General features: G+C 49.4%; 58 protein-coding genes and 1 pseudogene. 23 read left to right on the top strand and 36 right to left on the bottom strand.

Annotation, left to right across the window (positions count from 1 at the left end; genetic code table 11):
- Positions 1-31: 31 nt before the first annotated feature.
- A complete protein-coding gene (gene rsfS / locus HF324_RS02195) occupies positions 32-436 on the bottom strand; it encodes a ribosome silencing factor (protein ID WP_078669384.1) in 405 nt (134 codons plus the stop codon).
- A gap of 158 nt (positions 437-594) precedes the next feature.
- Between rsfS and HF324_RS02190 the strand changes: the two genes are divergently transcribed.
- The gene (locus tag HF324_RS02190) at positions 595-1,335 is read left to right on the top strand and encodes a biotin--[acetyl-CoA-carboxylase] ligase (protein ID WP_168861843.1); all 741 of its coding nucleotides are present in this window, start codon (positions 595-597) and stop codon (positions 1,333-1,335) included.
- Between the two features lie 202 nt (positions 1,336-1,537).
- Here the strand turns inward: HF324_RS02190 and HF324_RS02185 are convergent, their stop codons facing one another.
- Positions 1,538-3,091, bottom strand: a complete 1,554-nt coding sequence (locus HF324_RS02185) for a glycosyltransferase family 39 protein (RefSeq protein ID WP_168861842.1) — start codon at positions 3,089-3,091, stop codon at positions 1,538-1,540.
- A 372-nt stretch (positions 3,092-3,463) separates the two neighbouring features.
- Between HF324_RS02185 and HF324_RS02180 the strand changes: the two genes are divergently transcribed.
- Both HF324_RS02180 and HF324_RS02175 read left to right on the top strand, forming a co-directional pair.
- The gene (locus tag HF324_RS02180; RefSeq protein ID WP_168809050.1) at positions 3,464-4,393 is read left to right on the top strand and encodes a helix-turn-helix transcriptional regulator; all 930 of its coding nucleotides are present in this window, start codon (positions 3,464-3,466) and stop codon (positions 4,391-4,393) included.
- Positions 4,394-4,482: 89 nt separating this feature from the next.
- A complete protein-coding gene (locus HF324_RS02175) occupies positions 4,483-5,475 on the top strand; it encodes an aldo/keto reductase (protein WP_168861841.1) in 993 nt (330 codons plus the stop codon).
- A 100-nt stretch (positions 5,476-5,575) separates the two neighbouring features.
- Here HF324_RS02175 and HF324_RS02170 read toward each other — a convergent pair whose 3' ends face one another.
- From HF324_RS02170 to HF324_RS02155, 4 genes are all read right to left on the bottom strand, one after another.
- Positions 5,576-5,914: a translation initiation factor gene (locus tag HF324_RS02170; RefSeq protein ID WP_168809046.1), complete on the bottom strand. Its 339-nt coding sequence runs from the start codon at positions 5,912-5,914 to the stop codon at positions 5,576-5,578.
- An 18-nt stretch (positions 5,915-5,932) separates the two neighbouring features.
- Positions 5,933-6,814 (bottom strand): diacylglycerol/lipid kinase family protein, encoded by an 882-nt coding sequence (locus HF324_RS02165; protein ID WP_168809044.1) that lies wholly within the window; start codon positions 6,812-6,814, stop codon positions 5,933-5,935.
- 10 nt (positions 6,815-6,824) lie between these two features.
- The gene (gene nadC / locus HF324_RS02160) at positions 6,825-7,676 is read right to left on the bottom strand and encodes a carboxylating nicotinate-nucleotide diphosphorylase (protein ID WP_168809042.1); all 852 of its coding nucleotides are present in this window, start codon (positions 7,674-7,676) and stop codon (positions 6,825-6,827) included.
- A gap of 258 nt (positions 7,677-7,934) precedes the next feature.
- Positions 7,935-8,345, bottom strand: coding sequence for a DUF4783 domain-containing protein (locus HF324_RS02155; RefSeq protein ID WP_168809040.1), 411 nt, complete (start codon positions 8,343-8,345; stop codon positions 7,935-7,937).
- A gap of 308 nt (positions 8,346-8,653) precedes the next feature.
- On the opposite strand from HF324_RS02155, the gene gpmI reads away from it, so the two are divergent.
- From gpmI to uvrC, 3 genes are all read left to right on the top strand, one after another.
- The gene (gene gpmI / locus HF324_RS02150; RefSeq protein WP_168861840.1) at positions 8,654-10,177 is read left to right on the top strand and encodes a 2,3-bisphosphoglycerate-independent phosphoglycerate mutase; all 1,524 of its coding nucleotides are present in this window, start codon (positions 8,654-8,656) and stop codon (positions 10,175-10,177) included.
- Between the two features lie 386 nt (positions 10,178-10,563).
- The gene (locus HF324_RS02145) at positions 10,564-11,133 is read left to right on the top strand and encodes a hypothetical protein (RefSeq protein WP_220101267.1); all 570 of its coding nucleotides are present in this window, start codon (positions 10,564-10,566) and stop codon (positions 11,131-11,133) included.
- A 3-nt stretch (positions 11,134-11,136) separates the two neighbouring features.
- Positions 11,137-12,948: an excinuclease ABC subunit UvrC gene (uvrC, locus tag HF324_RS02140; RefSeq protein ID WP_168809034.1), complete on the top strand. Its 1,812-nt coding sequence runs from the start codon at positions 11,137-11,139 to the stop codon at positions 12,946-12,948.
- Here uvrC and HF324_RS02135 read toward each other — a convergent pair.
- From HF324_RS02135 to HF324_RS02095, 9 genes are all read right to left on the bottom strand, one after another.
- Positions 12,945-13,541 (bottom strand): DinB family protein, encoded by a 597-nt coding sequence (locus HF324_RS02135; protein ID WP_168809032.1) that lies wholly within the window; start codon positions 13,539-13,541, stop codon positions 12,945-12,947. The genes uvrC and HF324_RS02135 overlap by 4 nt on opposite strands.
- 65 nt (positions 13,542-13,606) lie before the next feature.
- On the bottom strand, positions 13,607-14,176 hold the full coding sequence (locus HF324_RS02130) for a Crp/Fnr family transcriptional regulator (protein ID WP_258539399.1): 570 nt from the start codon (positions 14,174-14,176) through the stop codon (positions 13,607-13,609).
- A gap of 129 nt (positions 14,177-14,305) precedes the next feature.
- Positions 14,306-15,337, bottom strand: a complete 1,032-nt coding sequence (gene porN / locus HF324_RS02125) for a type IX secretion system ring subunit PorN/GldN (RefSeq protein ID WP_168809029.1) — start codon at positions 15,335-15,337, stop codon at positions 14,306-14,308.
- A 21-nt stretch (positions 15,338-15,358) separates the two neighbouring features.
- Positions 15,359-16,900, bottom strand: coding sequence for a type IX secretion system motor protein PorM/GldM (gene porM / locus HF324_RS02120; RefSeq protein WP_168809027.1), 1,542 nt, complete (start codon positions 16,898-16,900; stop codon positions 15,359-15,361).
- 49 nt (positions 16,901-16,949) lie between these two features.
- Positions 16,950-17,696, bottom strand: a complete 747-nt coding sequence (gene porL / locus HF324_RS02115) for a type IX secretion system motor protein PorL/GldL (protein WP_168809025.1) — start codon at positions 17,694-17,696, stop codon at positions 16,950-16,952.
- Between the two features lie 121 nt (positions 17,697-17,817).
- Positions 17,818-19,101: a T9SS ring complex lipoprotein PorK/GldK gene (gene porK / locus HF324_RS02110; protein WP_235021537.1), complete on the bottom strand. Its 1,284-nt coding sequence runs from the start codon at positions 19,099-19,101 to the stop codon at positions 17,818-17,820.
- Between the two features lie 267 nt (positions 19,102-19,368).
- Positions 19,369-21,414 carry a thioredoxin domain-containing protein gene (locus tag HF324_RS02105; protein ID WP_168861839.1) on the bottom strand — a complete coding sequence of 682 codons (2,046 nt, stop codon included), beginning with the start codon at positions 21,412-21,414 and terminating at the stop codon, positions 19,369-19,371.
- A gap of 219 nt (positions 21,415-21,633) precedes the next feature.
- The gene (locus tag HF324_RS02100) at positions 21,634-22,425 is read right to left on the bottom strand and encodes a uroporphyrinogen-III synthase (RefSeq protein WP_168809021.1); all 792 of its coding nucleotides are present in this window, start codon (positions 22,423-22,425) and stop codon (positions 21,634-21,636) included.
- A 36-nt stretch (positions 22,426-22,461) separates the two neighbouring features.
- Positions 22,462-23,478 (bottom strand): DUF4271 domain-containing protein, encoded by a 1,017-nt coding sequence (locus HF324_RS02095; RefSeq protein ID WP_168861838.1) that lies wholly within the window; start codon positions 23,476-23,478, stop codon positions 22,462-22,464.
- A 248-nt stretch (positions 23,479-23,726) separates the two neighbouring features.
- Here HF324_RS02095 and hemW point away from each other — a divergent pair, with 248 nt between their 5' ends.
- Positions 23,727-24,860 carry a radical SAM family heme chaperone HemW gene (gene hemW / locus HF324_RS02090; RefSeq protein WP_168861837.1) on the top strand — a complete coding sequence of 378 codons (1,134 nt, stop codon included), beginning with the start codon at positions 23,727-23,729 and terminating at the stop codon, positions 24,858-24,860.
- Positions 24,861-25,068: 208 nt separating this feature from the next.
- On the opposite strand, the gene HF324_RS02085 is transcribed toward hemW, so the two are convergent.
- Together HF324_RS02085 and HF324_RS02080 are read right to left on the bottom strand one after the other, a co-directional pair.
- The gene (locus tag HF324_RS02085; protein ID WP_168809007.1) at positions 25,069-26,043 is read right to left on the bottom strand and encodes a deoxyhypusine synthase family protein; all 975 of its coding nucleotides are present in this window, start codon (positions 26,041-26,043) and stop codon (positions 25,069-25,071) included.
- A 165-nt stretch (positions 26,044-26,208) separates the two neighbouring features.
- Positions 26,209-26,661 (bottom strand): hypothetical protein, encoded by a 453-nt coding sequence (locus tag HF324_RS02080; RefSeq protein ID WP_168809005.1) that lies wholly within the window; start codon positions 26,659-26,661, stop codon positions 26,209-26,211.
- Positions 26,662-26,983: 322 nt separating this feature from the next.
- On the opposite strand from HF324_RS02080, the gene HF324_RS02075 reads away from it, so the two are divergent.
- The 6 genes and pseudogenes from HF324_RS02075 (at position 26,984) to HF324_RS02050 (ending at position 32,088) form a co-directional block, all read left to right on the top strand.
- Positions 26,984-27,613 (top strand): acyl carrier protein phosphodiesterase, encoded by a 630-nt coding sequence (locus HF324_RS02075; RefSeq protein ID WP_168861836.1) that lies wholly within the window; start codon positions 26,984-26,986, stop codon positions 27,611-27,613.
- A 96-nt stretch (positions 27,614-27,709) separates the two neighbouring features.
- The gene (locus tag HF324_RS02070) at positions 27,710-28,324 is read left to right on the top strand and encodes a DUF2911 domain-containing protein (protein WP_168809001.1); all 615 of its coding nucleotides are present in this window, start codon (positions 27,710-27,712) and stop codon (positions 28,322-28,324) included.
- 513 nt (positions 28,325-28,837) lie between these two features.
- A pseudogene (locus tag HF324_RS02065) lies at positions 28,838-29,815 on the top strand (trans-sulfuration enzyme family protein); the annotation flags it as partial.
- Between the two features lie 193 nt (positions 29,816-30,008).
- Positions 30,009-30,782 carry a TIGR02757 family protein gene (locus HF324_RS02060; RefSeq protein WP_168808998.1) on the top strand — a complete coding sequence of 258 codons (774 nt, stop codon included), beginning with the start codon at positions 30,009-30,011 and terminating at the stop codon, positions 30,780-30,782.
- Between the two features lie 18 nt (positions 30,783-30,800).
- Complete coding sequence (locus HF324_RS02055; protein WP_168808996.1) at positions 30,801-31,742, top strand: DUF6263 family protein; 942 nt, start codon at positions 30,801-30,803, stop codon at positions 31,740-31,742.
- 181 nt (positions 31,743-31,923) lie between these two features.
- The gene (locus tag HF324_RS02050; RefSeq protein ID WP_168861835.1) at positions 31,924-32,088 is read left to right on the top strand and encodes a hypothetical protein; all 165 of its coding nucleotides are present in this window, start codon (positions 31,924-31,926) and stop codon (positions 32,086-32,088) included.
- A gap of 142 nt (positions 32,089-32,230) precedes the next feature.
- On the opposite strand, the gene HF324_RS02045 is transcribed toward HF324_RS02050, so the two are convergent.
- From HF324_RS02045 to HF324_RS02035, 3 genes are all read right to left on the bottom strand, one after another.
- The gene (locus tag HF324_RS02045; protein WP_168808992.1) at positions 32,231-32,887 is read right to left on the bottom strand and encodes a sterol desaturase family protein; all 657 of its coding nucleotides are present in this window, start codon (positions 32,885-32,887) and stop codon (positions 32,231-32,233) included.
- Positions 32,888-33,065: 178 nt separating this feature from the next.
- Positions 33,066-34,313: a serine hydrolase gene (locus HF324_RS02040; protein WP_168861834.1), complete on the bottom strand. Its 1,248-nt coding sequence runs from the start codon at positions 34,311-34,313 to the stop codon at positions 33,066-33,068.
- A 41-nt stretch (positions 34,314-34,354) separates the two neighbouring features.
- On the bottom strand, positions 34,355-34,492 hold the full coding sequence (locus HF324_RS02035) for a hypothetical protein (protein WP_168861833.1): 138 nt from the start codon (positions 34,490-34,492) through the stop codon (positions 34,355-34,357).
- A gap of 176 nt (positions 34,493-34,668) precedes the next feature.
- On the opposite strand from HF324_RS02035, the gene HF324_RS02030 reads away from it, so the two are divergent.
- Entirely contained in the window at positions 34,669-35,682 is a 1,014-nt protein-coding gene (locus HF324_RS02030) for a fumarylacetoacetate hydrolase family protein (protein ID WP_168861832.1), read from the top strand.
- Between the two features lie 2 nt (positions 35,683-35,684).
- Positions 35,685-36,563: a flavin reductase family protein gene (locus HF324_RS02025; RefSeq protein WP_168808984.1), complete on the top strand. Its 879-nt coding sequence runs from the start codon at positions 35,685-35,687 to the stop codon at positions 36,561-36,563.
- Positions 36,564-36,720: 157 nt separating this feature from the next.
- Here the strand turns inward: HF324_RS02025 and HF324_RS02020 are convergent, their stop codons facing one another.
- From HF324_RS02020 to lysS, 3 genes are all read right to left on the bottom strand, one after another.
- The gene (locus tag HF324_RS02020; protein WP_168808982.1) at positions 36,721-37,476 is read right to left on the bottom strand and encodes a DUF4197 domain-containing protein; all 756 of its coding nucleotides are present in this window, start codon (positions 37,474-37,476) and stop codon (positions 36,721-36,723) included.
- A gap of 43 nt (positions 37,477-37,519) precedes the next feature.
- Positions 37,520-38,353 carry a universal stress protein gene (locus HF324_RS02015; RefSeq protein WP_168808980.1) on the bottom strand — a complete coding sequence of 278 codons (834 nt, stop codon included), beginning with the start codon at positions 38,351-38,353 and terminating at the stop codon, positions 37,520-37,522.
- A gap of 335 nt (positions 38,354-38,688) precedes the next feature.
- Positions 38,689-40,197, bottom strand: a complete 1,509-nt coding sequence (gene lysS, locus HF324_RS02010) for a lysine--tRNA ligase (protein WP_168808978.1) — start codon at positions 40,195-40,197, stop codon at positions 38,689-38,691.
- Between the two features lie 307 nt (positions 40,198-40,504).
- Between lysS and HF324_RS02005 the strand changes: the two genes are divergently transcribed.
- Positions 40,505-42,655, top strand: coding sequence for a S9 family peptidase (locus tag HF324_RS02005; RefSeq protein WP_168861831.1), 2,151 nt, complete (start codon positions 40,505-40,507; stop codon positions 42,653-42,655).
- A 503-nt stretch (positions 42,656-43,158) separates the two neighbouring features.
- Entirely contained in the window at positions 43,159-43,473 is a 315-nt protein-coding gene (locus tag HF324_RS02000) for a hypothetical protein (protein WP_168861830.1), read from the top strand.
- A 352-nt stretch (positions 43,474-43,825) separates the two neighbouring features.
- Here the strand turns inward: HF324_RS02000 and HF324_RS01995 are convergent, their stop codons facing one another.
- From HF324_RS01995 to HF324_RS01980, 4 genes are all read right to left on the bottom strand, one after another.
- Positions 43,826-44,164, bottom strand: coding sequence for a tRNA-binding protein (locus HF324_RS01995; protein WP_168808972.1), 339 nt, complete (start codon positions 44,162-44,164; stop codon positions 43,826-43,828).
- A 227-nt stretch (positions 44,165-44,391) separates the two neighbouring features.
- A complete protein-coding gene (gene lptC, locus HF324_RS01990) occupies positions 44,392-44,940 on the bottom strand; it encodes an LPS export ABC transporter periplasmic protein LptC (RefSeq protein ID WP_168808970.1) in 549 nt (182 codons plus the stop codon).
- Between the two features lie 10 nt (positions 44,941-44,950).
- Complete coding sequence (gene bamG / locus HF324_RS01985; protein ID WP_168808968.1) at positions 44,951-46,243, bottom strand: BamG family beta-barrel-assembly machinery protein; 1,293 nt, start codon at positions 46,241-46,243, stop codon at positions 44,951-44,953.
- Positions 46,244-46,464: 221 nt separating this feature from the next.
- The gene (locus tag HF324_RS01980) at positions 46,465-47,100 is read right to left on the bottom strand and encodes an LON peptidase substrate-binding domain-containing protein (RefSeq protein WP_168808966.1); all 636 of its coding nucleotides are present in this window, start codon (positions 47,098-47,100) and stop codon (positions 46,465-46,467) included.
- A 140-nt stretch (positions 47,101-47,240) separates the two neighbouring features.
- Between HF324_RS01980 and HF324_RS01975 the strand changes: the two genes are divergently transcribed.
- From HF324_RS01975 to HF324_RS01965, 3 genes are all read left to right on the top strand, one after another.
- Complete coding sequence (locus HF324_RS01975) at positions 47,241-48,059, top strand: glycosyltransferase family 2 protein (protein WP_168808964.1); 819 nt, start codon at positions 47,241-47,243, stop codon at positions 48,057-48,059.
- 11 nt (positions 48,060-48,070) lie between these two features.
- Complete coding sequence (gene meaB / locus HF324_RS01970) at positions 48,071-48,979, top strand: methylmalonyl Co-A mutase-associated GTPase MeaB (RefSeq protein WP_168808962.1); 909 nt, start codon at positions 48,071-48,073, stop codon at positions 48,977-48,979.
- Positions 48,980-49,134: 155 nt separating this feature from the next.
- Entirely contained in the window at positions 49,135-49,461 is a 327-nt protein-coding gene (locus HF324_RS01965; protein WP_168808960.1) for a DMT family transporter, read from the top strand.
- Positions 49,462-49,483: 22 nt separating this feature from the next.
- Here the strand turns inward: HF324_RS01965 and HF324_RS01960 are convergent, their stop codons facing one another.
- On the bottom strand, positions 49,484-50,752 hold the full coding sequence (locus tag HF324_RS01960) for a chloride channel protein (RefSeq protein ID WP_168808958.1): 1,269 nt from the start codon (positions 50,750-50,752) through the stop codon (positions 49,484-49,486).
- A gap of 219 nt (positions 50,753-50,971) precedes the next feature.
- Here HF324_RS01960 and HF324_RS01955 point away from each other — a divergent pair, with 219 nt between their 5' ends.
- From HF324_RS01955 to HF324_RS01945, 3 genes are all read left to right on the top strand, one after another.
- Entirely contained in the window at positions 50,972-51,550 is a 579-nt protein-coding gene (locus HF324_RS01955) for a protoglobin domain-containing protein (protein WP_168808955.1), read from the top strand.
- A gap of 28 nt (positions 51,551-51,578) precedes the next feature.
- Positions 51,579-51,839 (top strand): DUF2024 family protein, encoded by a 261-nt coding sequence (locus HF324_RS01950; RefSeq protein WP_168808948.1) that lies wholly within the window; start codon positions 51,579-51,581, stop codon positions 51,837-51,839.
- A gap of 217 nt (positions 51,840-52,056) precedes the next feature.
- A complete protein-coding gene (locus HF324_RS01945; RefSeq protein ID WP_168808945.1) occupies positions 52,057-52,512 on the top strand; it encodes a MarR family winged helix-turn-helix transcriptional regulator in 456 nt (151 codons plus the stop codon).
- A 101-nt stretch (positions 52,513-52,613) separates the two neighbouring features.
- Here HF324_RS01945 and HF324_RS01940 read toward each other — a convergent pair whose 3' ends face one another.
- From HF324_RS01940 to cyoE, 8 genes are all read right to left on the bottom strand, one after another.
- Entirely contained in the window at positions 52,614-53,090 is a 477-nt protein-coding gene (locus HF324_RS01940; RefSeq protein ID WP_168861829.1) for a GNAT family N-acetyltransferase, read from the bottom strand.
- A 46-nt stretch (positions 53,091-53,136) separates the two neighbouring features.
- Positions 53,137-53,355, bottom strand: coding sequence for a CAMCR motif-containing small membrane protein (locus HF324_RS01935; RefSeq protein WP_168802060.1), 219 nt, complete (start codon positions 53,353-53,355; stop codon positions 53,137-53,139).
- 62 nt (positions 53,356-53,417) lie between these two features.
- Entirely contained in the window at positions 53,418-53,990 is a 573-nt protein-coding gene (locus HF324_RS01930; protein WP_168808941.1) for a DUF420 domain-containing protein, read from the bottom strand.
- An 86-nt stretch (positions 53,991-54,076) separates the two neighbouring features.
- Positions 54,077-54,769, bottom strand: a complete 693-nt coding sequence (locus tag HF324_RS01925; RefSeq protein ID WP_078669435.1) for an SCO family protein — start codon at positions 54,767-54,769, stop codon at positions 54,077-54,079.
- Positions 54,770-54,826: 57 nt separating this feature from the next.
- The gene (locus HF324_RS01920) at positions 54,827-55,231 is read right to left on the bottom strand and encodes a cytochrome C oxidase subunit IV family protein (RefSeq protein ID WP_168808937.1); all 405 of its coding nucleotides are present in this window, start codon (positions 55,229-55,231) and stop codon (positions 54,827-54,829) included.
- Between the two features lie 81 nt (positions 55,232-55,312).
- The gene (locus HF324_RS01915; RefSeq protein WP_168808935.1) at positions 55,313-55,987 is read right to left on the bottom strand and encodes a cytochrome c oxidase subunit 3; all 675 of its coding nucleotides are present in this window, start codon (positions 55,985-55,987) and stop codon (positions 55,313-55,315) included.
- 27 nt (positions 55,988-56,014) lie between these two features.
- A complete protein-coding gene (locus tag HF324_RS01910; protein WP_168808933.1) occupies positions 56,015-56,578 on the bottom strand; it encodes a cytochrome c oxidase subunit 3 in 564 nt (187 codons plus the stop codon).
- 17 nt (positions 56,579-56,595) lie between these two features.
- Positions 56,596-57,420 carry a heme o synthase gene (gene cyoE / locus HF324_RS01905; RefSeq protein ID WP_235021538.1) on the bottom strand — a complete coding sequence of 275 codons (825 nt, stop codon included), beginning with the start codon at positions 57,418-57,420 and terminating at the stop codon, positions 56,596-56,598.
- Between the last annotated feature and the right edge of the window lie 29 nt (positions 57,421-57,449).

Below are 57,449 nucleotides of genomic sequence, written 5' to 3'. Positions count from 1 at the left end.
ATAATAATTAATACTTTCACGACTGTTTTGTTCAGTCATCGTTGTGGTCCATCCTGTCGGCGTCACTCCACATTTCTTCGAGATTATAGAACTTCCTTGTTTCCGGCTGGAATATATGTACAACAATGTTTACATAGTCCACCAGTATCCACTGTTGAGCAGTAAAGCCCTCGTGTTTATAAGGGGCTTCACCTACTTTCAGCTCCACTTCGTGTGCAACAAAATCGGCGATAGCTCTTACCTGGGTATTGGAATTGGCTTCACATATTACAAAGAAATCGGCCACAGCTTCAGGAATCTGGCGTAGATCCAGGGATACGATATTTTCCCCCTTCTTTTCCTGTATGGCTTTTATGATGGTGGTAAAAATTTCACTTTCTCTGGTCAGGCGCGTTTGGGCCTTTTTCCTCGTGCTCAGAACGGTTAAGGGTGCCAATAAATCTCGTTTTTGTTAAAAATAAACTTTAATTGTCAAAGTTACTAAACAAGCACTAATATAACGTGCAGAAATATCATGCTCAAGGGCCTACAAATGTTAAGAAAATAATAAAATGAATTACTTTTCCGGCTGTTTTAAGACTAAAAAAGGTTCATGTGGTAGGACACCCGTTTTATATATTAGACGAAATTGACAGCACCAATAACTATGCCATGGAGCGGGTAAATTCGGGCCAGGTGACATCCGGTACAGCCTGGTTTACCAGCAACCAAACGGCAGGAAAAGGGACCCGCGGCAAACAATGGGTAGCCCGGGCCGGTGATATCATAGCCCTCTCCATAGCGCTGCAACCAGCCATGTTGCCGCTTTCCCGCCAGTTTATGCTAAGCATGGCAGTAGCCCTCGGCACACACGATTTCTTCTCTGCCTATGCCGGCGATGAAACAGCCATCAAATGGCCCAATGATATTTACTGGCGTGACAGAAAGGCAGGAGGCATCCTGATAGAGAACGTTTTGAGGGGTAATATGTGGCATTATGCCATTATCGGCATCGGACTCAACCTGAACCAGGGGAAATTTCCGGAGCACCTGCCCAACGCCGTGTCGCTGAAGCAGATCACCGGCAAAAACTGGGACGCCGCCACCCTGGCGCAGGAACTCTGCCGCTGCCTCGATGCCCGCATCCGGACACTGCAGATGTCCGCTCTCGATACATTATTGGCAGAATATACCGCCAAACTGTTCCGCTGGCAGCAACCCGGCCTGTACCGTAAAGACGGGGTCGTTTTCCAGGGCATTATCCGCAACGTGCTGCCCGACGGGCACCTCTGCCTCGAAAGAGAAGGGGAGGTCCTCCGGCTGGGCTTCGGCGAAGTAGAGTTTGTGCTGAGCTAACGGCCGCGGGGTAAAAGTTCCGGCGACAGCCGCAGATCACCTGCTGAATTTCAGCTACCGGAACGGCGCCCGGCAGCGCCACCAGGAGGTAAGCGGTCCCGCAACGATCAGCCGCATAAACGTGGTGTTATTTACAAACAGAAACCCGGTCAGCCTGCGATGCGGCCGCCGGCATAGAAACGTCTGATGCGCCATCCCGCCATCACTGCCTTCCCTGCTTCCAGTGATAGCTCCGCTGCCGTTCCTGCACCGCTTTACGCAGCAGTGCCGGCACTTCGGGCGACAGTCCCGACAGCAGGTATACCGGCGCGCCATACTCCCGGGCCAGCGGGTCTTCCAGCGAGCCCACCTTCTCTATCCGCCCGATCAGCGGGCGATGGGCTTCGGAAGGCGCTTCGCCTACCAGCACGATGTAATGCAGGGAGTCCAGCGGCGGAAACCAGTACACGTAATCTGCATTGAAAGATACCGCTGCCGGCATCCGGCCGCGGTTATAATAGTTGAGCGCTCCTGCCTCGCCATAGTTTTCGCAAAGGACCAGCGTGTTTTTCCTGTCATGCTCCGGCACGCGCAGCCATGCCTGCATCGCCAGCTGCGCGGTTTCCCGCCACCCCAGCATATCTGCGAAGTCCTGTGGCAACGCATGATTTTTCCCGTCTTCCCATCGCAACATGCCCAGGGCGGCAAACTTGCCGGACTTCTCCCGTATCTGCGCGGGACTCATCACCGGGAAAATTACATTGAGCAGATATACAAAAGGCAGGACTACTATGGCCAGCCATAGTATGCGCAGATAACGGCTCCAGCCGTTCCGGAAAACACGCTCCCAGTAAGCACAGCCAAAGGCTATCAATACCGGGTAAAGCCCCAGCGCGTAATAACTCTTGGCCCGCATATAAATCAACAGCAATATCACCAGCACGTACATCAGCAAAACAACACGGTATAACCGGTAGGGCCAGTAAAAAAACAAACCTGTGAACGCCGCCACTATGAGAAAGGCGCCGCCCAGGAAAAAAATAAACTGGTCCGCCGCAAAGTCCATCCGGTTCACATGCACCAGTTGCGTGTCCGCCAGTTCTTTCATATGGTGCAGCACCGGAAACCCCTGCTGTATCTGCCATATCAGGTTAGGCGCCGCCAACGCCAGCGCGATCAGCGCTCCCAGATAAAGCGCCTTGTCCCGGAAAATACGCCGGTGTGACGATAGCAGCAAAGCCCCCAGCCATCCGGCCAGCAACACCACCACGGTGTATTTATTAAGCACTCCGATCCCCGCCACTACGCCCGCCCACAACAGCCATTTTCCCTGCTGGCTTTGCAGATAACGCATCATCAGCCAGCATAACGACGCCCATACCAGCACGTCGAAAGCGTTAGGCTGATAAAGCACGTTCAATCGGGAAAAAGCGGAACAAATGAACAGCGACAGTGCCAGCGCCTGCGCATACAGCCCGCCGCCCAGGAAACGCACCATGCGCCATATCACCACCATGGTCAGCGCACCGTACAACGCCGGGAAAAAACGTACCCACCACTCACCGCCGCCCAGCCACCTGATCAGCAGGGAGTTGAACGCCGTAAAAGGAGGCACCGACAGATATCCCGCCGCCAGATGATATCCCATGTCCAGATGCAGATACTCATCGCGATGCAGCTCAAAGGCCGGATTCACCACCGAATACTGAAACGCCATTTTGAATACCAGAAACAACAAGAGCAATAACAGGGAAGTACGACGCTGGCTCAGCTCCATGGAATATGATTTTGATTGATCAATGACAGGGATTTGTATGATGTTGTCAGCAAAAAAAAAGCGGAAAACTGCCTTAAAAAAGCACAGTCATTCCGCAGGTAACTTTTAGTATCTTGCTTATCCACATTGCAGGCAGGACGCTCTGTACAAGGGATCATCAAGGCATCGATGATAACAAGATTTTGGTTGATAAAGGCGTTAACAAATTGTGAAATTTTCGGAAATAAATCAAAAATGAATTTGCATCATAGTTGCATTTAACAACTCCGTACAATACTGCAAAGGGTTTGAAGCTATCAGCCTGTATAAAAACTTAACATTGCCCTCCCGCCTTACGTTAAAAAATTTATCGGGAAACCGTTACATTTGGTAATGCCTATTCAAAAAACCCCCGCCATTCAGCTCCAAAGAATGGAGGACTTCACCGAAAAACTGTACTCCCCGCATATGATACCCAAAGCGCCGCTAAAAGGCAGCTTTGCTGTACATGACCGGGCAGAGTATCCCTGCGTGGACGAAGTGATCGCCAGCAGAAGGGATTATTATAAGATCAGCTTTTTCAGCAAAGGCAAAGGGATATTTACCATGGGGGAAGACCGCTATGAGATAGATGGTCCCACATTGCTGTTCCTGAATCCGCATGAGATCAAAACATGGAGAGCTTCGTCAGAAGAACAGGAAGGCTATTTCTGCCTCTTTACCGACCTGTTGTTCGACTCCGTACATTCACCGCATGAAGACCTGCTCCATCACCCGTTGCTGCAGCAGGGCGCAAAAGCTGTATTTAAGCTCAACCAGCAGCAGTGCGATTACCTGCAGTCCATTTTCCGGCAATTACTGAAAGAATACCAGGAGAATGCCGCATTTAAACAGGAGGCCATTCTGATTTACCTGCGGTTACTGATGCTGGAAGGCAAACGGCTGGCAACGGAGGCCCATACGCCGCAAAGAACACAAACTGCGGCGCAGGCGCTCGCGCACCGCTTCACGGATATGCTGGAAAAACAGTTTCCCATCGAATACAATCATCATCAGGTGAAACTGAAAACCGCGAAGGAGTTCGCCGTTCAGCTAAATACACATCCCAACCATCTGAATGCATGTGTAAAACAATCGACCGGACGCACCGTGAGCGAACATATCCGTATGCGCCTGTTGCTGGAAGCCAGGCTGCTGTTGATACACACCGACTGGCAGATATCCGAAATAGCCTGGTGCCTCGGTTTTGAAGATCCGGGCAACTTCACCCATTTCTTCAAAAACCACAGCGGGCAGTCGCCCCATATCTACCGGCTGCAGTAATACTTTGATTTTTACAATTAATACTTTGCCTGCTACAATTGCTGTCCCCATACCGCCAGTTAATTTTGACATCATAAAAATTTAACTATATGCAGTACAGAAAACTTGGAAAAACAGGTGAATCAATATCAGCGATTGGACTGGGTTGCATGGGCATGTCATTTGCCTATGGCCATGAAGGGGATTTCAACGAAGAAGAGTCTCTGAAAACACTGGAACTGGCGCTGGACCTCGGCATCAATTTCTGGGATACCGCAGATATGTACGGGCAGGGCGCCAATGAAATCCTGCTCTCTAAAATACTGGCTACCAAAAGAGATAAAGTATTCCTCGCTACCAAATTCGGCTTCAGATACAGGGAAGATGGCTCTACCTATTTCGACGGCTCTCCGAAACACCTGAAGCAGGCCGTGGAAGACAGCCTGAAAAGACTGAAAGTGGATGTGATCGATCTCTACTACGCACACCGGGTGGATGAAAACGTACCGATCGAAGAAACCGTAGGCGCCATGGCTGACCTGGTAAAAGCCGGTAAAGTACGCTACCTCGGCCTTTCTGAAGCCAGCGCCGCTTCCATCAGAAAAGCATATGCCGTACATCCGATCGCCGCATTACAAAGTGAATATTCCCTGTTTACCAGGGACGTGGAAGGAGAAATCCTGAAGACCACCCGTGAACTGGGTATTTCCCTGGTAGCCTACAGCCCCCTGGGAAGAGGCATGGCCACCGGCGCTATTACAGACGCCTCCACACTGGGAGCAAATGACTTCCGCAGAACACTGCCCCGCTTCCAGCAAGGCAATTTTGAACAGAACCTGCAAACCGTAACTGCTTTGGAAAACTTTGCGAAAGAGAAGGGGATCACCTCTGCACAGCTCTCTCTCGCATGGCTGCTGGCCCAGGGAGAAGACATCGTACCGATACCCGGCACCAAACGCAGGAAATATTTACAGGAAAATGCTGCTGCCGCAGATGTTCAGCTGAACAGCGCTGATCTGGAAAAAATAAATGCCATCCTGAAAGACGGCGTTGTGGCCGGGTCCAGGTACAGTGAGGGCGCACTGAAACTGGTAAACCGCTAGTCATTTAAAGATTTTTTGATTTACGATTTTTTGATTTTGGGAAATGTCGGGCAACTTTCTCAAAATCAAAAAATCGTAAATCAGAAAATTTCAAACTGCTTTATTTGGTCTTTTTATACCCCCAGTCCTGCAACCACTTGATCACTTTCTCTTTATAATCGCCCTGGATCAATATCTGGCCGTCTTTTACGCTACCGCCGGTACCGCATTTTGTTTTCAGGTCTTTCCCCAGTTTCTCCACATCTTCGTCTTTTCCGATAAAACCATCTACCAGGGTCACTACCTTACCGGCGCGTTGTTTGGTATCCAGTTTCACTCTCAGCTGTTGCTGAGCAGGGGAGAGGGTTTCCTGTTCTTCGGTATGTTCCGGTTCAAAAGAAAAATTAGGATCGGTAGAGTATACGATCCCGTTGCCGGAGCTATTTTTTTTCTTTGTCATTGCATAAAAGTTTAACGGTTATTCATTCACGATCACCTTGATGGCGGCGGGTTTTACAGACAACCGCACCGATCCGTCACCGTTGATCGGAACAGCATCGCCATCTACCTGCAGGTACTGCAGGGAATTGCTGCGGATCGTGATTTCCTTTCCGGTGAAATGTTTAAGATAACGTGTTTTATCGATGTTCCCCATCAGGGAATGGAAGCTGACAGGCAGCAGATGATAGAAGCGTACGGGCGGCATGATGCAGAGGTCCAGCTGTCCGTCGAAGACGCTGGCGCCCGGCGCCAGTTTAAACTCGTATCCAAACTGGTTGCCGTTGGCTACCGTCAACAGGAATGCTTTTTCATCCAGCAGGCGGCCATCTATACTGATGTGGTAGGCTTCCGGGTTGTAGCTGCTGAAGCTTTTGAGCACCAGTTTGGCATAACCAGCCAGCCCTCTTTTCTTTGTATGTTTGAACTGTTCCGCAATGAGCGCATCGAAGCCAACGCCGGCGTTGCTGAGGAACAAATGTTCATTGGCATACCCCACGTCAATGGGGCGTTGTTTATTGTTCACGATGAGCCGCAGCGCCTTATCCACGTCGAGCGGTATTTTGAGGGCACGGGCGAGCCCATTGCCGCTGCCCAGCGGCAGGATGGCCATAGCAGTATTACTGTCTACCAGGCCCTGTGCTATTTCATTGATAGATCCGTCACCACCTACGGCCACAACAGTATCCACGCCGTTTTTCACTGCCTCCCGGGCCAGGTCGGCGCCATGCCCCAGGTAAGCCAGATGGGTGATGCTCACCTCAAACTGATTTGCCGGGAAATGTCTGCTGATGGCCCCCTCCAGTCGCTTCTCACGATCTGTGCCCGCTTTGCGGTTAATGATAAAAAGTATCTTCTTCAAAAGAACTGTTTTAAGATATAATCGCTTTCAGACTCAAATCCAGGCTTACAGCATGATGAATAATGGCGCCTACAGAGATAAAATCCACGCCGGTAGCAGCATACGCCTGGATGGTGCTGAGGTTGATGCCGCCGGAAGCTTCTGTTTCCACTTTCCCGTTAATTAACGCCAAAGCGGCGGTAATTTGTTCGGGCGTGAAGTTGTCCAGCATGATCCGATCTACCTGTCCTACTGCCAGCACTTCTTTTACATCATCGAGGTTGCGGGTTTCGACTTCTATTTTCAGCGGCAGTTTCCGCTCTGCCAGGTACGCCACGGTTTTATTGACTGCCGCGGTGATACCGCCGGCAAAATCGATGTGGTTGTCTTTCAGCATCACCATGTCATACAGGCCCATGCGGTGATTAACGCCACCGCCTATACGAACAGCTTCTTTTTCCAGCATGCGGAAGTTGGGCGTGGTTTTGCGGGTATCGAGGATACGGGTATGATATCCCTTCAGCAGTTCCACGTATTGGTGGGTAAGGGTAGCGATGCCGCTCATCCGCTGCATACAGTTGAGCACCAGTCGTTCTCCCATCAGCAGGGTATGTACTGCGGCTTCGATTTCGAAAGCAGTTTCACCGGCAGCCATGGCATCACCGTCTTTTTTGAACGGGGTGAATACCGCGTGCATGTCCAGCCATTTAAAGATGGCGGCCGCCACCTCCATGCCGGCGAGGATGCCGTTTTCCTTTATCTTCAATACCGCCTTTCCTTTGGCCGTAGGCGGAATACAGGCCAGCGTGGAGTGGTCGCCATTCCCGATATCTTCTGCCAGGGCGCTTCTGATAAACGCGTTCAGCGCTGCTTCATCTAACATAGGTGCATAATTTAGTCTCGCAAAGCTACTTAAGTGAGCAAAGTACGCAAAGAATAAAGACAGTGGAGCCTATTTAAGCCCGCAAAGCTACTTAAGTGAGTAAAGTGCGTAAAGAATAAAGGCAGTGGATCGTTTCTTTCTCTTTCGCTCACTTTGCCTCCTTTGCTCTCTTTGTATCCTTTGCGAGACAAAAATAAAAAGTGCCCCGCAATTAATAGCGGGGCACCCAGGCCTTTTCAATTAATTTATGTGGTCAATTTACTTATTCTCAAATCTTAGCTCGTTGAGGACCATAGACCCTCCCTTTTTCTGCAGGAAGAACGAAAGGCGATAATTCCCTCCGCTGGTGCTCAGATTACCGATACCGAACTTAGAGGCTTCGCCTCCCTGGTGTACCAGTTCGAAGGATTTCACCTGGTTTTTGGAGAAGAAATCCTTCAGGATGATCTCTGCCTGTGCTTTACTGTAAGCATTCGCTTTACCACTGATATTAATTTCGACATTGTTGTCCAGGTAACGGGATAAGCTGTTTACATCGCCTTGCTTGATAGCACTTACCACATCTTCAAACGGTCCGGCTACCAGCATCTCCTCTGAACGTGCCGACAGCGCAAATGCTGAAATAATTCCTCCCAACAACACCATCAGCACAATCAATAGCTTCTTCATTGTCAGTTTTTTTATTAGAAAGTAACTTAATCAACACAAATTAAATGCGAAAACTATGCCAAACACGTTGTATTTCAACAAAATCACACCATCGTGGTAGCAATGAATACGTAAATAATAAGATAAAAATAATATGCAAATTAATTTGAATAACTGATTATCAAAATGCGAGATGACCAACCCTGGCATTCGTAATTTTTGGATTAGCCTTATTTTTGTAAAATATTTAGAAAGTATTCAGCTGCATTATAAGTACTTTCACCTCCCGAGTTGAAATCAATAAAACATTAACCTTAACCAGACAGGATATGGAAAAGAAAAGAGCCATTCTCGTAATTATGGATGGATGGGGCGAAGGTAAAGTGCCTACCGCTGACGCCATTGCACAAGCACAGACTCCCTTTGTTAGCAGCCTATATAACAAATACCCCCACAGCAATCTCGTTACCTGCGGCGAAGCTGTAGGTTTACCGGAGGGCCAGATGGGTAACTCCGAAGTAGGTCACCTCAACATTGGCGCCGGCAGGATCGTATACCAGGAACTGCAACGGATCAACGTAGCGGCCCGCGACGGAGAACTGGCAGCCAATTCCGTTCTGCTGGACACCCTGGCGCACGCCAGGAACAACAACAAAGCCCTCCACCTGATCGGACTGGTAAGTAACGGTGGCGTACACTCGCATATCGAACACCTGAAAACACTGACCACCATCGCCAAAGCACAAGGGCTGGAAAAAGTATATATCCACGCCTTTACCGACGGCCGCGATACCGACCCGAAAAGCGGACTGGGCTTCCTGGAAGACCTGCAGGCCCACCTGCAGCAGTCAACCGGCAAAATAGCCTCTGTCATCGGCCGCTATTATGCCATGGACAGAGATAAACGCTGGGAACGCGTAAAACTGGCCTACGATGCGCTGGTCCACGGCACCGGTACCGGTACCCACGACCTGCTCACCGCTATTAAAGCCTCCTACGCAGAAGGCGTAACCGACGAATTCATCAAACCGATCATCGTTCAGGACGAAGCCGGCGCCCCCCTGGCCACCATCCAGGATGGCGACGCTGTACTGTGTTTCAACTTCCGTACGGACCGCTGCCGCGAAATCACCCAGGTGCTCACACAGGAAGCTTTCCCTGATTTCGGGATGAAGCCGCTGCAGGTATACTACACCACCATGACGGAATACGATAAAACCTATAAAAACGTACACGTCATCTTCGAAAACGATAACCTGAACATGACCCTCGGCGAAGTACTCGCTAAAGACGGCTATACGCAGGTACGTATCGCAGAAACCGAAAAATACCCGCACGTTTCCTTCTTCTTCTCCGGCGGACGGGAGAAAGAATTTGAAGGCGAACGCAGGATCATGATACCATCACCCAAAGTGGCCACCTACGACCTGAAACCGGAAATGAGCGCCAATGAAGTAACAGACGCCATCGTTCCCGTACTGCAGGAAAAATCCGCCGATTTTATCGCCCTCAACTTCGCCAATGCGGACATGGTAGGCCATACCGGCGTATTCTCCGCTGCCATAAAAGCGGTGGAAACCGTAGACCACTGCGTCAACCGGGTAGTAACCGCCGCTCTGGCCAGCAACTACACCGTATTCCTGACCGCAGACCACGGCAACGCCGATTATATGATCAACGAAGACGGCACCCCCAACACCGCCCATACCCTCAACCTCGTTCCTTTCTTCATTATCAGCAACGACTTCCAGGGTAAAGTGAAAGATGGCAAACTCGGCGACATCGCCCCCACCATCCTGCATTTCATGGGACTGGCCGCTCCGAAGGAAATGACCGGCACCGTACTCGTATAGCGCTCGCAGGCTCGCTTTTTCACGCAAAGGCGCTAAGCAGCAAAGACGCTAAGAAAATAATAAGAGAACAAAGGGCGATTATCAGAATTTGATAATCGCCCTTTGTTTTCTTATTTATCTTAAAAAAACTTAGCGTCTTTGCTGCTTAGCGTCTTTGCGTGAAAAAACGCCTTTGCGTGAAAAAATATTTTCAACGCGTGTAACTTTTTATTTATCCCCCCCGTTTAACTATCACCATTCTGATATTTTCTCAGTCCGACAGACTGATATTCATATTTTTAGTGCTCTCGACAGATTTGCTCATGCATCGATGCGCCGTTTTTACGGCGCATTTTTTCTGACCCGTATTTAAGTACTAATTTTGCCGTATGAGACATTACCGCTACATGACGGTACTATTAACCATATTCGGTTTTATAGCCTGCCATCAGGACAACAATACAACAGGAAAAACGACGGCCGGAGCCAAATTTGAGCCACTACCAGCCTACTTCAACGGAGAACGGGAAAATATCCGCACCGGAGGTTTCAGTCTGCATAAAATAGTCACCCTTAACGGCGTAAGCGACACGGCCAATGTAAACGGCACCGACAGCACCGCCATCAGAGACCTGCTGAAACCATTCGCCGATATCGACCTGAACAAACCCTCCCTGCGTGACGAATATGATACCTCCAGCCTGTATGACCCCTTCTCCGGCAGGAAATCGGTGATCTATAAGTCAAAAGGCAAACAAACCTTTCCTTCCGAAATCACCATGGAACTGGATAAAAACGGGACCATACAACAGGTGAACATCCACAGCTATACGGTTAATATGGTATACGAGTTCAGGCAGGACCTGTTTTACCAGCGAAACAAAAATATCCGTATCGCCACCTACCAGAAAATAGCTTTTCTGTCACCCAAGGAGATTGAAGTCAATGTAACCGTCACACCTAAAAACAGGATGTAACACATGACAGCAGCAGAATTCCAGCAAATATCACATACCATACCACTTGATCCCGGCATCTACAAATATTACGATAAGGACGGCACCCTGCTGTATGTAGGCAAAGCCAAAAGCCTGCGTAAAAGAGTGAGTTCCTATTTCGTCAAGTATCACGATAACTTCAAAACCCGTAAACTGGTGGAACATATCCACCACATTGAGTTTACCATCGTCAACTCCGAGCAGGACGCGTTTCTGCTGGAGAACTCCCTGATCAAACAGTTCCAGCCCCGGTACAACATCAACCTGAAAGACGATAAAACATATCCTTATATCGTCATCAAACATGAACCGTTCCCGAGGGTGTTCTTTACCCGCAACGTGATCAAAGACGGATCGGATTACCTGGGACCGTTTACCTCCGTAGGCCGTGTCCGGGAAATACTGGAAGTGATCCGCTACAATATTCCGCTGCGCACCTGTAACCTCAACCTCAGCGATCAGAACATCAAAAAAGGGAAATTCAAGGTCTGCCTTGAATACCACCTCGGCAACTGCAAAGGCCCCTGCGAAGGATTACAGACAGAAGAAGACTACCGGGAAGGACTGGCGCAGGTGAAAAACGTATTAAAAGGCAACCTGTCGCCCGTGGTCAACCTGTTCAAGGAACAAATGCAGCAATACGCCGCCGCCATGGAGTTTGAAAAGGCGGAGATCATGCGCAAGAAAATCGCCAGCCTTGAAGACTATTCCGCCAAGTCCACGGTGGTCAACACCCGCATGGGCAACGTGGACGTGTTCTCCATCATCAGCGACGGCAACCATGCCTACGTCAACTATCTGCGTATTCTCAACGGCACCATCTCCGATACGAAGACAGTGACCCTCGAAAAACAACTGGAAGAAGGAGACGAAGAAGTACTCAGCTACGCTATCGCCTATCTGCGGGACGTATTTAAAAGCATCACCCCGGAAATCGTAGTGCCTTTCCCCCTGGAGTACCCAGAGAGCGATGTTACCATTACCGTCCCTAAAGGAGGGGATAAAAAGAAACTCCTGGAACTGTCGGAGAAGAACGTGAATTATTTCAAGGAAGAACTATACCGGAAGAAAATTCTGCACCTCGAAGGCAAGAGCGATATGGAGCGAAAGCAGGTGCTCTACCAGTTGCAGGCCGATCTTGAACTACCGTTGCTGCCGGAGCACATCGAGTGTTTCGATAACTCCAACTTCCAGGGCGCTTACCCCGTGTCCGCCTGTGTGGTGTTTAAAGACGGCGTAGCCTCCAAAAAAGACTACCGCCATTTCAATATCAAAACGGTGGAAGGCATCAACGATTTCGCTTCCATGAAGGAAGTCGTATACCGGCGTTACTCCCGCCTGCTGGCAGAACAGCAGCCGTTGCCGCAGCTCGTCATTATCGATGGTGGTAAAGGGCAGCTGGGATCAGCCATGGAAAGCATCCGTGCACTGGACCTGATTGGCAGCATGACCGTCGTAGGCCTTGCCAAAAACGAGGAGGAGATCTTTTTCCCTGGTGACTCAGAAAGTATCAAACTGCCGTTCAACAGCGAGAGCCTGAAGCTGATACGCCGTATCCGTGACGAGGTACACCGTTTCGGTATCACTTTCCACCGTCAGAAACGCAGCAAGGGCACCTTTAAAAACGAACTGGAAACCATCAAGGGAATTGGTGAACAAACCGCCACGCAACTGCTGAAAACATTCCGCTCTGTCGCCAAAATAAAACTGCTTTCGGAAGAAGACCTCACGCAGGAAATCGGCAGCGCCAAGGCCAGGCTGGTATGGGAACATTTCCATAAAGCCCAAAGCTAGACTGCTTTTTCCACCCGTTTCGGGCAACGGCGGATGACGTTTTCCGCCTGCAGCACATGCCGGTTGATATGCGCTGTCATAAAGCCGAAAGTATCGCCCACAGACAGTTTGATAAAGCCGGAGAGGGAAGTGGGCACCTTCGCTTTTTGCAAGTTGATTTTCGCAGCCCTGTCCATGAGGGCTTCCATGGTTTCCTGTTGCCGGATAAATTCACTGAGCACACCCGCAGCATCGGGCTGAACAGCCGGGAGATGCCCTTTGGGTGACTTCATACGGGAACGTAGCTTCCCGTCCGGCGTGGGTTGCATCTGTTTGGTAAACCAGGCGCCCAGCCAGCTGCTCTTAAATGTCTCCAGGGGCTGGCTGCCATTTCTTTCCGCTGCTGTAATCGCTTTATCCAATGCCGGCAGGTAAAACCGGCCGTAAGTATTCAGGTGTTCCAGGCACTGAAGGGCGCTCCATGTGCCCGGTTGGGGCGTATAGGACAATACGTCTGCAGACTGGCCGCCGAAATGGTCTTCGGCTTTATACTGCGCTGCTACAATCTGTAAGCGGAGTTGCTTTAAAAGCGAGCTGGTGCTAACTGAGGCCATATTCACAAGGTTTACTGCAAAACTACTATGGCTGACAACGGAAAAAGTTGGCGCAGATCAAGATTTTACAATTTTACTGACTTCAGGAGTTTGCTGAAGGTGGCGGGATCGATACCGAGATAAGAGGCGAGGTATTTCTGCGGTATCAGCTGCAGCACATGCGGACTGCGTGTAAGGAGCGTCCGGAACTTCTGTTCCGCACTGTAGGAGAGGATTTCCTTATGCCGTTCCAGGATGCCGCCCAGGGCGGCCACTGACCCGAGGCGCACCCACCTGTCGAGCAGGGGGTATTGCCGGGTAAGGCGGTCAAAGTCGGCCCACGACAGGCGCAGCATGCGGCTGTGCGTCAGCGCTTCCAGGTACCAGGGGGAGGGGCGTTGCAGCTGAAACGAGTCTATCACTCCGGAGAACGAGCCGATGTAAGTGAACAGGAGGGTGACTTCCCGGTCGTTTTCCAGGCTGAACAGCCGTTGCACGCCTTCTTCCACGAAGTAGATATATTTTTCCACTTCACCGGCCACGGTGATCATGTCCTTTCTTTTGAAGGTGACCGGTGTCCAGCAGGCGGAAAGATCTTCCCACTCTTTGTCCGGCAGGGGCATGATGCTGAAGGCTGTTTTACGCAGAAGTTCCAAAATCAATTACGAATTACGGATTACGAATTACGATTTAAAAAGACCACTACAAGATACGAATTACGAAAAAGAGCGAAGATGTTGATCTTCGCTCTTTTTCGTAATTCGTATTTCGTAATTCGTAATTGTCTAGTACTGCCAGAGGTCCTGTTCTTTATTAAAGATACGGTCTTTGATGGACTGGCCTTCTAGGAGGCGCATCACACCGTCTTTAATGTAGTCCTTGATCTCGCGGTTGTAGGTATTGTTTTCCTTCACCACATAGCTGCCGAAGAAACGCATCTCGAAGAGGTCTTCCCAGCTGATAGTGGATGCGTCGTTGTTCTGGTTGTACACATCGTACTTGGCCAGGGTAGGACGCAGATCAGGGTAATATACCCAGAACAGGGGGATAGAAGCGCGGACGCTGCCATCTTCGTTCATGCGGGACACCATAGGGGCGATACCGAGGATACGGACTTTAAGGGCGGAAGCTTCTTTGTCGAACACCCATACTTCTTTCACCTTGTACTGTCTGATAGTACGGGGATCGAAGTCATCGCGGGTGGTCACCATTTTTTCTTCGCCGGTAACCGGGTCGATACTGCGTACGGTCCTTTCTTCACCTGCGATCTTGGTTTGGATTTCCTCGTAGGGCATTACCGTGGTGAAGCGGTCATCGATAGGGTTGAAAGCTTCAACTTCCTTATTCTTGATAGCGTTCAGCAGAATATTAATAAACAGTTGGTTAATGCCACTTTCGTCTTCCACGTTGTATTGGAAGGGGAGGTTGATTTTCTCCCGGACATCGATTACCTGCCAGACACGTTTTTCCCAGAAACGGTCATCCTCGCGGATGTAGTCGTAAACGATGGGAACGCGTTCTCTTGCGAGGTTTCTCTCTACCACACCATCTACGCGCAGTGATTTGCGCGGCGTGTCTGATACCGGGGCGGTGATACCGTCCGGGCGTTGGGACGCGGCGTTAGGAGCAGGAGGAGGCGGTGTTACAGCATTCCCGGTAGCGGGGTTTACCACCGGCGCATTCGGGTCTGTCTGTGTTGCTTCGGTAGCTGTTCTGCGGCGGGTAGTACCACCACGTCTCTGTGCTTCCGCAGCTGTTGCCAGCATTACCAGCAACATTGTACACCAACCAATTCTGTTAAATATTACTGCTCGCATATTTCAGTAATTTATGACCTGTTAATTTAATTTGAATATTGTGCTGGGCATTGTACGTACAATACCATCAGGGCCTTTTACTTTTACGTTTTCGAAGTATACTTCGTCACCCGGGCGCAGTGCGCGGATGGAAGCAGCTACGCTGTTCGGGAAGTAAGCGGAGTTGGCCTCACCTTCCTGGTATTCTTTGCCTTTGGCAGATACACCGATACGGTAACCTACTACGTCGTATTTCACGCCTTCGAATTCGAAGTCTTCCAGTGCAGCAGCGAGGCCGAGCTGAACTTTAAAGTCAGCGGCTTTCATGCTGCCACCTTTATTAAATCCTACTTTCAGTACAGGGTCCGGAACACGTTTTACACGGAATTCTTTCTGGCCCAGCTGTTTTACTTTACCGTCGATGTTCGCTACTACGTTGATCACCGCTTTACCAGGCTGGCTAACAGTTACAGTGTATTCACCGGAGCCGCGTTTGGTAATGGTGCCACCGTTGATGGAAGCGGAAACCGCTTCAGCAGGCACACCGGCAGCAGAGATGGAGATCGGGTTCTGCAGGCCAATGTACAGTACGTTCATTTTGTCGGCAGAGATGGAGGTAGTAGAAGCGCCTACGTTATAGCTTTCAGTGAAAGACTGTGTGATAGGTTCGCCACCGGCAGGATTAGGCAGGGTGATGGTACCGGAAATGGTTTTCTCACCAAGGCCGCTCACCGGCACAGAGTAGGTAGCCAGGCCTTCAGTAGCAGTGATCGTTTGACCGTTGACAGTAATTGTCGGGTTTACGGTGGTGCTATAGGCGCCCACTGCGATTTGTGCAGTCAGCGTCTGGCCTGACATCAGGTTTTTAGAGTTCAGGGAGATGAACGGCCTGATTCTGTCAAACTTAAAGTCTTTTGCGTTGATCTGACGATACAGGTCGTCGATGATCGCAGACTCGGAGTTTTTAATATCGTTCTGGAATTTACCCAGGATAGTGACTGCAGCGATGGTAGGCACCATGTTGAAATGATAGGTAGTCCATGTTTTAGGACCGGTACCATGATCATTGCTTCCGGATTTTCCCACTTCGATTTTCAGGGGTAAAGTTTTTGCAAATTTCGCCTGGTCTTTAGGTTCAACGAAAGTAAGCAACTGTTTGCGCAGGGCAGTCAGTTTAGCTTCCAGTTCAGGGCCTTTTTTCATGTTCTCCATCACACGGGTAGGAGCATCCAGATCGGATTGCGATTTAAGCTCACCGTTTTCATCTTTACCACCGCTTTCCGTGATGATGAGATTTTTCAGGCCCTCCACGTAATTGTATGCTTCAGCAGAGAGCTTTTTTACTTCTTCAGCCTTAGCTTTCAGCGGAGCTACTTTCTCAGCGTTATCTTTCATTTGTTCCACAAACTGCTGATAAATAAAGTTGTTTTTATCAGTGAGGGCACCGTTGGAAGTAACGATAGAGTTATTTACGATATTAAAAGCGTTCAATATTTCAGCAGAGACGTTCAACGCAAGCATGGCCGTTAGGACCAGGTACATGATGTTGATCATCTTCTGCCTAGGATCTTTAGGTAGTGCCATAGTTCTTTAGCAGATTTAATGAATGGTTTATTAAACTATAAGCGATACCTTATCTGTTTCCGCTCATGGCAGTTAACATGTTACCATAAACAGTATTGAGGTTGCTGAGGTTTTTGGCCAGCATGCTGATCTGCTCTTGTGTTTTCTTAGCGTCGTCGATGCTGCCACTCATAGCGGAAGAAGCTTTCTGCAGGTTGCTGTAGAAGTTGTTCATCGCTTTCAGGTGGTTGTTGGTGTCCTGCAGCTCCAGTTCGTAGATAGCATTCAGGGAAGCCAGGTTTTTGGTCATGCCCTGCATCTGTTCGTGGAAGCTTCTGGTAGACTCAGAGGCGCTATTGAAGGAAGATACTGCGGAAGCAGCAGTAGTGTAGGCGTTGGCCACATTACCGATAGCAGCGGCAGCTTCTCTTGTTTTCTGGGTGTAGTCACCGGTAGCAGCTACCACGTCGCTGATATCTCTCATTTTATCAACGGTAGTGCCCAGTTTCTGGAAGTTTTCGCTCAGGCGTTGCAGATTGGCAGGCGTGATGTCTGCTTCCTGTAACATTTTGTCGAGACCGGCAACAGCAGGGCTGCCGGCAACGGCAACTACCTGGCCTTCAGCATGGGAGGCGCCGGAGTCGGGAACGAATGCATATACAAAGAAGATGAGCGCTTCAGTGCTCAGACCTAAAATCAAAGCGATATCCGCTCCCCGCCAGTGTTGCAGTTTAAATAACGCTCCGATAATTACAACAGAAGCGGCAATACATACGAAAAAGTTCAGCCATTTAGCTTTGTTAGGATTCATAGCCATAGGTTAAAATTTACTGGTTAAAGTGATAAGTGTTAAAGATCTCTGTATGGAATAGTTATTTCTCAGTGATTTGCTTAGTGTGTGCATAAATAAAGGCTTTTCTGGTTTAACGGATCAGCAATTATCTGTGTTTTGCTCTTCTGCTCAATGCGATGGTACATCTGAAACCTACATATGATTTGGCGCTATCCTGATATTCATATGTTCTGGTACCTGTTTGCAGGAAGTATCCCACATCTTTCCAGGAACCTCCCCTGATGGCTTTACGTTTCATCTTCAACGGCGCGTCGTCCGGCACGTCCATTCTCAGATAAGGGTTCATATCAGAGGTGAATGAGTAGGCGTTTTCATAGAAGATGTCGGCAGTCCATTCTGCTACGTTACCAGCCATGCAATACAGGCCGTAATCGTTAGGCCAGTAGGCGTCGGCGCGTACGGTGTAGAAACCGCCGTCTTCCGGATAGTTACCGCGGCCCGGTTTAAAGTTGGCCAGCAGACAGCCTTTTTTGTTGCGGATGTAGTAACCACCCCATGGATAAGGTGTTTGTTCTCTGCCGCCACGAGCTGCATATTCCCACTGTGCTTCAGAAGGCAGCTGGAATTTATCTTCCGTGAATAATTTCTTGGAGTTGCGGTAGTCCTCCCAGAATTTACTTCTCCATTCGCAGAAAGCGGTGGCCTGGTGCCAGTTAACGCCTACTACCGGATAGTTATCGAACGCCGGATGCCAGAAGTACATACGGGTCATCGGCTCGTTATACGCGTAGGAGAAGTCCCTGATCCAGCACAGTGTGTCCGGATAAATGGGCACGTCTTTCTTCACGATGAAGGTAGAACGGGGCTTACCGAAGTTCTCCCTCAGCTTGGCCTTGTCCCAGTTGAATGTTTCCTGGTGATAAACCAGCTTTCCAACGTCTACGTCCTTACGGCCGTACAGGCGGTCCGCCTCGGTGTATATCATTGCGTCCAGTTTTTCCACTGTCGCTTTGTCTTTCCAGTTGATCTTCTGTTTCCAGTCGATGATGTCATGTCCGTCGTCCTGTTTAACATGGCCTAACAGGATGTGGGCGATAGAGTCCTGCACCCATTGCACGAACTGGCGGTACTCATTGTTCGTAATTTCCGTGGCATCCATATAGAAGCCGGAAATAGAGATCGACTTGTTACGCGCAGTGTAGGCATAGTTCACGTCCTCATCACTGGGGCCCATGTGAAAAGTCCCCGCAGGAACATAAACCATTCCGTACGGTACAGGGGGGGTGTACTTAGGTCTGGGGCTCACGCCGATCAGTTGCCCTTGTGCGTTTTTGGGGCCTTTACTACCGCCACAGCTGGCCAGCAGGGAAACCAGCAGAATTGCCAACAGACCTCTTAAATAGTTAAGCTTCATAAGGGTAGCTTTCATCAGAATATGTTTTTCTATTAACCAGCCTGGTGCTTTTTGCCTGAATGCAAGGGAACACATTTCTCATATTTTTCACCCGCTTTGTTTATATGAAAGATAGCAAATGTAATAATAAAATTTAATTTGTAGTCAACTTTTACACAACTTTTTCAATTCCACATACGTCCGTTCGGTAACTAATTTAAACGTATTTTTTAACATTTTATTATATCACCGGTCCAACATTTATTTTACCTAAACTACCCTTATAACGGGCAAGTTACATAATTATTCTATTAAATTAATAATTTCTTGTATATAAAACACCGGCTTAATACAATGGTAATCCTTGCATAAATAAACTAATGTTTCATTTTCCCGGTATCTGTCCTGCAAAAGCGGAATTTCCGGCTGATTTTTTCCGGAGCCGAGTAAAATCCGGAAAGGGATAAACCAGTTGCCCGCCTCCTGCATCCGTTCGCGGAAATCCTCTCCGACAACCGCTATTTCGGGGGTACCTTTTACAAATTGTAATAACTGGCTCGCCCACACGCCGAAGGAAGTCGGATACCGGGTCACCGTCTGGGCGATGCCGGATAACGCGGCCACGGCCTTGTTTCCCCAGTCTTTGTTATCAAAAACAACGGAAAGATACCAAAGGTTCTGCGCCATCAGCGCGTTACCGCTGGGCACTGCGCCGTCGTACACCTCTTTCTTCCGCACAATCACATCATCCTGTCCGTCGATAGTATAATAGAAAAGATGACCGCCGTCACCGAAATGATCATTGACAAAAGCCGTGATATCGTGCGCCTGGTACAGGTACCGGGTATCCCCGGTAATTTCCTGCAGGGCAATCAGCGCCCGTATCAGGCATGCATAATCGTCCAGGAAAGCAGGGTACTTGGCCTGCCCGTTTTTCCAGGTATGATAAAACGCCTGGGTACCGTCGTTTTGCCGGAAATGGGAGAGGAGGAAATCCATATTCCGCACCGCCATCTGCCGGTAAGCTTCATCTCCCAGTGTGGCGAAAGCCCGGCAGCAGGCATGCACCATCAGGGCATTCCAGCCCAGCAGGATCTTGTCGTCCAATCCCGGGCGTATCCGGGTGCCCCTCACCGCCAGCAACTTTTCGCGACAGCCCTTCAGCATGGCGCCCAGTACCGCCGGATCATACCCTTTTTCCGCGGCAAACTGCTCCAGCGGCTGCTGTATCCATAATATATTCTGCTCTTCCCAGTTGCCCTGCGCTGTTACATCATAGAACTCACAGAAAGGGCCTGCCTGTTCACCCAGTACATGATGTATTTCGGCTTTGCTCCAGGTATAGAACTTACCTTCCACGCCTTCAGAGTCTGCATCCAGCGCGGCATAAAAACCACCCTCCGGCGAGGTCATCTCCCGGGTAATAAAAGCCAGGGTATCCTTTATGGTCTGTGCGTATGCCTCCCCGCGGGTCAGTTGCCAGGCATCACACAACACATCTATCAGCAAAGCATTGTCATACAACATCTTCTCAAAATGAGGGGCCAGCCACTTCTCGTCAGTCGAGTAACGGGCAAAACCGCCACCCAGCTGATCGTACAGGCCGCCCTGCAACATTTTATCAAGCGACAGCAACGCCTGCTGCAACGCTTCCGGATGTTTAAACGCATGATGGTATCGCAGCAAATACCCGATCGTGAAGGTTTGCGGGAACTTGGGGGCGCGGCCAAACCCACCCCAGGTAGTATCCGCCTGCCGGAGCATATTTTCACAGATGGTGTCACACTGCTGGCGGGTAAACAATTCTTCCCGCGGAATATTAAAGTTGACACCGGCGTCCAGTCCGAACTGGCTCGACTGGTCGATATGCTGTGTCAGGTTATCAGCCTGTGTTTCTATGTCTTCCCGTTTACTGGCGAAAGCATCCGCCAGCGACAGCAGCACATCCTTCCACGAAGGCCGGTTGTAAGCCTTTACCGGCGGGAAATAGGTGCCGCCGTAGAACGGTTTTTTATCCGGTGTCAGGAATACGTTCAGCGGCCATCCGCCGGCGCCGGTCATCGCCTGCACCGCATCCATATAAATGTGGTCCAGGTCCGGCCGTTCCTCCCGGTCTATCTTGATGTTGATGAAATGCTCATTCATGATGGCAGCAGTAGCTGCATCTTCAAAGCTTTCCCGCTCCATCACATGACACCAGTGACAAGCGGCGTATCCGATACTCACCAGAATAGGCTTGTCTTCCTTTCTGGCCCGCTCCAGTGCCTCTTCTCCCCAGGGATACCACTCCACCGGGTTATGCGCGTGCTGCAGTAAATAAGGACTGGTTTCGCCCGCAAGTTTATTCATGGAATCCGCTTAAATAATTGAAACTGGAATAGTTTTGATTGACAACGATACAGGCTACAAGAATAAAAAGATTTTGACAGATTTACCAGTTTGGGAAAAGATTTTTTGAAGAGTTCATGAAAGCAACGGAAATCAGCTGCTGCGACCGCTTTGCAGCCAAAAAAACAGGGATGGCTATTGCCATCCCTGGTAAATTATCTGTGCGACATACGTTTTCGCTTACTTTTTGTTGAGACCTGCGAGGTACTGGTCCAGTGCAGCTGCCATAGAAGGCGCTTGCGGAGCCGGCGCTTTCACATCCAGTCTTAATCCCGCTTCTTCGACCGCCGCTGAAGTAGTAGGCCCGAAAGCCCCGATACGCGTACCGTTTTGCTCGAAGGCCGGCACGTTCTCAAATAAAGACTTCACGCCGGAAGGACTGAAGAACACGATCATGTCGTAGGTAGTCTTCGCCAGGATCTCCTTTACATCGTTGGAAACGGTTTTATAAAGGGTGGCTGTGGCATACTCACATTTGTTCGTTTTCAACCATTCCTCAATGTCCTTTTTCTGACTGTCCGAGCTGGGGAAGAGGAATTTCTCATTGTCCCGGTGTTTGTTCATCACTTCCAGTACACCTTTGGTAGAACCGTCAGCTCCGTAAAACACCTTCCGCTTGCGATAGAGGATAAACTTCTGCAGGTATAACGCAACTGCTTCCGTAATACAAAAGTACTTGCAATCCTGCGATACTTTAATCTTCATCTCTTCACAGATCCGGAAGAAGTGGTCCACCGCATTACGACTTGTAAAAATCACTGCCGTAAAAGCCAGGATGTCAATTTTCTGCTTCCGAAACTCCTTAGCGGGTAAGCCTTCCACCCTGATGAACGGGTAAAAGTCCAGTTTTACATTGAACTTTTTTGCCAGATCAAAATAGGGAGACTTTTCTGTTTCAGGCTTAGGTTGAGAAATTAGAATTGACTGAATTTGTTTACCTTGCAAATCTTTTTTTGGCCCGCCTTTAATCATACTGTTTTATGCTCTTGTGTTAACAATAGGCGATAATCAAGGATTACCAGTTAACCAGATATTCAGCAGCACCTTAGTTAATATTAGCACCGGCGCTACTTCGAATGCGCAAAGGTAAAGAAAAAAATGCAATTTACTGAAGGATAGGTACTGCCTAACCAAAGAATAAGATCTAATATATCGATAAACAACCAATAATACTATAAAAAATATCGATATATAGAGGAAAGTACGGGCTATTTCCACGTCACAGAAGGCCAGCACCACGAGAAACGGCACCAGCAACACCCCCAGAATTTTGTTGATCAGGTATAAAATGAAGATGTAAGCATCGGCCAGCTCGCTGTTGCCAAACAGCCATCCACAGAAACGCAGCATCACGTACTTGATACCATAAACGGCCGCCACCAGCACCACCAGCCCGGGTATCAGCAACCAGGGCTCCGCTTGCGGAAACACCTGTTGCCGGTACAATACCAGGTACAGGTATACCCCCAGCGAAAGGGCAAAAAAGGTATTGAGCAGCATATTCGGAAAAGGCGCCTGTGACAGTTGGTCCTTCAGCTGCCGCTGGCTCAGCGTGGGATTAAAAAAGGCCCTGAAGAGGTCCACGAAATACTTGCTATAGGACAACCGGATAATACTCAGCAACAACAACACGCCTCCCACGAGATACACCAGCCAGTCCATATTCCGGTAGGGCCGCAGGGGGTTGGTATCCTTAAAGGAAGGTCTGCCCGGCTTCAGGAATGCATTCTCCTGCGCCAGCTTCTTCATGTACAGGTCATAGTCAGACGCCGGTCTGGGCCTGGGAGCAGCCGCCAGCGCCGCACTGTCCTTTTTGAGCGCACCGGTATCTGCCGGCACTGCCGCCGTAGCCGGCAGCGTAGCAGTCCTGACGGTATCTTTCCGGATAGCGCGCGTTGAGTCTTTTCTTACGGCAGAGGCAGCCGGCCTGGGCTTCGGACGAAGCGTATCAGACGCCCCCCGGGCAGCCGCGGGTTTCTTTTTTACAGGGGCAGGCACGGCAGTACTGTCTGCTGTTTGTGCCATGATCGGTAAGTAGCTGAAAATTAATAGAAACAATAACCAGTTGCGCACCAGAAAATATTTTGCAATGACTTTTTAATCGGTTTTCCAAATTCAACGTGTGCCCCATCATCTCTCCAACCAGGGGGCAATTAACGCCGTCCTGTTCACATAACAAAACTGAAACGTAATTTTGCTGTTTGCAAAGATATTAAAATAGTCCATAGTTGGCCGGTAAAACGGCAACAGCAGGCTATTTATAAAAAACGCCGATGGCCGGAATTTATTTACATATCCCCTTTTGTAAGCAGGCTTGCTATTACTGCAACTTCCATTTCTCCACTTCCCTGGCCCGCAAAGCGGACATGGTACAATGCCTGTTGCGGGAAACAGACCTGCAACGCGGCTACCTCGGCGGTGAGCGGGTGGACACCATCTACTTCGGAGGCGGCACGCCCAGCCTGCTGGACACCGCGGAGCTGCGGCTGCTGCTGTCCCGCGTGTACAGCACCTTCGACGTGGCGCCCGACGCGGAAATTACGCTGGAAGCCAACCCGGACGACCTGGACAACGATAAGCTGCTTTCACTCCGCGAAGTCGGTATCAACCGGCTCAGTATCGGGATACAGTCCTTCCACGAAGCAGACCTGCGATGGATGAACCGCGCCCACAACAGCCGGCAGGCGCTGGACTGTATCGTGCAGGCACAGCAGCTGGGATTCCGCAACATCACGATAGACCTGATCTATGGCGGGCCTACCCTCAGCGACGAAGGATGGCGGCAGAATGTGGAGCAGGCCATCGCGCTGGGCGTTCCGCACCTGTCGTGCTACGCCCTCACCGTAGAACCCGGTACGGCGCTGGACCACTTCATCCGTAAGAAAAAAATGGCCGCCACCGACCCGGACAAAGCGGCCCGGCATTTTGAGCTGCTGATGCAATGGCTGGAAGCTGCCGGCTACGAACACTACGAGATTTCCAACTTCGCATTGCCCGGCTGGCATTCACGGCATAACAGCAGCTACTGGCAGGGCAGGTCCTACCTGGGCATCGGCCCGTCGGCCCACTCGTTCAACGGCCATTCCCGCCAGTGGAACGTAGCCAACAACGCTACCTATATCAAGCGCATCACTGCCGGCGAAATACCGGCCGAAACTGAAAGCCTGACAACCGGGATGCAGATCAACGAATACATCATGACCTCCCTGCGCACCTCCGCCGGCTGCAACCTGGAATGGGTCGCCGAAAAATTCGGGGCGGACCAAAGTATGCGCCTGCAGCGGGAAAGCCGACAATTTATCGATAAAGGATGGATGGTAGCCCAGGGGGAAACACTGCGGCTCACCAGGGCAGGACGCCTTTTCGCAGACGGCATTGCAGCGGAGTTGTTCACCTCCCAGGGCTGACGTCCCGGGGTACGAGGTCATTCAGGTCCTGAAAAAAGAAAATGCTGCTTTGAAAGGCCCTGAGCTTAACAACAATGTGTGCTTCCCAAATCTAAAAATGAAATGGCTGTTTGAAAGGAGCGTAACCTCGGAAAAAAATTCAGGGATTTAATTATCCGGACAACTTCCAAATAATCAAATCCCTAAATGAAAAAATAGCTAAATGTTATTACCAGCCCAGTACGTAGGAGAAGATCAGCGGCGCTACGATGGTAGCATCTGATTCCACGATGAACTTAGGCGTATGTATGTCCAGCTTGCCCCAGGTGATTTTCTCGTTGGGAACAGCGCCGGAGTAGGAACCGTAGGAGGTGGTAGAGTCAGAGATCTGGCAGAAATAGCTCCAGAAAGGAACATCTGTCCATTCCAGGTCCTGGTACATCATCGGTACTACGCAGATCGGGAAGTCACCGGCGATACCGCCACCGATCTGGAAGAAGCCAACGCCTTTACCACCGGAGTTTTTACGGTACCAGTCAGACAGGAAGATCATGTACTCGATACCGCTTTTCATGGTAGAAGCTTTCAGCTCACCTTTGATGCAGTATGAAGCGAAGATGTTACCCATGGTGCTGTCTTCCCATCCCGGAACGATGATAGGAATATTTTTTTCAGCAGCAGCCAGCATCCAGCTGTTTTTCGGATCGATTTCGTAGTGCTCTTTCATCACTCCGCTGAGCAGCAGTTTGTACATGTACTCATGCGGGAAATAACGTTCCCCTTTATCTTCTGCGTCTTTCCAGATTTTGTGGATGTGTTTCTGAATGCGGCGGAACGCTTCCTCTTCGGGGATACAGGTATCAGTTACACGGTTAAAGCCTTGTTCCAGCAGGTCCCATTCTTCCTGCGGGCTCAGGTCGCGGTAGTTAGGCACCCTTTTGTAGTGAGTGTGCGCTACCAGGTTCATAATATCCTCTTCCAGGTTAGCGCCGGTACAGGAGATGATGTCCACTTTACCCTGACGGATCATTTCAGCGAAAGAAATGCCCAGCTCGGCCGTACTCATGGCACCAGCCAATGTTACCATCATTTTACCGCCTTCCAGTAAATGTGTTTCATATCCTTTGGCAGCATCCACCAATGCAGCAGCATTAAAGTGGCGGTAATGGTGCTGGATAAATTGAGAAATGGGTCCCTTATTCATGTCATTTAATCATTTATACATTAACAGCCTGGCTCATAAAGCCTTAACAGCTGGCAAAGTTAAGATAATTTTCCAAGGGAAAGGGGAGGGGTTATAAAAGAGAAAGGTCTGTGGCGGCGCCCACAGACCTGTTCATTTCAATCAAACGGAAAGCACAAACTAAAACTAAGCTTTTTTCAGACGGCTCTTCACGCTGGTAGCGCCGGTTCCATCTGCTTTTAACACGGTCCAGGTATCTTTTCCCTCGAGGGTGATAAAGTATACGACGTTACCGTTGGAAGAATATTCCACGATGCAATAAAGGCTGTCGTTGGGATATCTTTTATTGAGCCTGGAAGTCAGTGCCAGCGGCAGTTGTTCCGGATCAAGATAACGGGAGGTAGCCAGCAGGTTGCCCGCGTCGTCGAAGAAGGCAGTCACTTTGCTGCTGCTCATGTTAAATTTGGCCGTGAAGGTCTTGTTGTCATCAGTATACCATTTCACTTCGCTGGCTCCGGCGAATGTTTCGCTGAAGGAATGCTGTATTCTGCTGTTAACAGTAGTTTCATATGTGTTTGCAAAGAGGGCGCTTGCGGAAAGCAGTAATGCGGCGCTCATCAGGAGAATTAATTTTTTCATGGCGGAAAAAATTTAAGAGGTTTTTAAAATTTTTTGTGTTGGTTTTTTGCTTTGATGACTCAAAACTACGGCGGAAAGGGACGGTTGGTCAAGGCATACTTTACTGGTGGAGGCACTAGATAATTTGGAGTATCCGCTATCGGACGTCCGGCTGGCCGGAGGCGGACAACTGCGCGTGTTCCGCAGCCGTGGCCTGTTTGTTGGTGCCACCTTGCCAATGTTGCATGGGCGAGTGTTAAGGTTGTGTTAAAGTGGATGAGAAATGCGGTTCAACGTGAAATCCGGCATAGCCTGCCCATCAATGGCAAAACGATCGTTACATTTGTCTGGTCAAAAACATCAGAAAGGCTTTATTATGAACTACCTGGCACACGCTTTCCTCTCTTTTAACCGGCCGGCGCTCATCACCGGCAATCTGATTGCGGATTATGTAAAAGGCCGGCAGCAGCTGGCGCTCTACAGTCCGGATGTGCAACAAGGCATCCGGCTGCACCGGGCGATCGACACTTTTACCGACCAGCATCCTGTCACCTCCCGGGCCAAGTCATTTTTCCGTCCTGCCTGCGGCCTTTACAGCGGCGTATTCACAGACCTGGTATATGACCACTTTCTGGCTACAGACAGTTCCCGCTTTTCTGAAGACACCCTGTACGACTTTGCCGCCGGGGTATATCATGTTATTAATCATCAACAGGAAACATTGCCGGAGAGATTCCTGGAGATGTTTAAGTACATGCAGCAGTTCAACTGGTTATACAATTACCGTGGTAATGAAGGCATGGAGCGGGCTTTCCGGGGCATCAGTTCGCGGGCTAAGGGACTGGAAAGCAGTCCTGCTATCATTTTTGCTGTTTTCACTGAACATTATGAAGCGTTGAAAAGCTGTTACGAGGCCTTTTTCCCTGAACTTCAGACATATGTGGAAAATTTGTTACAAAACGAAAACCGCTAAGGGCTTGTTAAAAAACACGGTTACTTTCCGGATTCGGTAAAAATTTCTAGGTTTGGGGGCGCAAGTTTGTTTTAAAAGAAAATAAAGTTTCACAGGATGTATAAAAAAGCCATCATTTTCGCCTTTGTACTGGGTCTATTCGCCGCCAACGCAGGAGCTCAGGATAAAAAATTGCCACCACTCGATGCCAGCCCTATGGACATGGTTTATTACCCGCCGATGTACCCATATGTGGTAAAAGTAAAAGGAGAACCCGGCGCGCTGGTAGCCAGGGTTATTTACAGCCGCCCGCAGACAAAAGGAAGAGAGATTTTTGGCAACCTGGAAGAATATGGTAAAATATGGCGGTTGGGCGCCAATGAAGCCACGGAAATAGAATTTTTCCGGCCGGTGGTCATCGCAGGAAAAAATGTTCCGAAAGGACGTTACACCCTGTATGCCATCCCTACCGAAAAAACCTGGACTGTTATCCTGAACAAGGAAACAGATATATGGGGCGCTTTCAAATATGACCAGCGCAAAGACGTGGTGAGAACAGCCCTCCCGGTAACCCCGCTGGACAACCCGCTGGACGCTTTCACCATGGTGTTTGAAAAAGGCGACCCCGGCGCCAACCTCGTCATCGCCTGGGACAAGGTAAGCGTAAGCCTGCCTATCCGGTGGACGGACGGCGGCACTAAAAGCGGCGCTAAAGGCAGTGCAAAAAAATAATAGCTGCTGCAGGATAAAAAACAGAGGCCCGGCGATATATGAATTGCCAGGCCTCTGTTTTTTATATCGGAGGTCATATTGCTGAAAAAGGAAAGGGCGGTAAGACTACCGCCCTAAGAATTTTAACCATATCCTATGAAAAACCTACTCGAAGGTATATCGAATATCCATACCCGTTAGGGTTCATTTGGTGAACGATATAAAAATCCTCGTAAGCGTGCTAAATCATTCCATCAACAATTTCCGGAACGCTATCCGGCAATAATTGCCGTGTCTGCTAAAATGTTCCAATCACAAAAGGGAGTATATTTGAAAAACCACCAGAAATTGTTCATTATAAAATATTTAAGACATGAAGCTGGGTACTAAACTCATACACGCAGGTGTAGCGCCCGATCCCTCCACAGGGGCCATTATGACGCCTATCTTTCAAACCTCCACCTATGTACAGAGCGCCCCGGGGAGCATAAAGGGTACGAATACGCCCGCACACAGAACCCCACCCGCGACGCCCTCCAAAATGCACTGGCAGCCATTGAAAACGGCACCCATGGTATTAATTTCGGCAGCGGGCTGGCCGCTACCGACGCAGTGATGAAACTGCTGTCTCCCGGTGATGAAGTAGTGGCTACCAACGATTTATACGGCGGCACCTATCGTATCTTCACCAAAGTATTTGAGCGTTACGGCATCAAATTCTCTTTTGTGGGGATGAAAGATGCAGCCGGCGTGGCAGCACACATCACCCCCAACACCAAAATGATCTGGCTTGAAACGCCTACCAATCCGCTCCTGAACATCATTGACATAGCAGCCGTGGCGCAAATCGCCCGGAAGAATAATATTTTGCTCTGCGTTGACAATACCTTCGCCTCCCCCTACCTGCAAAATCCGCTGGATCTGGGGGCTGACATCGTATTGCATTCCGCCACCAAATACCTGGGCGGCCACAGCGATGTGGTGCATGGCGCGGTGATCGTTAAAAACGAAGACCTGGCCAAACAACTGTACTTCATACAAAACAGCTGCGGCGCTGTGCCCGGTCCGCAGGACTGCTTCCTGGTGCTGCGGGGCATCAAAACCCTGCATGTACGTATGCAGCGCCACTGTGAGAACGGAGAAAAAATCGCCCATTTCCTTCGCAACCATGACAAGGTGGACAGGGTGTACTGGCCCGGTTTTACCGATCATCCCAATTACGATATCGCCAAACGGCAGATGCGGGGTTTTGGCGGAATGATGTCTTTCACCCTGAAAGACGACAACATCGAGGCCGCCAACCGGGTACTGAGCCATACCCACCTGTTTTCGCTGGCAGAATCACTGGGCGGCGTAGAGTCGCTGATCGGGCATCCGGCCAGCATGACCCACGCCTCCATCCCCCGGGAAGAGCGCATTAAAAACGGGTTGGCAGACTCCCTGATCCGCCTGAGTGTAGGCATTGAAGATGTGGATGACCTGATAGCCGACCTTAACCAGGCTATCGGATAAGACGTTCATCAATCTGATTTTAATTCTTACCGGTTAAAAATTATCTTTACGAAGTATATAATTTTTTCCTGGACCATATCCACAGCCTATTTTATCAGCGCTGACGAATCAAACCACCTGCGCTGTTGCCTCAGGGCAACAGCGCAGGTGGCTGACGCGTATAGCCAGGCTGCAGATGCTACATGTGACAACTATGAAGATCCAACAACTGAAGGACTTCCTGAATGCGAAAGCGGCAACCTATAATCATCCGGATTTCATTGCAAATGACCCCATTTGCATCCCGCACCGCTTCAGCGAACTGCAGGACATAGAAATAGCCGGCCTCTTTGCCGCCATACTGGCCTGGGGCAACCGTACCAGCATCATCAACAAATGCACGGAACTGATGCGGCATATGGACAACGCGCCCTATGACTACATCCGCAATCACGACCCGCGCGACCGCATGAAGCTGATGACCTTCTGCCACCGGACTTTTAACGGTGTGGACCTCCTGTATTTTGTGGAATTCCTCCAGCATTACTATACCAACATTACCTCCCTCGAATTCGCCTTCAGCGGCCACCTCAGCCCACAGGACGAAAACGTTGAAAAAGCCCTTACCGGCTTCCATAAAATGTTCTTCTCCCTCGAGCACCCCGCCCGTACAGAAAAACATATCTCTTCTCCCGCCAAACATTCCGCGTGCAAACGATTGAACATGTATTTACGCTGGATGGTGCGAAAAGATGAAAATGGCGTGGATTTTGGGCTGTGGCAACATATTTCACCATCACAACTGGTATGCCCCCTGGATGTTCACGTAAGCCGCGTGGCCACCAGGCTGGGATTGATATCAGACGCGAAGTCAGACTGGAAAACTGCCGTAGCGCTCACCCATGAGCTCAAAAAGCTGGACCCGGACGACCCGGCCAAATACGACTTCGCCCTGTTTGGATTAGGTGTGATTGAAAAGTATGTTTGATTAAAATAAATTACAGTAATGAAAAAATTATTGGGCGCCATTGCTACCTTCCTGACATTGTCCTTCACCACGCAGGCGCAGGACTACATGTCAATCAACTACAGCTTTAACAAGGGAGAACAGTTTGAACTGGAACAGAAAAGCCGTACGGAAACCTATACCACCATTAACGAAGCACAGCAAAGGGTTACCCGCGATTATAACAATATTATTACCATCGATGTCACCGATGTGATACCCGGCAAAGCCACACTGACGTTCCGGTATAAAGAACTGCGATTCAACTTCAACGCTAAAAATCAGAATATCTTTGTGGACGCCAAAGTGAGCAAACCGGACGAACCTTTTCAGGCCGGCCTGCAGAAACTGCTGGACCAGCCTTTTACCGTGGAACTGCAAAGCACCGGCGTCATCACAAAAATCGACGGCCTCGACAACCTGCTGGACAACGCTGCCGCCGCCTTCAGCTCCCTGAAAAAAGACGAACAGGAAGCCTATAAAAAACTCATGAAAGACCAGTTCGGCACCGACGCCTTCCGCGCCTGGCTGGAACAGTTGCTGATCATGTATCCAGCCCACGGCATCAAAACCGGCACCCAATGGGAAGAAAGCGTTCCCCTTCGCGGCGGCCTCGTTGGCAGGATAGATCTCTACTGGAACCTTCAAACCTGGGACACCCAGACCGCTAAAATCGGTGGCACCTCCAAAATAAACACCGATAAAGTGCAAATGCTCACCCTCGACGACGATATCAAGGCTACCGCCGAAATCAGCGGCACCACCTCCTCCAATTACCTGGTGATGCGCAGCAGCGGCATGCCCAGCATCTGCGTACAGAATACTGAAATGAACGGCAACTACACCTACAAAGTGAATAAGGCCAAAGGCATTAAACGCGACCTGAAAGTGCCGGTGAAAGTAGTCACCAACGCTTCCTACAAAATCAAACAGATGAAATAATGAACAGCGTTCCTGCACCGTATCTCCGGGAGACCGCCAATTGGGCGCAACAGACATTTGAAGTAAGCGTCCCCCGGGCAATATCAGTTACGCGCAACTGGAGGAAATACTGGGCAGAAGACTGGAATACCTCATCAGCACCGATCTCCAACAGTTCATCTTTCTCCTGTACCGGATCGACGTGGCAGAGAAAAAGGTGAGACAGATACTGGAATATGCCGCCCGGCAAGGCACCGATCCCTACCGGCCCATCGCGGCGCTGATCATCGAGAGACAGCTGCAGAAAATAGCTTCCCGGGAAGCTTTCCGGCAAGACAACCTGCCAGACGATGAAGAAAGATGGTGATTCATTCAGGGATTTTTTAATGTACGATCTTTTGATTCCTGCAATACAAAAGAAGAAGACCGAAGCGGTTGTTAACTTGCTTCGGTCTTCTCCTTTTGTAAATCTATAAAATCAAAAAATCGTACATCAAAAAATCTCTACATTAAAACATGAGCTCCTTTACTTTCTCTTTGTCTTCCTTCTCCTTGTCCAGGTCAAAGAAAGTGCCGAATACCCGGTCCCAGAAAGCTGAACTTACACCAAAGCCTTTATCCTCGCTTTTGTAGTGATGCAGGTGGTGATTACGCCACAGCGGCTTCATGAATTTAAAAGGCGGGTTCCAGGCGTGGATAGCGTAGTGCATGCTGCCATAAATCAGATAACCCAGCAGGAAACCGGGGAAAAACATGAAAGTATACTGCCGCAGGAAAATATACTGGCTGCCAAAGATCGCAGAGGCCAGGATCAGACTGGGCACCGGCGGCATAAACAAACGCTGTTTGTCTCTCGGATATTCGTGATGGTTACCGTGCATCACGTAAATAAAACGCTGCACTTTCGGACTGTCGCTGGCAAAGTGGAAAATAAACCGGTGCATGATATACTCGAAGAACGACCAGAATAACATCGCGCCTATGAATATCGATATCACCGTGCTTACTTCAAAGCCTAACGTGTCATGGCTATAATAAAGCATATAGCCAATAATGGGCAAATACATTCCCCAGATCACCAGGGGATGCGTCTTGGTCAGCATCTCGAGGTACTGGCTTTCAAATAATCTTGCCTGTCCTTTGTTCTTAATCTTTTCAAATTTCATGAATCCCAGTTTTAACGCGCAACAGTTACGGGAAAATGAATAAAACCCCTCTTATTTTACCCTGGCAGGTAGCTATGCCCCGTCTGCCGATTTCAGGCACAAAAATACAACCTTCACCTTAATTGGAATATTTTTAATCTTTAATTTATCCGTCAAATATTATGACCGTCAGTCCCCGCTACTGCCTGTAATCGATCCGGAATGCCTTCAGGTCCGGTTGGTAGGCCCGTTGCCGTTGCAGCTCATACCGGTAAATAATATTGCCGGCATCCCGGAAAAAAGGATATCCTTCCCCTTCATATTCGTATTTATCATCATTTAAAATACCGTCCCGGTTCACATACACCGTTCCGGTGAGCATAAACTCAATATTATGCTCAAAATCAACGATGTAAGCCGCATCTGTCAAAAAGCCGTAAGACCAGCCCGTTTTATTGAACACCCGCATATTGGACGGGATGTGGCGGCCGGCGCCTTTAAAAAGGAAAAACTTCGTATAGCTGTCAAAGTATTCAGTGGTGTCATAAACGGGATCTGTGCTTTCAGAAGGGTATTCGGACATATACCGGTACAGGAACCGGTAATCCTGCGGGGTTATCCGGAAACGTTGCGCCGCCGGCACCGACTGCGGGAAAATCACCGATTGCAGCATCTGTTGCAGGCATTGCAACGGCAGGTTGTTATGCTTTGTGAAATCCATCGGCTCAGATACCAGGTGCTCGTTTTTATCCATATAACCCGCTCCTATCCGGATGTTTCTGCTATAGTCGTAAGACAGCCGGCTCACGGCCGGCGGCTGGCTGTACAGCGTCTTCCCGTTTTTTACAAACCGGATAGCGCCGGTGTGCCTGTTTTCTTCTTCAGACAACGGCATAAACCGCCGCACGATACGCACATCCTTATAGCCTTTTTTCCAGAGCCTTTCATGGATGGACTGTTGCCCTACGAATTCATACAAACGGTTATAGGCGTCGTTGTCACTGATCAGGAAAATCCGTTTGATGTAATGGTTGATCGAAGGCAGCCCGCTTTTGGCCGTACTGTCTGTATGCACGGTTAACTGTCCGCTTCCGCTGCTGTCGGTCAGCATGGTGGTGTTGCCGTCCAGGCCGCGGACCTTGAGTTCCCTCATTTTCTCCAGCGCCAGCAGGGCAATGGGCAGCTTCACCGTACTGGCCGGGTTAAAATACTGGTCCGCGTCCACGTTGAGATAATAATGCGTGAAATGCGGCTGGTTATTGGCATCGCGGTCAATCCGGGTATAAATCAGCTGATACCGGAAAGAATCGGGATGTTGCAGCATATGCCGCAGCAGCGGGGTAGCCTCACGGTCGAACATGTTTTTCAGCAGGGTATCTGTACGGGGCTGCGCCTGTACCAGCGACAGGCAACCGCAAAGCAGTAACAGCAAACAGTGACGCATCATAGAGCAGCAATAGTGGTTCTGATTGCCAAAATATAAAATTATCAGCTGGCGGCTAAGCGCTTCCTGATGTTTTCGTTAAAATTAGCCGGCGTAAGCCCGAAATGCGCCTGTAGCAGCTGCTCCAGCCCGGCATCGTTGAGCCGTGTTGTCAGCAGGCTGTCGGCCGGCAGTTTGGCCAATGCGAGATGGCGTAACGGGAAGGCGACTGCGCTGCGGCTGCCAGCGGCAGGACTAACAGCAGGTAAGGGGCCATAAACAGGATTTCATATCAGGTCTTTATCTTCCTAAATTATACAAAAAAACCGCAGGAGCATCCTTATATTTGGTCAATCATACAACCAGAACAATACAAATCATGAAACTTGTAAGTTATTTAAGAGAGGAAACAGACCAGCTGGCCATCCTTGTTGACGGACAGTTGTACAACACCCAGGAGTTGCATCCGGACCTGCCCAATAACATGGGAATGTTCCTGATGATGTGGGAAGACGTGATCGACGTGGCCCGGCAGGCTGACGCCAGCCTGAAAGCAGGCAAACATCCGGGCACCGCCAAAGGTATCCCCGTGGAAAGCGTACAGCTGCTGTCGCCGGTACCATTCCCCACTTCCTGCCGCGATGGCTATGCTTTCCGGCAACATGTGGCTGCTGCCCGGAGAAACCGCAAAGTAGAGATGATCCCGGAATTTGATCAGTACCCGATCTTCTATTTTACCAATCACAATGCTATCCAGGGTCCCGGCGATATTCACTGTATGCCGGACCACTTCGACAAACTGGACTTTGAACTGGAAGCAGCTATCGTGATCTGCAAAGCAGGCCGGAATATCACCGCAGCAGAAGCGGATGACTACATCGGCGGTTATATGATCATGAACGATATGAGCGCACGCACGCTGCAGATGGAAGAGATGAAACTCAACCTGGGCCCCGCCAAGGGCAAGGACTTCAGTACCGTGATAGGCCCCATGCTGGTAACGCCGGACGAACTGGAGGAGTTCCTGGTACCCGCCAAACCCGGACATACCGGTAATAACTACAACCTGAAGATGACCTGCAAAGTCAATGGCATACAGGTCAGCGAAGGCAATATGGGCGACATGGACTGGACGTTTGCGGAGATCGTGGAACGTTGCGCTTATGGCGTCAACATCATGCCCGGCGATGTGATCGGCAGCGGCACCGTAGGCACCGGCTGTTTCCTGGAGCTGAACGGCACCGGCAAACTCAACGACCCCAATTACACCGAACAATGGCTGCAACCCGGCGATGTGGTAGAGATGGAGATAGAAGGACTGGGCACACTTACCAACACCATCGTTAAAGAAGACACTGACTTCTCTATACTGGCACTTAAGAAAAACGTATAGGCATGAAGGTAGTTCCGTCTGAAATTAAGACCGCCGAGCTGCAGGCTTATCTGCAGGGCGCCATCGCCCCGCGCCCGATTTGTTTTGCCAGCACTATCGATGCGGAAGGGCAGCCTAACTTATCGCCTTTCAGTTTCTTCAATATATTCGGTACCAATCCGCCAACGCTGATATTTTCACCGTCCAGGCGCGTCCGCGACAACACCACCAAACACACGCTGGAAAACGTGTACGCCACCCGCGAAGTAGTGATCAATGTGGTCACCTACAACATGGTGCAACAAACATCACTGGCCAGTTGCGAATACCCATCAGGGATAAACGAATTTGTGAAGGCCGGCTTTACACCTGTGCCCTCAGAAAAAATAAAACCGTTCCGTGTAAAGGAAAGTCCCGTACAAATGGAATGCGTGGTAAAACAGATCATCGAAACCGGCAACCAGGGCGGCGCCGGCAACCTCGTTATCTGTGAACCGGTACTCATCCATATCAACGATGACATTTTCGATGCCAAAGGCAGAATAGACCCGCAGAAGATCGACCTGGTAGCCCGCATGGGCGGCGACTATTATTGCCGCGCTTCCGGCGATGCTGTCTTTGAAGTGCCCAAACCCAATACACAACTCGGAATCGGCGTAGATGCGTTACCGTTATCCATACGCAACAGCGCTATTCTCAGCGGCAATGATCTGGGCAAACTGGGCAACGTACATGAAATGCCTTTTGTAGATCCTGCATTTGATGATAGTCACCTTAAAAACATCATCCAGTATTACAGCCTTACGCCGGATGAGATGGAGCGCGAGCTGCATCATTACGCTAAGCAGCTGCTGGAGGCCAACAAGGTAGGAGAGGCCTGGCAGGTATTGCTCAGCGCGTAGTTTCCCGCAAAGCTTTGTAAGAAAGCAAAGACACAAAGTTTTTTTGAGATTAAATAAGAAAGCAAAGGTGCGAAGATCAGCATTTGATCTTCGCACCTTTACTTTTATTGATAAAGACTCTTTGTGTCTTTGCTTTCTTACAAAGCTTTGCGAGAAACTACAGGATATTTCCGAACACTTTTTTCAGGATATCAGTCGTTCTGGCGGCAGGATTAGCGCGGATAGCCGCTTCTTCTTTACCGATCTGGTCGAACAGTGCGTTCACTGCCATCGTAGTCACATAGTCCTGCAGGTTAGGATTCACTTTATTGAATGTCGTCGGCAGTTTGTTGTATGTATTCACGATGTCTGAATAGTAGCGGGTAGCGCTGGTGCTGTCCAGCGAACCTTTCACTACAGGAGAGAAAGCGGCTTTCAGCTGATCGGTGGTTTTGCTTTTGAAAAATTCGGTAGCGGAATTGTTACCCCCTTTTACCAGGTTGATCGCATCTGTAAGCGTCATTTGTTTGATGGCATTCACAAAGATGGGCGCGGCGTATCCTACGGCTTTTTCTGCGGAGCGGTTGATCTGCAGGATGGCCTGGTCCACCTGCGGGCCTAAACCGATGGCACGCAGGGTATTACCGATTTTCACTGCGTCAGGAGGCAATAACAGCTTATACAGTTCATTGCCAAAGAAACCGTCTGTTTTATTGAGATTGGCGATACCATTGGCAACGCCTTTCGCCAGTGCTTCCTTGATGGCAGAACCAGCTTCATTTTCAGTGAAACTGCCGCCGGTGTTGGAAGTAGTGGTGTTTGTAGTGGTGGTGGAGCTGGAATTTTTGAGCTTTTTCAGTTTGTTCAGCAATTGCGCCTGACTGGCGTGCATACAGCCAACGCCCAGGAGAACCAACAGTGTTTTTTTCAGCATAATGTTGTGATGATGATATGTATTAATGTTTCAAATATAAAGTTTATTCGTGTATCGTCAGCAGCGGAATATGCGTCTGGTAGGCCAGTTTAGCGGTATTACTGCGTTTAAAGATCCGTTCAAACAGGCCGTGTTTTTTCGGGATGGTGAGGATCAGGTCTGCCTGTATGCTTTCGGCAAATTCCGTGATACCCTGCACCACGTCCGGGTTGTCCACAAAATGATATTCCGGCTTATAATCTTCCAGCAGCGTATCCAGCATCAGCGTTTCAAAAGGCGTATCGGTGGAGAAGTGCTTGCTTTCATGGTCTATATTGATCACATGCAGTTCCGCATGGAATGCGGCCAGCAGCTTCTTCAGCGGGGCGATCGGCGTACTGTCGGCCACCTGGCGCAGATCGCAGGCAAATACGATTTTGGCGATGCCTTTAAACACTGCTTTTCCGGGAACGATAAGCACCGGGCAGGTGGTATGCTTCACCACATCGATGGTATTGGAACCTACCAGTATCTCTTCCATTTTACTGCCACCGGTAATGCCCATGATGATGAGCGCTGCTTCTTCCTGTTTTACCACATCGTCAATGGTGGCAGCCAGCAGCGTATTGTCCGCCCTCGTCACGATACTCACACCGGCGCCTGCCAGCGGCGCAAGTTCTTTTTGCATCTTATCCAACCCTTCCTGTGAAGCGATCCGCAGATCGTCCGGATTAACCATGGGAATGGCAGTAGGCACGTCCGGGATTGGTACGATCAGTTCATAGGCATGGTAAAGCACAATACGGTCAACATTCAGCTGTGGAGCCATCGCCAGCGCATAAGTAGCTGCATTATAGGCGGTATCAGAAAAATCAGTGGGTACAAGTATCGTTTTCATATGACTAATTTTGAGATACAGAAAAGCATTACTTAAAGGTAACGATGTGACACGGGATCTGAGCGCTTTCCCAAAGGGTATAGAAAATTTAATGCCGGAAATTTTTCACGCAAAGGATTATAAGATCATAGCGGGTTTTTAGCACGCAAAGGATTGCAAGATCGTAGCGGGTTTTAAGATCGCAAAGGATCGAAGATCATATTATGTTCCCTTTTATAAAAAGAAGACCACATTTTGTTGATCATATTAACATAAACTAATATAAACAACAAAATGTGGTCTTTTATTTCTTTGCGGGCTTGCTATCCGCTATGATCTTAGAATCCTTTGCGTGACTATTTTTCCTGCTTCATCTGCGGGAAGAACAGGACGTCCTGGATGGACGGCTGGTTGGTCATCAGCATAGTCAGACGATCGATACCGATACCGATGCCGGAAGTAGGCGGCATGCCATATTCCAGGGCGCGGAGGAAATCGTAGTCGATATACATGGCTTCATCATCGCCACGTTCCATGAGCTGTACCTGTTCTTCGAAGCGTTCGCGCTGGTCGATAGGATCATTCAGCTCACTGTAGGCGTTGGCGATCTCTTTACCGTTGACAATCAGCTCAAAACGTTCTACCAGTCCGGCTTTGCTGCGGTGTTTTTTCGTCAGCGGGCTCATTTCCACCGGGTAATCGGTGATAAAGGTCGGCTGTACGTAGTGGCCTTCGCATTTTTCGCCAAAAATTTCGTCAATCAGTTTGGCTTTACCGAATTTGGCGTCTACATGGATGCCCAGCTGTTTGCATACATCGCGGAGCTGTGCTTCGTCCATGCCGTCGATATCGAAGCCGGTATGTTCCTTAATAGCGTCGTACATGGGGACGCGGCGGAAAGGCGCTTTGAAGTCGATGGTTTTCTCGCCCACCAGTACTTCCGTAGTGCCATGCAGCGCCACCGCCACTTTTTCGAGCAGGGTTTCGGTGGTGCGCATCATCCATTCGTAGTCCTTGTAGGCGGCGTACATCTCCATGACGGTGAATTCCGGGTTATGGGTACGGTCCATTCCTTCGTTACGGAAGTCCTTCGCAAATTCGTATACCCCTTCAAAACCGCCTACGATCAGGCGTTTCAGGTATAATTCGTTCGCGATACGCAGGTACAAAGGCATATCCAGCGCGTTGTGGTGTGTCACGAACGGGCGGGCGGTAGCGCCGCCGGGGATAGGCTGTAGGATCGGTGTTTCCACTTCCAGGTAGCCCAGGTTATTATAGAAATCACGGATGGTCTGGAGGATTTTGGTCCTTTTTACGAACACATCTTTCACTTCCGGGTTGATCACCAGGTCCACATAACGCTGACGGTATTTGAATTCCGGATCGGTCACCTCGTCAAACACCTGTCCTTCCACGGATTTAACGATCGGCAGCGGACGCAGGGATTTGGACAGTATGTTCACTTCCCTTGCATGAATGGAGGTAGCGCCGGTTTTGGTGATAAAAGCATAGCCTTTTACACCGATGATATCACCGATATCCATCAGTTTCTTAAAAACAACGTCGTACGCGGTCTTGTCTTCACCGGGACAGATGTCGTCGCGGCGTACATACAGCTGGATACGGCCGGCTTTATCCTGGAGTTCCACAAAAGCGGCCTTGCCCATATCACGAACGCTCATGATACGACCTGCCAGGCATACATCCTGGAATTGCTCTTTGGTGGCTTCCGAATAGTTATTTTTTATGTTAACGGAAGTATCATTGACCGGGTATTCTGCCGCAGGGTAGGGGTCGATGCCCAGTTTTTGCAGCTCCTGTAATTTTTCCCGGCGTATAATCTCTTGCTCAGATAATTGTGTCATGTGATTATTTGTAAATGCCAAATGGAGTGCAAAAATAACTGATTATGGGGAAAATCTTACGGAAAAGGGCTGTAAGACTACAGCCCTCTTATTTTTTGACCATATCCTATGAAAACCGGCTTAAAGGTAGCCCGTTCTACTGCTATTAACAGTGGGGATTTCGGGATTGCTGTTAACTATTGCGTAAACGGCGTTTCCTGACGGATAAATGGCGCCGGCAGCGCCGCCGTTTATGGATTTTGTCAGGGGTATTTTTGAGTTATGCTTATTTTCGCCCGCCAACATCAACAAAAATCAACTGTCTATTATGAGAAGTTCATCATGGTTTACACCCGTCTGCCTGGGCAGCGCCGTCCTGTTGCTGGCTGCCACGCCGCGTTTACAGGCACAGCAGCAGGATGTTACTTTTGAACAGGCGTTCAGAGGTCAGACCACCGATATTACCCAACCTTTGCCGGTACTGAAAGGCTGGGCAGACGCAGACCATTACCTGGAAATGCGCGTTCTTCCCGCTTCCGGCCGCCTTCAGGCCATGAAAGTAAACGCCCGCACCGGCGCCGCCACCGTATATACCGCCCCGGTAGACGGTCCCAGCGTCGAAGTACGCGACCGGGACGTCTTCTATAAAGCTGCAGACGGCAGCAACATCCGTCTGACGAACGACACCCTGGTGGAAAAAAATCCCACCCTCTCGCCGGACGGAAAACATGTGGCCTTCACCCGCAACAATGACCTGTACAGCGTGGAAATAGCCTCCAAAAAAGAAACCCGCTATACCAGCGACGGAACAGATGTGATCTACAACGGCTGGTCTTCCTGGGTTTACTTCGAAGAGATCCTCGGCCGCCCCACCCGCTACCGCGCTTTCTGGTGGAGCCCCGACAGTAAACAGATCGCCTATATGCATTTTGACGATACCAAAGTGCCTGTATTCCCCATCTACAGCGAAAAAGGACAACACGGCTACCTCGAAAACACCCGCTATCCCAAAGCCGGCGACCCTAACCCAGCGGTAAAAGTAGGCGTAGTGCCTGTGGAAGGCGGTAACACCGTGTGGGCCGACTTCAACGAAAATGATGACCAATACTTCGGCATGCCATTCTGGACAGCCGACAGCAAACAACTCTGGATGCAATGGATGCCCCGCGGCCAGGACAATCTGAAGATATACAGCATCGATCCGAAAAGCGGCGCTAAAAAAGAAATCTACAGCGAAACCCAGAAAACATGGATCGACTGGTTTGATGCCGTTCCTTTCCTGCAAAACAACCAGGGATTCCTGCTGCAGAGCGATAAAACCGGCTGGTCGCACCTCTATCTTCATAATATGGACGGCTCGCTGAAAAAACAGCTGACCAGCGGCAACTGGACCGTGAAAGATGTAGTCTGTACCGATGAAAAAAACCAGCTGATCTACTTTACGGCCCGTAAGGAAGCCTCTACCCGGTTTGATCTGTATAAAGTAAGCATGAAAACAGGCGCCATCACCCGGCTCACCTTCGGCAATTACAACCATGTGATCAGCATGGCGCCCGGTGGCAAATACTTCATCACCACCTACTCCAACCTGCAAACACCTGAGCGGATGGCATTGCTGGACAACAACGGCAAAGTGGTCCGGGAGCTGGGCAATGCCAAAGGCAGTAAGTTTGGCCAATACAATCTGACCAAAACGGAGCTGACGACCTATAAAACGCGTGACGGCCTGGTATTGCCCATGACCATCACCCTGCCGGTGCACCTGCAGCCTGGTAAAAAATATCCGGTCCTCATCAGCATCTACGGCGGTCCTAATGCAGGCACCGTTTACGATACCTGGAAATTCAGCCCTGCTTTCCAATGGTGGTCACAGGAAGGCGTTATACAGGTGGCCATCGATAACCGCAGCAGCGGCCAGCTGGGCAAAATGGGGATGAACTACATCCACCGTCAGCTGGGCAAATATGAGATTGAAGATTATATGGACGCCGCGATGTGGCTGCGGGCGCAGCCCTGGGCCGATCCGGCCAGGATATGTATGACCGGCGGCAGCTTTGGCGGCTATATGACCGATATGGCCCTGACCTATGGCGCCGATGTGTTTACCCATGGTATGGCCAACTATGCCGTTACCGACTGGCAATTATACGACAGCCACTATACAGAACGCTACATGGATACGCCCGCAGAGAACCCCGAAGGCTATAAAATCACTTCCGTGATGACGTATGCCGACCGTTACAAGGGCGTGCTCCGCATGGCGCATGGCACAATGGATGATAATGTGCACATGCAGAATGTTATTCAACTGGCAGACAAACTGCAAAGCCTGAACAAACATTTTGAGTTTATGCTTTATCCCGGCGAACGCCATGGCTGGAGAGGGCCAAATGCGAAGCATGCTTCCACAGAAACAGCCCGCTTCATTTACACCCACTTGCTGGAGAAGCCTTTCCCGGCTCAGTTCTCTGCCAAATAAACCGACCTGCAGTCACAACATACGAGGTCCCGGAAAAATATCTGCATGGATATCCTTTCCGGGACCTCATTTTTTTTGCCATAAAGGAGTATAAATCAATGTGTAGCAAGGGGAGCTGGCGATATCACAGGTGATAAGGATAAACAGGACCAAAGTAAATAGGACCAAAAATCTTTTTGGGTTAAAACAGCATGAATGGAGTGCCAGATAAAGGGAATTGGTATTAGAGAAGATTTCAGGTTTTTAGGTAAAAGAAACAGGGCTGCAAGACTACAGCCCCGAAAAATTTTAACCATATCTTTATTGAAAAACCTAACCCAAAGGTGGGCGTTTTTCGGATTAGATGTTGCGCCATTTTTGTGAACGATATATTTTTTTCGGGGAACGTGGCAAAAGAGACGGTGAACGCATACTGCAGTTAAACGCTTACCGTTTAATCATAATGTATTCAATTTTGACATACAAATCTGATTATCATTCACTTATGTTAAAAAGAGCCCCTATTGGATGCTGAAGCCTGCCAAAAGGGGTGCGGCGATGTTGCAGGTAAACGTATGAAAAGGGAAGGTGAACGTAAAAGTGATGAATGGAAAGTTCCCCATCCTCTATGGCCGGGAAAAATCATTATCCCGGGTAATAAACGGCAGTTACGACCAGGACCGTGGGTTTACATGAAATCAGACTTAAAAGTGGCTGGTCAGTCTTCCGCAAAGGGAGGAGATACATTAAAAAGAAGAATATTAACAAAAAAGATAAAACGTGTATTTTATTATAAATCATTCCTGATACGAGATAAGGAAATAAAAAAAGGGTGGTAAGAATACCGCCCTTGTAATAATTTTAACCATATCCTATGAAAAACCTAAAACAAAGATATACCGATGAATCTAGTCTCAGGCTTCCATTTCCGTGAACGCTGTAATATTGTTCGTGAAAAGTGGATAATGGTAAATATGCTATTATATTAAATAATTTGCAATATTATAAATATATAGAATTATTATAAATAAAAATGTATAGTGAATTACAGATCAGGAAATAACGAAGATTTAACCCGAATGACTTTAGTTTTTTTCTTGATTTGAAAGACGGTATCCTGATAATTTTAGGCGTTTACCTTTTAAAAAGGCACGTTAACGGACCGGATCCGTGCGTTTAGCTGACTGCGCCTCAGGCGATCCGCTGACCGTTTTGAACGGGTTTGCCGGGTTGGAGGAGGGTAACTTCCTTTTCGTCACCCACAACGCCCAGTACCAGACATTCGGAGATAAAGTTGGCGATTTGTTTTGGGGGAAAATTGACGACAGCGATGATCTGCTTACCAATCAGTTCTTCTTTCTGATACAGCCGGGTTATCTGCGCGGAAGATCTTTTCATGCCGATTTCCGGACCAAAATCTATCAACAACTGATAAGCCGGGTTACGAGCCTTGGGAAAGTCATTCGCCTCAATAATGGTTCCTGTTCTCATCTCTATTTTCTCGAAATCCTGCCAGTTGATCAATTCCATGTTTCACTCGTTTTATCTAAAAATAACGGACTGCGGCCAGAAAAGCAAAAGCGAACATCAGTTTGTGAAGAACGGTCGGACAACGTGTTGAATTGCACTCATTAAAGCCCACTCTGGCATAGTTATTGTTTTTAATATTACAAATTTTAGGTTAAAAAATAGGTTAAAGCGAAAGAACCCCACCTGCAGAGGTGGGGTTCTTTCGTTATATGTGTTCCGGAGGCCGACTATTGCATGGACAGGCTGTCCTGAACAGTAATAGGGCCGCTCACATTGATAATCTTTCTGTCGGTAAAGTCTTCGTTGGCAATCAATCCCCAGCCATGCAGAGAGTCGGTGGGGGTTTTTATAAATACTTCCTTTGTGGAATAGAATACTTTTTTCTTCGGGTCCCAGTTCAACTCGTCTGTTTTCAGCCGGTCGCCTTTCTTATTCACCACCACCACATTCTTGGACAGGAATATGGCGCCTTCGTCTTCCATGTAGCGGCCGGTATCGGCGGTGAGGGTACTTTCAACGCCCAATGTGTCATTGAACATGAGCACTTTCAACCCTTGTTTGAACTTCACATAAGACGGCTTGTCCAGGCTTCTTTCCATGGCGGGAGCCGTCAGTTTGGCATTTACCTTTCCGCGTTGACTGAAGATAGCCTCGATATTGGTACCGTTTTCCACTGCTGCTTTTTTGGAATCAAAATCCATGACCGCCTGGATATCATTTTCGCAGGCAACCGCTGACAGCGCAATACACAGATATATGAGTTTCTTCCCGATCATACGGTCAGGCTTAATCGTATTTCTTCTTGATGAACCATCTGTCGCTCAGGGTAAAGCCCAGGGACACACGATAGGTATTTTCTTTCAGGGCAGTATTGTTGCTGCCACGGTGGGCCACGTCGAAAGCGATGTTAACCATGCTGTACTGGTTGGAGTAGGGCATACGGCGAACCGGTAATCCGGCGCCCACGGTAAAGCCCATGATGTTCATGTCCTGCCCGCCCAGTTTCAGATAATCGAGGCCGTAGTAAGCACCCAGGCGGTAAGCCACCCGGTTCCAGTAGCCGCTGAGGGCAGTGGCGTTGGGAACGAACTGACCACCGATCGCTACTTTCCAGGAATTCTGGAGGGAATCGGCCTGTTCATATTTTCTGAAATTGCTCCACTGTGTGGTGTTAAAGTCCATACCGATCTGCCATTTATCCAGCTTGCGCAGGATAAAACCAGCGCCAAAGTCCTGTGGGTACACAACGGTACCTTTAGGGCCTTTTTCGGATTTTACAGAGTCCAGAGAGGTAAAGTCGCCGGTGGAGGCATTATATATCAGGCTTTCGCTCAGGGTTTCCTGGCGTACCGTCATGTCCTGTTTCAGGCTTCCGGAAGCACCCAGTGTCAGGTCCATTTCTTTGGTCAGTTTGGCCTTGTACTGAACACCTACCTTGTAAAAGAAGCTGCTATAGCTGATGCGGGACATATGCCGGGAAGCGTTGATATCGCTTACCGGGTAGATCACGCGGGTATTGTTTTCGATATTTCCGAAAAGATAACCCAGGTTGACACCGATGCTGAAGTTGCCGATGCCTACGCCGGTACCTGCATATAACTGGTATAAACCGCCACTGCCCTGGTAACGGTGGGCAACAGGCAGTTTCAGGGTATCATAAAAAATCTGGTCTTTGGATTCCTGGATGTTGTAAGACACCCGGGTTACCGGGCGCAGACCGAGGTTAATACCCCATTTTTTACGGATGGGGATGCCCACCTGCAAATAGGAAAGCGTACCGAAGCCGGAGCTGAAGCTGGCATTTTTATCGGAGATAGACCGGGCGCCGGCTTCCACACCTATGTCGAAAGTAGTGAGCAGCAGGTTGGAATAGCTGGCCGGATTGATAAAGTTAACAGATGTAGGATCACCATACGCCTGAGAAACGCCCCCCATACCACGGTTGACCGTATTCTGGTTGTTGTTCAGATCGCCTAAACCGTAACGCGAGTAGGGTGAATTATCCTGTGCTGTAGCATTATTTGCCACCAGGAAAAACCCAACCAGGAAGCAAAGAATACTGACTTTTGTCCAATGCATTTCGTATCAGAATTGAATTTAAACCCTTGTCCAGTGAAAATTATGGGTCTGCAAATATCTACTTTTTAAGGCGGGAAGCAAAAAAATCCAAAATCAGCCCTGTTAAAAGCGCGTTAAAGTTGAACGCTACGGACGCCGAAAGCCCCGACAGCACATGGTTTCCCGGCAAAAATATATTTTTTTGACAATATTTTACGGCGGGTTTTCAGCATGAAAAAAGTTTACAGGTCCCCGGCAGACAGGTTCCGGAAATGGCCGTTTAGTTTTACCCGTTCTTTCAGCCGTTCCATTTCTGCCATCATGGGAATTACTTTATGAAGGTGGCGTTTGAGGTATTCCAGCCGCTGTAATTCGTAAAAAAGATGCAGCAGTTCATATTCTTCCGTGAGCGACAGGCCGGCATGGTGGGCGAGATCGTAGGCCGTAAGGCGGGCATCTTCTTTGGGAAACTTTTTATGCACCTGCAGGATGGCATGCAGTTCCCGGATACCGTGCAATACTTCGTCCAGCAGGCGGGCATTGCTGCCCGCATGGTTTTCCGGATAATTGACGATAGCCCCGGCATATAATTTATCAGGAATATCCCCGATATGTTCGAGGGTCCTAAAAACGCTGGTACCACGGGTTATGAGGTCCATTTCACCATTGTCGTATAATTTTTCCACTTTTTCGATGGTCACCAGCGTTCCATATTCCATTATTTTTTTGTCAATTACCGCCGGAATTCCAAAAGGCTTATTTTCGGCCACGCATTCCCGGGCCAATTGTTTGTACCGGGGTTCAAATACGTGGAGATTCAGCTGTTCTCCCGGATACACCACAATACCAAGGGGAAATATGGATATAAAATTTGTCATTTTTCTGATCAGAGTTTAAGCTAAAGATAAAAAAAACGGCCCGCATAACGGGCGCAGAATCTGCTTATTAGCATTGCCGCTATGTATATATTAAATAAAAGGAATACCTTTATAGATAACATTATTACTCATTCGCAGACATGTTAGCAACCACATCCACGATATCGTTGTTGATTTCTACCTATAATTGGCCAGCTGCCCTTGCCTTATGCCTAAATAGTATCAAATCACAAACCATCCTGCCCAACGAGGTGATCATCGCTGATGATGGATCCCGGGAAGACACCCGTGAGCTGATCAACAGCATCCGGAAAGACTTTCCGGTGCCGCTTGTTCATGTTTGGCAGGAGGACAAAGGATTCCGGTTAGCTCAGATCAGGAACAAAGGTATCGCCCAGTCCACTTCGGACTATATCATCCAGATAGACGGCGACCTTATCCTGGACAAACACTTTGTGGAAGACCACCGTAACCTGGCAGAACCGGGATATTTTATTACCGGCAGCCGGGCATTGTTGTCATCCAGCGTTACCAACAGGTTGCTGCAGGCGCATGAGATCAATATTAACTACCGGGCCACTCCCTTCAGTCACCTGTTCAACGCCTTACGATTTCCGGCGCTCAGCCGCTTCCTGTCTAAACGTTATAAAGTAGGCGGCAGGCATAAATATTATGTTAAAGGTTGCAACATGTCCTTCTGGAAAAAAGATCTTCTGACCGTCAACGGTTATGATGAAAACTTTACAGGCTGGGGCATGGAGGACAACGATATCGCAGTAAGATTGCTCAACGCCGGCGTACAAAAAAAATTCATTAAGATGGGCGGCGTTGCCTATCATCTTTATCACCGTGAAAACTCCCGTGGCAAACACCAGGAGAATATGATCCTGGTAAAGGCTGCCGTTAGCAGTAAAAAAATAAAAGCAGACAAGGGCATACTGGAATACCTGATCAACTAAAGACTGTGAGCATGTACCAGCAATATATGGATGGACTTTTGCGTGGAGAGATAAAAGCGCTGGCCCGTTGTATTTCCCTTGTGGAAAATGAAGCTCCCGGTTACGAAACGCTGCTGGAGCAACTGCCGGACAACAGTCAGACAAAAGTAGTGGGGATTACCGGTCCTCCCGGCGCCGGCAAAAGCACGCTCGTTAACGCACTGATCACCCACCTGCTGGCATCCGGTAAAAAAGTAGCCATCATTGCCGTAGACCCCTCTTCCCCTTTCAATTTCGGCGCACTGCTGGGCGACAGGATCCGGATGGCGCAACACTTCGGAGATCCCAATGTATATATCCGTTCCATGGCAAGCCGCGGCGCACTCGGCGGCCTCAGTCCCAAAATCATTGAAGTCAGCGACCTGATTAAAGCTGCCGGCTTTGATTATCTTTTCATAGAAACAGTAGGCGTGGGGCAGAGCGAAGTGGAAATCGCAGGTATTGCCGACACCACCGTTGTAGTAGTGGTACCCGAAGCCGGTGATGAAATACAGACGATGAAGGCAGGGCTGATGGAGATTGCGGATATTTTCGTGGTCAACAAAGCGGACCGTGACAACGCGGACAGCTTTGTAAAAAACCTGCGACTGCTGGCGCACAGCAAACAGCAGGAACACTGGGAGATTCCCGTTGTCAAATCCATCGCCACCCAACAGGAAGGGATAAACGAAATTGCAGCCGCTATCCGCCGGCATCATCAGGCGATACAGCACCAGCATCAGCGGCGCTCCCTGCTGCTGGCTGAAAAAGCTTACCAGCTCATACAACACCGCCGCATGCATGATATCAGCAAAAAAATATTACAGGCGGAAATACAGTCACATATAACGCAACAATCATTTAACCTGTATCGTTACGTGTCAGAAAAGGCGGGTCGTTAAATTTTATTATCTTTGCGCCATGCGGACAACCTCATTTGGCATATCTATCGCTTACGCAGTGTTCAATTACGGCCTCTGATCCTGAGGCTGCGGGCTTCTGTTGTCCCAACCCTACTCTTCACAAATTTTATTTTTCACGTATAAATCTGGTTATTATGGCTTGGTTATTCCTGCTTATTGGCGGACTATTTGAAATTGGTTTTACGATTTCATTGAAGTACTCTGAGAATTTTTCAAAGCTGTGGCCTTCAGTAAGCTTTTTCGCCTGTATTACGCTCAGCTTCCTTTTCCTGAACAAAGCTATTAACGGCGGGTTGCCTATCGGCACTTCCTACGCTGTATGGACAGGCATTGGCGCAGCCGGTACAGCTATTGCAGGCATGATCTTTTTTAAAGAACCAGCCGCCATGTGGCGTATATTCTTTCTCGTGATGCTGATCGGTTCTATCGTCGGCCTGAAGGCTGTTTCCGGAGGCGAATAATTTTCTGGCAGGGCGTCCGCCGTCAGGCGGTGCGCCTTGTTTTTATCAGCGGCCATGACACGGCGAAAGCGACGATGGCCGTTCCCGCCACCGGCGCCGCTGCCGGCAGGCAATGTGTTAATTCCAGCATCAGTACAATGGCAGAAAGCCATGCTCTTGTTACGCCGGCAAATAATGCGCCCATACCTATCAGCGAAGCCATTACCGGGTTGATCACCACGCCCGGGCACATAAACTGGGCAGCCACCGCCAGGAGCAATCCTATAGCGCCTCCCATGATCAGCAATGGGGTGATGGTGGTCCCTGTATTATTCCCGCTCATAAAGAACAGCCAGGCAATCAGTTTTACTACGCCCGCCACGAATAACAGCTGTAAGGTCACATGCGCCTGCAGCAGGTAGCTGCCATACATTTCACCGTTACCCAGGCTTTCAGGCGCCAGGTACCCCAGTATGCCCACCGGGAGGGCAAACAGCAGCAGCCACCATGGATGGTGCCGTTGCAGGCGTTCCGCCAGCCGCGTCAGTCCGCGGGAAGCCCGGATGATACCGGCAGCCATCAGGCCAATGATCAATCCCAGCACCAGGTATACCAGCAAGGCTTTGCTATTCAGGTCCGGGCCGGTGCCCATCGTAAAGAAAGGTTCCATGTTATACAGGCCGTAACGGGCGAGGACGCCCACCAGGATGCCTGCCACGACAGGCAGGATGGTGATCAGCGACCAGCTGCCGAGCCACAGTTCCAATGCCAGCAGCAGTGCCGATACCGGCGCCCCGAAGTACCAGGCTACGCCCGAAGCCGCGCCTGCCACCATCAATATACGGGCCTCCGCAGCGGAGATCCGCAGTTGCTGCCGGCCCTGCAGCGCAAAAGCGCCGGCAGCAAGCATGATGGGGCCTTCCGTGCCTACCGGCGCCCCGGTGCCGATGTTTACCGCCAGTGCCGGCAGTTTCCCCAATGGCATGCCCTTTCTGGTCAGCAGCAGGGATACGCCCGCACCGAGCAGGGGAATCAGCAGCAGCCAGCTACCGGCTTCGCTCTCCGCCGGATTTACCATGTCTGTTGACGGCTTTCCGAAGAAAGCCAGGCTGGCAATCATCCGGATGAGCCACTGAAGCGCTATTCCGAGGCCTGCCGTAAGCATTCCCGCCGCGGCGCCCAGTGCCGTGAGGTACCCCGCACGTCGTAAATGCCCCTCCCGGGGAACTATTTCAAAATTTTCTTTGTCTCCGGATAGTACAGAGTTGGTACCAAGACCGTTTCTATATAGGAGTGTCAGGATGTTTTTCATTATGGCAGTTCAAATACCTGGTTAGCAGGTAATCAAAACTATACAGTTCGCCGGAAAATCTCAAATTAATTCAAACCCATATATCTGCTGCAGGCAGATAAGGTACCGCAAATAAAAAAAGTTGCTGCAATTGCATGAAGTTGCAATTGAACAGGAATCCTTACTATATTTGTGTATGACCATTATCTGAAATGCGGCAGTTCAAAACATAAGTACGATATGATTAACGCAGCTGAACGGTCATCAATGATTCCGGAGCCCCAAAGCACTTCTGTTGATGCACAGGTATTGATTAAGATCAAACGCATGATGCTGTTTACGCAAGAGGACGAACAATATCTGACGATGGCGGGTGCGCTGCTGGCGCCTCATGCCGGGGAGATACTGAACCGGTGGTATGAGCATATTGTCAGTAACAATTACCTGTCACATTATTTCACGAACAGCGGCGCGCCGGACCTGGATTATCTGAACAGTCTCCGCCCGCATTTTAACACCTGGATCACTGCCTTATGTAACCGGAGCGACAGTCACCGGTGGTGGGAATTTGAAGAACGTATTGCGCGGCAGCTACAACTAAGGAATGTGCCACTGGATGACTTGCATGCGATATCGCCGGTATATCTTCGGTACATGACAACTTTCGTGTTCCCGGTAAGTGAAGCCGGCCGTTTTTTTATTGATCGTGCGGGATATGATGCAGCAACAACCGCCGCCATTCACCAGGCGTGGTTTAAAGCAGTGAGTCTGAGCGCTTTATTATGGATTTACCCCGAAGGAAAGCCGGCGCCTTTCTGACCGTCACCAACGCCCCAAAAGTATATTTATGGAAGTCGCCGTATATAAGGCATGTGCAAAAAAGAGAAAAGGAGGTATTCTCCATTTTGATATTATTGTCCCTGCGGAAACGGCTTTTCCTGCCGTACTGGCCTATGGGAGCGCATTTCTGCGGGTGCGCCTGCCGGAAAGCATGCCGGTCAGCAGCAGGGACTGCCGGTTTTGTTACACCACAGAAACCGTTCCCCGCTGGGCATCGCAGATAGCCGAACAAGGATATTATATCCATGAATCCCAAGGATGTCACTAATATGCTATTTACAAGCAGCCTTTATTATTGTACCTTGCCCCGCTAATTAAGGACAGTAGTAAATATGGGGAAAGTTTCCACATTCAGCCCCGCGCAGCAGGCAGAAAACACACCAAGCAAAATTGTGGTTGCCCTTGAGCGCTTATCAGAGGCTTTCAGGGTGCTCCTTTGGCAGGAGGCCACACAATATGGGTTGAGCCCCATACAGATTCAGGTATTGACGTTCTTGCTCCATTATCCGGAAGAGCAACGTACAGTAACCTCGTTAGCGTTGTATTTCAACATGACCAAAGCCACCATCAGCGACGCTGTGAAATCGCTGGAACAAAAAAATTATCTGGTAAGAAAGCCGAGCCAGACAGACACCCGGAGCCATTCCCTGCACCTGTTGAAGGAAGGACGCGCCATCGCCAAAAAGGTGGAGCATTTCGCCGCGCCGATGCAGGAAGCCGTAGCAGCCAGTCCTGCAAAGGAACAGGGCGTGCTGCTGGAGCAACTGATGCAGCTGATCTACCAACTGAACCAACAGGAGGTGATCACGCATCAGCCGATGTGTTTTAATTGCGAGCATTATGCCAGCGGCAAAAAAGGCCCTTATTGCGAAGAGCTGGGTATCTCTCTGAAGCAGGGCAACCTGCGGGTAGATTGCCCGGTATTTGAAGCTAAAGGCTAAGCCAACGATTCAGCGCTTGTCCGGTGTGAGTGTTTTGTCATGTTTTCGGGAGATGCCAACTATTTTTCCTGCTTTCGGCAGAACGCTCCTCCGGGGGCCTGTCAGGGTTGTACCCGCGGCAACTGCAGCGTCATTTCATTATCTCCGGCAAGAAACCCCAGTTTTTCGTAAAGCAGCCGCCCGTCTTTACTGGCATGCAGGCTCAATTTACCCGTGTTACGATCCTTTGCCTCTGTGATGAGCCTTTCCATTAAGGCTCTGGCAATCCCTTGCCCGCGATAAGCCGGAAGCGTGTATACATTGAGGATATAGGCCACCTGGCCGTCGAGGTTGTGATAGAGGGGAGGCTGATTATAGAATACAATACCTGCACTGGCTACTACCTGGCCCTGATGCTCTGCAAACAGGTTGACAAAATCTCCTTTGGGCAGATGTTCCTGCAGGTAACCCTCAATTTTTTCCTGCAACAGGGCGTCGCGTGAAGTGTCCGGCTGCGGGTACATCTCATTAAGAAACCGGAGGCGCAATGATACCACTTGTGGAATATCCCGGATATCCGCTTTACGAAAGGTAATCATAGTGACAAACAAAAGGGGGGTTAATTACATACGGCCAGGGAAGCTATCAGGATGCTTCCCGGTTGCTTTTCCACCAGCGGAAAGCCAGCAGGCCGATGATCGCCAGCGGCGTAAACGCCAGCATCAGAATACCATTGTTCAATCCCTTTGCCGGGCCTTCTCCCAACTGCTGTGCTGTTTTGGTACAAAGCGAACATTGCGCCATCAGCGGCGAACTCATCACTGTCAGCGTTACAGTCAGCAGAAACAAACACAGCTTATTCATATCGGCAAATTTTTATCTCAACAAAATTAGGTCATCTCACGGAAAAACAGCGTCGAAATATATCAATGGTAATATGGAGAAATCATGATATACACAATCACGCCGGTGACAGCCACATAGAACCAGATAGGCCAGGTAATACGAGCTATTTTACGATGGCGCGGAATATCGTTCTGGAAGCCGCGCAGCAGCGTAAACAATACCAGCGGCACAATGACAGCAGCCAGTACAATATGCGTGAGCAGGAGGAAATAATATACATAACGGATACCTCCCAGTGCAGCCTTTTCGGCAGCGTCCACGATACCGCTATGGTCTGCATCTCCGAAGCGGGTTTCAGGCGCCAGCGAATGATAGGTAACATACGACAGCAGGAAAATAACCGACAGTCCCACTGCAATGAGGTTGGTGGTTTTGTGTGCTTTTACATGCTGGTTTTTGATGAAATAAAGGCTGGCCACCAGCAATACCGCAGTAGCGGAATTGAGGATGGCGTGGAACAGCGGAAGGATTTTGATATCAAAGCCGGGATGAAAATCAGGCTTCGGCAGGAAAAACAGCAATGCCACCAGTGCAGGGATCACTACAGAAACGATGGCAATAGGTGTGTTTAGATTTTTATTCTTTAGTTCCATAATATGTTCCGGATATGCGAAAGGTGGAAAAAGAAAGGTGACAACCCTTTCTTTTATCCACCTTTCACGAATACTTTATGATTAAATCAGCTGAAATTTTTAAACAAACCTTTGAAGAATTTCCAGAATCCCGGGCGGCGCCTGTCCTTTTCGAGATACAGGGTGGCGATGTCCGTTGCGCATTGTTTGATGGCGTTGGAATCGAGCCCGTTGTAATATCCTCTGATATGCCTGTTTTTATCTATCAGCACCAGCTTTTCGGTGTGAACGAAATCATCCGGTCCACCGTTGCCTTCTGTTACAGAAACGAAGTAATCGTGCCTGGCGAGATCGTAGATTTCTTTTTTGTCGCCGGTCAGCAGCCACCAGTTGTCCGGATTTACCTTGTAGTCGTATCCGTATTTCCGCAGCTTCTGTACTGAGTCCCTCACAGGGTCTACTGAGAACGAAAGGATCTGAAGCAGCGTATCGGTTTTGCCGTAAGCGTTCTGGATCTTTCTCAGGTTTTTCGTCAGGGTAGGACAGATGGAGGGGCAGGAAGTAAAAAAGAAATCTACCAGGATCACTTTACCTTCCATATCCTTCAGGCTTACTTCTTGTCCCAGCTGGTTGGTCATTTTAAAATCCCTGATCTGATGGAAAACGGTGTCGTAAGTGGTTTTGCCATTCTTAACGATCGTATCCACTCTTTCGGGGATGTAATACTTTGGAATGGGTATTACATTTTTCCCGTAATGATCTACAATCAGGTAACCCGTCAGTGGTACCAATATAGCCAATGCAACTCCTAATATAGCCCTGCGTGAGATGACGCTGAAATTTAATAGTCAAAAAACTTAGTGATGTCCTCCGTGTTGTCCTTCTGCCGGTGCTTTTACCGCTTCTATTGGTGTACCCGGTTTCAGGTCCCTGTTCATGTTTTTCCAGGAGTTACCTTCATAGAGGAACGCGATAATGAACCAGATGAAGAGCAGCAAAGGAAGCAGGACGGTGTAGATCAGGTTTTTGATTTCGCTGCCGAGGTGCATGAATTCGGAAACGATATAAAATGCCTTTACTACAGTCAGTATGATGAACACACCGTTCAGCAGTACTCTGCTGGGGAAACCGGTTTCCAGGTGTAAAAACGCCAGACCAACTTCTACCATGGTTACAGCCAGGAGGATCCAGAACGTTTTCCAGATCTTTTTGGTAGATGAATCATGATGTGCATGTCCTTCTGCAGTATGCGTATGCTCCATTCCTATTGAGATTAAATAAATTCTAAAATGCGATAATTCAAATTACAAACCTTGTATTCGTTGCAGCTGATATTTACCAGATCAGAGCAGGTAGAAGCAGGTGAATACGAATACCCAAACCAGATCTACAAAGTGCCAGTAAAGGCCTACTTTTTCCACCATTTCGTAGTGACCTCTTTCTTCGTAAGTACCTTTCAGTACGTTAGCGAGGATGATGATGTTCAGTACCACGCCGGAAGTTACGTGCAGACCGTGGAAGCCGGTGATGGTAAAGAAGAAGTTGGTGAAGTTGGTAGAAGCCAGTGTACCGTCAACGTTGTGGAAAGGGTTGCGGCCCCACCATGCACCTTCGTGGTACAGGTGTGTCCATTCCCAGGCCTGGCAGGCCAGGAAGCAGGCGCCACCGATGATGGTCCAGGTCAGCCATTTGGCAACAGCTTTTTTATCTCTCATGTGACCGGCATGAACGGCCAGTACCATGGTTACAGAGCTCATGATGAGGATAAAGGTCATCAAGCTCACGAATACCAGCGGTAAGTTGGCATGTCCCATACCCGGGAAAGAGCGGAAAACCTCGTTCGGATCAGGCCAGGAAGTGCTGGAGAAGCGAATAGTTCCGTAAGAGATCAGTAATGCTCCGAAAGTGAAGGCATCTGATATCAGGAAGTACCACATCATCAACTTGCCATAGCTCACATTAAAGGGAGAGTATCCTCCGTCCCACCATTTTTTCTTCGCTGTAACTGCTGTGTCCATTGTTAGTTTTATAAAATTTTACAAAGTTTATCTCGCGATACTTAAAAAAATCAACAGGTAGATCCACAGTACATCCACAAAATGCCAATAGGTAGCGGCCACTTCGATGGGTACCGGGGAGTAGGTACGAATGCGGGTCCGGTAGGCTCTCGCAAACATGATGAGCAATGCTACCACACCGCCCAATACGTGCAGCATGTGCACGCCTACGATAACATAAATAAAGGAAGCGGAAACAGGCCCGCTGAGGGGAAGTCCGCTGTTTTTCAATTGTGAAAAGCCGATCCATTGGCAAGCAGCGAAAGCCACGCCCAGTACGGCCGTGAGGGTGATCAACTGCTTATAACGCTGCATATTCCTTTCCCTGAACTGTTTCAGCGCCAGGTGGATGGTCAGGCTGCTGAGTAAAATTACAGCAGTAGACAGCCAGAAAATATGCGGCAATTCAAATGCCAGCCAGTTAGCCTGTGATCTCTTCACAACGTATGCACTCGTAAATCCGATGAACATCATGGTAATGCTACCCATTGCTATCCATAGGGAGTACTTGTGCGGGTGAATTTTCTTACGTTGTATGCTCATTGTATGCATCACTCCTTCTATTGCTTTTAGGCCTTGTCCAGCAGCTGTGCCAGCTGAACAATGGTCAGGTAAATGTATGAACCAAACATCAGTTTACGTGCTGCCGGAACATCATTCTTTCTGTACAGGTTAATAGCGCGGTACAGGAAAAACAGGCCTGCCAGGATCGCCACGATAGCGGATATACCGCCTGTGATCTTGAGCAGGTAGGGTGCTACGCCGGCCGGGATCAGCAACAGGGTGTACATAACGGCCTGCAGGGCGGTGAACTTGTTCGGCTCGCCGTTGGCAGGCAGCAGTTTAAACCCTGCGCGGGTATAGTCTTTATGCGCAATCCAGGCGATGGCCCAGAAGTGCGGAAACTGCCACAGGAACTGGATCGCAAACAGTGACCAGCCACCTTCGGAGAGGTTGTTGGCGCCTGCGGCCCAACCGATGAGCAGCGGCATGGCGCCCGGAATACCTCCCACCAGTACAGCGAGGGAGTTCCATTTCTTCCACGGGGTGTATACGAAACCGTACATCACGAGGGAGAAAAGGCTCAGGGCGGCGCTCAGCCAGTTAAAGCAATAACCCATGATCAGGAAACCCGCTACACCGGTTACCGCAGCCACGATGATCGCTTCCGTTTCGCTCATCCTGCCGGAGGGCAGGGGGCGGGTGGCGGTGCGTGCCATCAGCTTATCGGTATTTTTTTCCCATATCTGGTTGATGGTATTGGCTGATCCGGAAACCAGCAAACCACCGGCAAATAACAAAAGAACTTTGATCAGGTCAAACTCCACACCCGGCACGAGCAGATAAGCTACCACGGATGAAAATACCACCATGAAGGTGAGATTAAACTTCATTAACTGAGAATAATCCTTCACCTTACTCG

Origin of the sequence: Chitinophaga oryzae (assembly GCF_012516375.2) — a bacterium.
Taxonomy (GTDB): Bacteria; Bacteroidota; Bacteroidia; order Chitinophagales; family Chitinophagaceae; genus Chitinophaga; species Chitinophaga oryzae.
This window is presented reverse-complemented; position numbering and strand designations above follow the sequence as displayed.

Bases quoted from the DNA above. Each gene is read 5' to 3' on its own strand.
- HF324_RS02185 (WP_168861842.1), bottom strand. From the start codon at position 3,091: ATGGAGCTGAGCCAGCGTCGTACTTCCCTGTTATTGCTCTTGTTGTTT.
- HF324_RS02180 (WP_168809050.1), top strand. From the start codon at position 3,464: ATGCCTATTCAAAAAACCCCCGCCATTCAGCTCCAAAGAATGGAGGAC.
- HF324_RS02175 (WP_168861841.1), top strand. From the start codon at position 4,483: ATGCAGTACAGAAAACTTGGAAAAACAGGTGAATCAATATCAGCGATT.
- HF324_RS02170 (WP_168809046.1), bottom strand. From the start codon at position 5,914: ATGACAAAGAAAAAAAATAGCTCCGGCAACGGGATCGTATACTCTACC.
- nadC (WP_168809042.1), bottom strand. From the start codon at position 7,676: ATGTTAGATGAAGCAGCGCTGAACGCGTTTATCAGAAGCGCCCTGGCA.
- HF324_RS02155 (WP_168809040.1), bottom strand. From the start codon at position 8,345: ATGAAGAAGCTATTGATTGTGCTGATGGTGTTGTTGGGAGGAATTATT.
- gpmI (WP_168861840.1), top strand. From the start codon at position 8,654: ATGGAAAAGAAAAGAGCCATTCTCGTAATTATGGATGGATGGGGCGAA.
- HF324_RS02145 (WP_220101267.1), top strand. From the start codon at position 10,564: ATGACGGTACTATTAACCATATTCGGTTTTATAGCCTGCCATCAGGAC.
- uvrC (WP_168809034.1), top strand. From the start codon at position 11,137: ATGACAGCAGCAGAATTCCAGCAAATATCACATACCATACCACTTGAT.
- HF324_RS02135 (WP_168809032.1), bottom strand. From the start codon at position 13,541: ATGGCCTCAGTTAGCACCAGCTCGCTTTTAAAGCAACTCCGCTTACAG.
- porN (WP_168809029.1), bottom strand. From the start codon at position 15,337: ATGCGAGCAGTAATATTTAACAGAATTGGTTGGTGTACAATGTTGCTG.
- porM (WP_168809027.1), bottom strand. From the start codon at position 16,900: ATGGCACTACCTAAAGATCCTAGGCAGAAGATGATCAACATCATGTAC.
- porL (WP_168809025.1), bottom strand. From the start codon at position 17,696: ATGGCTATGAATCCTAACAAAGCTAAATGGCTGAACTTTTTCGTATGT.
- porK (WP_235021537.1), bottom strand. From the start codon at position 19,101: ATGAAAGCTACCCTTATGAAGCTTAACTATTTAAGAGGTCTGTTGGCA.
- HF324_RS02105 (WP_168861839.1), bottom strand. From the start codon at position 21,414: ATGAATAAACTTGCGGGCGAAACCAGTCCTTATTTACTGCAGCACGCG.
- HF324_RS02100 (WP_168809021.1), bottom strand. From the start codon at position 22,425: ATGATTAAAGGCGGGCCAAAAAAAGATTTGCAAGGTAAACAAATTCAG.
- HF324_RS02095 (WP_168861838.1), bottom strand. From the start codon at position 23,478: ATGGCACAAACAGCAGACAGTACTGCCGTGCCTGCCCCTGTAAAAAAG.
- hemW (WP_168861837.1), top strand. From the start codon at position 23,727: ATGGCCGGAATTTATTTACATATCCCCTTTTGTAAGCAGGCTTGCTAT.
- HF324_RS02085 (WP_168809007.1), bottom strand. From the start codon at position 26,043: ATGAATAAGGGACCCATTTCTCAATTTATCCAGCACCATTACCGCCAC.
- HF324_RS02080 (WP_168809005.1), bottom strand. From the start codon at position 26,661: ATGAAAAAATTAATTCTCCTGATGAGCGCCGCATTACTGCTTTCCGCA.
- HF324_RS02070 (WP_168809001.1), top strand. From the start codon at position 27,710: ATGTATAAAAAAGCCATCATTTTCGCCTTTGTACTGGGTCTATTCGCC.
- HF324_RS02060 (WP_168808998.1), top strand. From the start codon at position 30,009: ATGAAGATCCAACAACTGAAGGACTTCCTGAATGCGAAAGCGGCAACC.
- HF324_RS02055 (WP_168808996.1), top strand. From the start codon at position 30,801: ATGAAAAAATTATTGGGCGCCATTGCTACCTTCCTGACATTGTCCTTC.
- HF324_RS02045 (WP_168808992.1), bottom strand. From the start codon at position 32,887: ATGAAATTTGAAAAGATTAAGAACAAAGGACAGGCAAGATTATTTGAA.
- HF324_RS02040 (WP_168861834.1), bottom strand. From the start codon at position 34,313: ATGATGCGTCACTGTTTGCTGTTACTGCTTTGCGGTTGCCTGTCGCTG.
- HF324_RS02030 (WP_168861832.1), top strand. From the start codon at position 34,669: ATGAAACTTGTAAGTTATTTAAGAGAGGAAACAGACCAGCTGGCCATC.
- HF324_RS02025 (WP_168808984.1), top strand. From the start codon at position 35,685: ATGAAGGTAGTTCCGTCTGAAATTAAGACCGCCGAGCTGCAGGCTTAT.
- HF324_RS02020 (WP_168808982.1), bottom strand. From the start codon at position 37,476: ATGCTGAAAAAAACACTGTTGGTTCTCCTGGGCGTTGGCTGTATGCAC.
- HF324_RS02015 (WP_168808980.1), bottom strand. From the start codon at position 38,353: ATGAAAACGATACTTGTACCCACTGATTTTTCTGATACCGCCTATAAT.
- lysS (WP_168808978.1), bottom strand. From the start codon at position 40,197: ATGACACAATTATCTGAGCAAGAGATTATACGCCGGGAAAAATTACAG.
- HF324_RS02005 (WP_168861831.1), top strand. From the start codon at position 40,505: ATGAGAAGTTCATCATGGTTTACACCCGTCTGCCTGGGCAGCGCCGTC.
- HF324_RS01995 (WP_168808972.1), bottom strand. From the start codon at position 44,164: ATGGAATTGATCAACTGGCAGGATTTCGAGAAAATAGAGATGAGAACA.
- lptC (WP_168808970.1), bottom strand. From the start codon at position 44,940: ATGATCGGGAAGAAACTCATATATCTGTGTATTGCGCTGTCAGCGGTT.
- bamG (WP_168808968.1), bottom strand. From the start codon at position 46,243: ATGCATTGGACAAAAGTCAGTATTCTTTGCTTCCTGGTTGGGTTTTTC.
- HF324_RS01980 (WP_168808966.1), bottom strand. From the start codon at position 47,100: ATGACAAATTTTATATCCATATTTCCCCTTGGTATTGTGGTGTATCCG.
- HF324_RS01975 (WP_168808964.1), top strand. From the start codon at position 47,241: ATGTTAGCAACCACATCCACGATATCGTTGTTGATTTCTACCTATAAT.
- meaB (WP_168808962.1), top strand. From the start codon at position 48,071: ATGTACCAGCAATATATGGATGGACTTTTGCGTGGAGAGATAAAAGCG.
- HF324_RS01965 (WP_168808960.1), top strand. From the start codon at position 49,135: ATGGCTTGGTTATTCCTGCTTATTGGCGGACTATTTGAAATTGGTTTT.
- HF324_RS01960 (WP_168808958.1), bottom strand. From the start codon at position 50,752: ATGAAAAACATCCTGACACTCCTATATAGAAACGGTCTTGGTACCAAC.
- HF324_RS01955 (WP_168808955.1), top strand. From the start codon at position 50,972: ATGATTAACGCAGCTGAACGGTCATCAATGATTCCGGAGCCCCAAAGC.
- HF324_RS01950 (WP_168808948.1), top strand. From the start codon at position 51,579: ATGGAAGTCGCCGTATATAAGGCATGTGCAAAAAAGAGAAAAGGAGGT.
- HF324_RS01940 (WP_168861829.1), bottom strand. From the start codon at position 53,090: ATGATTACCTTTCGTAAAGCGGATATCCGGGATATTCCACAAGTGGTA.
- HF324_RS01935 (WP_168802060.1), bottom strand. From the start codon at position 53,355: ATGAATAAGCTGTGTTTGTTTCTGCTGACTGTAACGCTGACAGTGATG.
- HF324_RS01930 (WP_168808941.1), bottom strand. From the start codon at position 53,990: ATGGAACTAAAGAATAAAAATCTAAACACACCTATTGCCATCGTTTCT.
- HF324_RS01920 (WP_168808937.1), bottom strand. From the start codon at position 55,231: ATGGAGCATACGCATACTGCAGAAGGACATGCACATCATGATTCATCT.
- HF324_RS01915 (WP_168808935.1), bottom strand. From the start codon at position 55,987: ATGGACACAGCAGTTACAGCGAAGAAAAAATGGTGGGACGGAGGATAC.
- HF324_RS01910 (WP_168808933.1), bottom strand. From the start codon at position 56,578: ATGCATACAATGAGCATACAACGTAAGAAAATTCACCCGCACAAGTAC.
- cyoE (WP_235021538.1), bottom strand. From the start codon at position 57,420: ATGAAGTTTAATCTCACCTTCATGGTGGTATTTTCATCCGTGGTAGCT.